Source organism: Haloglomus salinum, assembly GCF_024298825.1.
GTDB lineage: Archaea > Halobacteriota > Halobacteria > Halobacteriales > Haloarculaceae > Haloglomus > Haloglomus salinum.
Window position 1 is genome coordinate 957886 of sequence record NZ_CP101153.1, and the last position, 57671, is coordinate 1015556.

Genomic DNA, 57671 nt, shown 5'->3' on the forward strand with positions numbered 1-57671 from the left:
GGATCCGCTCGAACTCACCCCGGCGTAAGCGCATGTGCATACATAACACCCCAACTATCATAGAACCCCGTCAGACAATCGTCAGACGCACGGCTGCCGAGAACCGCAGGAGGGCTCCGCGATAGCGTCCGTAGTGGACCGTCCGACGAATCGTCCGTCGGCCGCTCACCGCGTCGTTCGTGCTACCCACCGGTCCAGCAGGGGAGGTACTAATGGTTGCGGTCGGGAGCAATATATGGCGAGTACCGACCGAGCGGTCTCACGAGATACGGAGATGTCCGGAACGATACCGACCCCGACCAGGGACAACTCCGGAACATGGTCTGTCTCTTCATCAGTAACGTAGCCGGTTGTCGTCGACATCGCTCGGTTCCGACTCTATCGATACACCAACCGGGGAAAATTTTATTTAGATAATGAATACACAATGACATGCATGTCGGATACAGTCGAGATCACCGACCGCTCGGCGTTCAGCAGCCAGTCGCTCGGAATCCAGGTCGTATTCACCATCATAACGCTCGGGCTCTACCCGATATGGTGGTCGTACAAGACCGCGAAGATGCTCGACCGGGGGACGAATCAGGACCTCAGCCCGATCCTGGCGTTCATCCCCCTCGTGAACATCATCGTCTTCTGGCAGATATCGAAGGCCTCGGAACCACTCACCGACCAGGACGCGATGCCGGTGTTCCTGCTGTTCCTCTTCTTCGGCATCATCAGCTGGTACTGGGTCCAGAGCGGCATCAACTCCGCCGCGGCGTAGCTGCAGCCGCCTCGGAACCACCTTCTCCGCCCGGAAACATCGACGAGGGACCGGAGGACCGAACGCTCACGCCGGCTGATCGAACTCGTCCTCGAAGTCTCGCTCGGCCCGATACGCTTCGACGAACTCCGCGACATCGAACTGGAGCATCTCCTGTTCGAACTGCCTGGCCGCCGTCTCGTCCTCGGCGTGGCTCAGGGCGTGTTCCATCAGCTCCACGAGCAGTTCGACCACGACCTCGTGGAGCCGCCAGGCGTCGAAGTCCGCGAGCCACACCATCGCGTAGCCCACGGAGCCGTCGTCGCTGGTGTCCGCGCTCACGACGGCCTCGGGGAACTCCTCCAGCACCATCCCCATCACGTGGGGCGTGCCGAACTGGCCGAACTCGTCGGTCGTCTCGATAGCCGCCTCCAGGGTGCGGACCAGTTCCTCGGGCACCCATCGCGACAGCGGGTGGACGTCCATCACGACCGCGTGCGCCTCGCCGCAGTCGCAGGCGTACTCGCGCAGCCCCAGGTCCAGCTCGTGGGGAGTGACCGTCTCGCCACACGGGAGGTCCAGTTCCGTCCCGCGCCCGCCGGGTACGCGCGGCTCTGTCATCGGCCGCGCTTGGACGTGTGGCCGGGTAAAGGGGTCGGTCTGGGTTCGCACACACCGGAGTTTCGAGTGCAGGTCGGTTGATGACTCCCTCTGTTCGGGTTCCGGAGCGAGCGCTGTGCAGTCGAAACCACGGTGTGTGCGCGAAAACGGCGAACGCGCCTACTCAGTCATCCGCGATGACCGGGTCCTCGTCGTAGGCGAGCAGGCGGTCGAGCGCGTCGACCATCGCGCGCACCGAGGCGGTGGTGATATCGGAATCGCTGGCGGCGACGTTGACCGTGCGGTCACCCCGGGACATCGTCACCTCGACCGTGACGACGGCGTCGGTGCCGCCGGTGATGGCGTCGACGTGGTACTCGTCGAGCTGGGCGTCGGCGGCGGTGCCGAGCGCGTTGCGGACCGCGGAGAGCGCGGCGTCGACCGGGCCGGAGCCGGTGCCCGCGGCGGTGCGCTCCTCGCCCTGTACGCGGAGCCGGACGCTCGCGGTGGGCGTGCCGGAGCCGGAGGCGGCCGTGAGGTCGAGCAGTTCGACCCGGCGCTCGCGCTCCTGCCCGCTGACCTCCTCGGCGATGGCGAGCAGGTCGGCGTCCGTGACGCGCTTGCCGCGGTCGCCGAGCTGCTTGACACGGCTGACGACATCCGTGAGCTCCTCGTCGGTCATGTCGACGCCGTGTTCGTTGAGCGCGGCCTCGACGCCGGCACGGCCGGCGTGTTTGCCCAGCACGAGACGGCGCTCGCGGCCCACCTTCTCCGGCGGGTACGGCTCGTACATGGAGTCGTCCTTCAGCGTGCCGTCGGTGTGGATGCCGGACTCGTGGGTGAAGGCGTTCTCCCCGACGACGGCCTTGTTCGGCGCGATGGGGACGCCCATACTGTTGGCGACGAGTTCGGCGAGCCCGTACAGCTCGTCGGTCTTGAGCGTCTGGACGCCGTAGCCGTGGTCGAGTGCGATGGCGACCTCCTCGATGGCGACGTTGCCCGCACGCTCGCCGATACCGTTGATGGTGCCGTGGACGAGGTCCGCGCCGGCGGCGACGCCGACCAGAGCGTTCGTCACGGCGAGCCCGAGGTCGTCGTGCGTGTGGGTGCTGGTGGGGCCGATATCGTCGAGCGCGGCGTAGATCTCCAGCATCCGGTCGGGTGTGGCGTGACCGACGGTGTCGGGCACGCAGATACGGTCGGCGCCGGCGTCCATCGCCGCGGACATGAGTTCGACCAGGAACTCCAGGTCGGCCCGCGAGCCGTCCTCGCCGAGCACCTCGACCCACAGGCCGTGGTCGGCGGCGTACTCGACGAGTTCGACGGTGTTCTGGATGACCTGCTCGTGGGTCGTCCCCACCTTCGTCTCGACGTGGCGATCGCTGGCGGGGACGACGATGTCGACGCCGTCGACACCACAGTCGAGTGCGAGGTCGATGTCGTTCTTGACGCCCCGACAGAACGACGTGACCGTCGCGTCGAGGTCCAGCGACGTGACCTTCTGGATGGTCTCGCGCTCGCCCGGGCCCGTACACGCGGAGCCGGCCTCGATGACCGAGACATCCGCGGCGTCGAGTTTCTCGGCGATGCGGGCCTTCTCCTCGGGTGTCAGCGAGACGCCCGGCGCCTGCTCCCCATCACGAAGCGTCGTGTCGAGGAACTCCACACCGGTCGCCTCGGTCAGCGAGCGTGTCGCTGAGTGGTCGCCGAACAGGAACGAGTTCGATGCGTCGGTGTTGGGTGTGGGGTCAGAAGAGCCCACGAATTTCACACCCAGCCGCCTCGCGGCGACTTCCTCTATCCTCCGGGTTGTCGGAATCCGACATGGTTACGCGTGACATCTTGCAGCGGAAGGGTAAGAGGGTGCCGGTCCGGGCCAGATGTGACAGTTCGCAGCCACGGGGCACGCGGGACGGTTCGAGACGACCTGAGCCGACCGTCAGTCCAGCGCCCGCTCGTAGACGACCTCCCGTTCGCCCGCGTCGACCAGCCCGGATTCCCCGACCGGCTCGAAGCCGTGCGACTCGTAGAAGCCGACTCCGACCTCGTTGCCCGCCAGCAACACCACCTGCAGTCGGTCGGTCTCCTCGCGGGCCCGCGAGACGACGTGGTCGAGCAGTTCGGTCCCGATGCCCTCGCCCCAGCGCTCGGGATGGACGTACAGCCGCGGGACGACGTACGCGCCCGAGGGCGAGGGGCCGGCGTGGACCACGCCGACCGGGTCCGCGCCCGCGCCCGTCTCGGCCGTGCCATCGCCGGCCCCACCGTCGACGGCCCCGGCGTCGACGGCCACGAGGAAGACGTGGGCCGGGTTCGTGATGACATCGCGCAGTTCCTCGGCGCGCCACCAGTTGTCCAGCCGCTCGTCGACCTCGTCGGCCCCCATGATGTCGTCGTACGCCTCGTGCCACGCCGCCCGCGCGAGTTCGCGCACCGCCTCGGCCTCACCGGGCGTCGCCGCCCGGATAGCTACGCCGGTCATGAATCGGCGGTCCGCCGGACGACACTAAGCGGTTGCGTTCGTGCCCTGTCCGTTGTTCAAGAGGATATTATCTCGATAGGCCCGACACAAGTATACAAATCAGGATATAATACGCCAGATAGTGTCGCACAACAGAAATTCGACACGAGGCCGGCGAGCACAGGGTCGAACCTACCGCGAGTGCACGTCGTCCAGTTGCCCGGTGGTCGGCGCGTTCACGATGGTGACGGTCGCCCCCGACCGCTGGACGCGGAAGGCGTCGGCGTACGGGTCGGACTCCGGGACGACGAACACGCCGTCGCCGCGTGCCTCGGCGTCGTGCGAGCGGAGCAGGTCACGGTAGGCCGCCACGAACTCGCGGGCCTCGTCGGCCGAGTCCCACTCGCTCCGCCAGACGTAGCCGTACTGGCCGTCGTTCTCGTACGGCACGACACGGTCACCGTCCCAGCCCGTCGAGTACGGGTGGGTGTAGTCGTACTGCGGATGGTCGCCGAGCTGGTCGTTGGCCCAGAACATCGCGTAGATGGACGCTTCGCCGACCGTGTCGTACTCGGGGTCGACGTCGAAGCGCTCCCAGTCGGCCGAGGACCGGTCGTTCAGCGTGATGCGGACGGGCTTGTCGTCCGGATAGCGCCCGGGATGGATGACCTGCTCCGTCGAGGACGGGTACTGGTCGTAGGCGTCGTCGACGGCGTCCCAGCCACCACGCTGCTTCAGCTCCTCGACGAAGCCGGGGCCGGCCGCGTACGGCGCGAAGATGGTCGTGAACAGCCCCCGGTTGAACGGGCCGCTACCGCCACCGCCGCCACTCTCGGGGCGCGAGAGACAGGACCACTGGCCCCCACAGCGGCGTTCGTAGGTGTTCTCGACGACGTTGGCGTCACCCTCGACGAGACCGTCCTCGGCGAGCTGGGCGTCCTGGGTCTCGGGGTTCGTGCCGAGCCCGAAGTGCTGGTCCTGGAGCGCGTGGACGAGTTCGTGCGAGAGCGTCGTCCGGTCGACCGTCGGGGTCTCGCTGTTGCTCACGAGCACGATCTCGTCCTTCGAGGGGGAGTAGTAGCCCTGCACGGAGGAGCCGAACACCGAATCCAGCGTCTGTGCGACGCTTTCGTCCTCGTCGACGATGAAGATGGCCTCCCAGACCTGGTCGTTCCAGCGGTTGAACTCGCTGTCGGGGTCGCTCGCGCGCTCGCCGCGCTGCTGGCGGTACTCGTCCCGGCTGATGACCGCCACCGGCACCCGTGACTCGAACTCCAGTCCCCGTATCTTCTCGACGCGGGCCATCGTCCGGGCGACGACGCGCCGCCGCTCGGTCTCGTTGAGGCCGTCGTCGAACGTCACGTCCACGGGGTCGTCGTGCCAGTAGCCGTCCTCCCAGCCGAGCCGGTCGGTCGCGGGGTCATCCCGATCGCCGCCCTCCAGTGGCCCGCCGACGCTACAGCCCGCGAGGACGAGCATCGCGACCAGCCCGACCGCGAGGAGGCGGTGGTGCGCCGTCGTCACGCTCCCCCCATCGCCGCCGCGGTCTCGCCGGAGTCGGAACTGCCGCCCGAACCACTCCCCGAGTCGTCGACGCTCACGCCGCTCGTAACGAGGTCGGGCCGCACTTCCTCGAGGTCGTCGACCGTCGGCGCGTTCGTGATGACGACGGTGTCGCCGTCGACCCGCACCCGGAACGCGTCCTCGAAGGGGAGCCGGTCGACCTCGTAGACGTACTCCACGCGGTCACCGGAGACCCGCTCGCCCTTCCAGTGTTCGAGCAGGAGCCGGTAGCCCCGCGCGAACTGCCGGGCGTCCTCGGGAGAGTCCCAGACGGACTTCCAGACGTACGCCGTCGCGTTCGTGCTGCCGTTCGTCTCCGCGGCGGCCGTGGCGTTCCGGTAGATGTGCATCCGGTCGCCGTCCCAGCCGCTGGTCCAGCGGAGGTCGTAGTTGAACGGGTCCTGTCGGTCGACCTGCCCGCCGTCGCGGTTGATGAACTCGCGGGCGCCATCGACGGCCGAGCGGTTGTACGGGTCCGTGATGGTGTACGCGAACATCGCACTCATCGCGGACTGGCCCAGGCTCGCGTACGCCGGGCGGGTCTGTCCCTCGCGGGGCGGTGCCGGGCGGACCCGCTCCCAGACGCCCTCGTTGCGGTCGGTCAGCGAGACGTTCGTCGGCTGGTCCTCGCCGTACTTCTCGGGGGAGATGACCTGCTCGGAGGAGGCGGGCGGGTCCTCGTACATCGCGTCGACGCGGTCCCAGCCACCGGCGTCGCGGTGGTGTCGGACGAACGGCGGGCCGTCGCTGTACGGGAAGAAGTTGAGGAAGTAGACGCCGAAGTGGATGTCGCTCCCGCCACCGGACCCGCCTTCGCTGGGCAGCGACAGGCAGTTCCACCCGCTGTCACACTGCTGTCGGTAGAGCTGCTCGGTGTAGTGTGAATCCCCCTCGAACAGCCCGTTGTAGGCGTTGTACGTCTCGCGCGTGGGACGCGTGTAGTTCGAGAGGTTGTACACCTGGTCCTGCAGCGCGTGGGTGAGCTCGTGGCCCAGCGTCAGCTCGTCGCGCAGCGTCGGCGGCGTCGAGTCCGAGACGACCACGATGGAGTCGTTCTTCGGCGAGTAGAATCCCAGCACGTTCGACCCGCGGTTCTGGTTCTGGACGTTCAGCGAGTTCTGGCCCTCGCCGATGAGGAACAGCGACTCGAACTTCGCGTTGTCGAAGGTACGGAACTCGGCGGTGTGGTTGGCGTCCCCGCCCGCGTACTGGGACTGGTAGGTCGAGCGGTTGATGACCCGGATGGGGACGCGCTCGCGGAACTCCAGCTCGCGGAGGTGCTCGACGCGGGCCATCGAGCGCGCGACGAGCGCCCGGCGCTCGGTCTCGTTCAGTCCATCACTGGCGTTGTACGCGAGCGACTCGTTGTACCAGTAGCCGCCCTCCCAGCCGAGGCGGTCCTGGTCGGGGTCGGCGAAGTCGAAGCCGTCGGGGGTGGGTGTCGGAGTCGACTCGTCCGTCGGCTCCTCCCCGTCACCAGGTCCGGGGTCGGTCGCGGTCGGCGCGGGCGCGGTGTCGTCGCCGAACGGGTCGCCGCCGGTGAACCCGGTCGAACAGCCGGCGAGGACGACGAGTGCAACGACCAGCAGGGCGGGCAGCGTTCGCATCGGTCGCACGGACGGGCGGCGCACGCAAAAGCCCCGCGGGGTCGTCACGCACGGCCACGACCGACCGCGACCACCCGCGACTGACCGTGACGACCCGCAACCGACCGTGACCGCCGTTCGCTCGGGGACCGACCTGCACCCGAGCACCGCCAGTGGCTCGCGTCGACAGCCCCGACGACTTATATTTCAGGACCCGTAGGTCGTTGTATGGACCGACAGCAGATATTCGCGCTCCTCATGGTCATCGCCATGGTCGGGTCGTCCGTCGTGTACGGCCTGGCGTTCTTCCTCTAGCTCCCGGGCACTCCGACCGCCGCAGAATCACACGCCCCGAGCGCCGCCGGCGTGCAGTCCGCCTCGGGCGGCCAGGTCGTCGCCGCTACTCGCCCCACACGTCCGAGAGGGGGTGGTCGCTGGGGTCTTGCGACCCGGAGCCACCGGAGCGACCCGACCGCCCCCCGGAGCCACCGCTCCCGGTCCTGCGGCGCGACCCGCCGCGGGAGCCACCAGAACCGCCGGCGCCCCCGACAGCCGCCCCCGGGTCGAACGCGGGCAGGTCGGGCGTCGACATCAGGTCCACCTGCTCGGCGAACCAGCCGGGCATGTCGTGGCGGGCGCGCTCGAACAGGTCGAGCAGCGAGGTGTCGGCGAGGTAGGTCGCTCCGTAGTCGTCCGGTGCGCGCACGACGCGCCCGCACGCCTGGATGACGGTCCGGAGCGCGGTGCGGTAGTACCAGCCCCACTGGCCGTCCTCCAGGCGGCGGGCGACCCGGGAGTCCCGCGTGTTCGGGTACGGCGCCTTGCAGAGGACCTGCCAGCGGCAGAGGTCGCCGTTCAGGTCGAGCGCCTCCTCCATCTTCACCGAGACGAACACGTCCGCGCCCGAGGAACGGGTCCAGCCCGAGAGCGCAGCATCCCGGTTGTCGGAGTCGTGGCCGCGGACACGGGCGCCGACGCCGAAGTTCTCGAGGTGCTCGCGCAGGCGTTCGGCGATAGCGTACGAGTGCGCGTGGACGAGGCCTTTCTCCTCGGGGTGCTGTTGCATCAGTCGGACGACGAGTCGGGCGATCTTCGGGATTGTCTCGTCGCGGTGCTCGTAGGTCATCTTCCCCTGCGTGGTATCGTACAGCGACCGGTTCTCGACGGGGAAGGTGTGCGGTACGTCGACCAGCGCGACGTTCGCCGGGTCGAGCCCGGAACCACGGCAGAAGGCGTCCTTGTCGAGGATGGTCGCCGAGAGGAGCGCGAACTTCGTCCCACGGTCCCAGACGGTGTGGTGGAGGTAGCGCGCCGGGTCCATCGGCTTGATGGTGACGGCGGTCCCCGCGCCGTCGGGCTGGTCGACGACCCACGTCGTCGTCGACTCGGTGTCGCGGAGGTCCTCGACGAACCAGCCCAGTTCGCGGATGAGGTCGGTCAGCCGGTCGCGCTCGGCGACCTGCTCGCGGTCCAGTTCGGCCTTCGAGCGGAGCTCCGTGAGCCGCCGGTCACAGGCCGCTTCGAGGCGCTCGGCGTAGTCGGCCGCGTCGCGGAGGCCGTCGATCTTCGGCGGCGGCGTCCCCTCCCAGACGGCGGCGGGTACCCAGCCTGGTGACAGCTCGATGGTGGCGTACATCTCGGCCCACTCCGCGAGGCCGTGGGCCTCGTCGATCACCACCACGTCGCGCTGGCCGAACACGTCGCTCCCGGCAGTCTGCATGAAGTACGCCAGCGTCATCGCGGCGATAGAGCGGTTCGAGGCGATAGCCCGGTCGGAGAAGTAGGGACACCGGTGTTCGACGGGGCAGTTGTAGCCACGCTCGCGGGCACACGGCGCCTCGTCGACGGGGGTGTCCGATTCCCCGGGAAGGATGCACTTGTAGTTCGACTTCCCACGGATGATGCTCAGGTCCTCAAGCAGGGCGTCCCCGGCCACGTCGTCCAGTTGCGAGACCTGCGGCGTCGTGTAGTACGCGCCGACTGGCTGGTGAGGTTCGGCCTCCCCGGGCCGCCTGGCACACCCCGCGATGGCTCGCGCGAGGAGCGACTTGCCGCTCCCCGTCGGCGCGCGCACCAGAACCACGTCGTTCCCGTCCTCGAAGGCCGCTCGAATCCGCTGGAGGGCGGTCTCCTGTGCCCCTCGATACGAGGGAGCCGGGAACTCGGACTCGATACGGGCGGGGTCCACGTGCCCACGTCCGCGGCGGCGGCCATAACCGCACCGGACTCGGCGACCCCGTCCAGCCCGGCATCTCCGGCGCGCGCGAGCCGCGCCGACCGGCCTGAACGTCTGGTCAGTGTACTGATACCAGAGCGGCCACCCGTCTACTAACGGTTACCGAGCAGCACCCGAAATGCAACCGTTACCGCCGAGCGCACTTATTAGCGAAAAGTAACTTAATTTCCCATCTATGCACGGTTATTTACCATACTTTATATACTACTGCCAGGTGCCGGAACATATAACCCCCTGTATAACTTGCGTCCATTCATGGTGGGACAACACGCAGCCAGCCAGACAAACGAGGAGAGGTCATCGACGACCCAGCCGTTCACGAAGAAGGTACTCCCGTCGCTCGGACTGATAGCGTTCCTGACAGTTGGGATCATCTTCAACCCGTTCTTCGGCGTCGGGGCGGGGGCGGTGCCGGGCGTCGACGGAGGAGCAGATTCCGGAAGTAGTGCCGGTCCCGGAAGTGGCGCGAGCACACCCGCCGATAGCGCGGCGGCAGCCGATGCCGGCAACGGCGGCGACACCTCACAGGGCGCCCAGTCGAGCGTCGGGACGCCCGAGCCACAGGGCATCTTCGCATCGAACGACCGGTCGGACACCGATGCCGCTGACGTGACCGATGGACCAGCGACCACCGCCAGCGGGAGCACGGCGGCTGACGCCGGCGGCAGCACCGCGGCCGAGGACGGCGACTGGATGGACTTCCTGAACGACCAGACCAGCCCGCTCGTCCAGACGCTCCGTGGCCCGCTCGGACAGCTCCAGCCGGACAGCCAGCTGGCCGAGACGATGCGCGGTCCGATGTACGAACTGGACGACCCGGACAGCAACGTAGCCCGGACGCTCGCCCGCCCCGACAGCGAGGACGTGGTGGGTGGCCCGGTTGGCGACGTGACCGCCGACCTCGACGAGACCGCCGGCGCGGGCGCCCCGAGCGAGGGTGCGACCGACGCCGTCGACGATGCGACCGGCGGTGCGTCGGAGGGAGTCACCGACGCCGTCGAGGGGACGACCGACGACGCCACGGATACCGTCGACGAGGCCACCGAGGGCGCTGGTGACACCGTGGAGGAGGCTGCCAGCGGTGACGTCGACGGCACCAGCGACGCGGTCGGTGACACCGTGGACGAGACCACCGATAGCACCACCGATGCCGTCGATGACACCACGGACAGCACCACCGATGCCGTGGACAGCGCCACCGGCGGTACCACGGACGATGTGACCGACACCGTGGACGACACCACGGACAGCACCACCGATGCCGTCGATGACACCACCGATGCCGTCGACGACACGCTGAGCGGTAGCGACTCCGGCAGCGACGACAGCGACGACGACGACAGCAACGACGACGACAGCAACGATTCCAGCAGCGACGACGGCCTGCTGTAGAGCCGGTCCCTCACGGCAGTCTCGCCCGCCGTATCCTCCCGCGCCGACCCCGTCCGGTACCGCCCGGTCCGGGCTACGTTCCGTTTTCGCCGTCTTCGGACGATGCCCGGTCCTCGTGGGGCGAGAGCGCCGCCACGTCCTCGGTGGTGACGTCGTGGTCGTCGGGGAGCCGCTCGATGCAGTCGTAACAGAGCAGATACTCCGAGCCGTCGGCCAGTTCCAGCGTCAACCCCTCCGTCCGGTCGCCGCCGAACGACCAGAGGTTGGCGATACCGCCGGCGATCTGGACGGAGCGGCCACAGCCATCGCACGGCTCTCGTGTCATGCCCCGCCGTTCGGGCGGCGCCCGCAAACCGCTGTCGGGAGCTGGTATCCCGGTCACTCAAAGACGCCTTTGATATTACGTAACAATAGGTGTAGATGCCCCCGTAGGGGAGTCCATGATTCCACGAACCGTCGCGGTCGTGGTGCTGGTCCTCGCCGCGTCCGTGACTGGCGCCGTCGTGCTGGACGACGCCAGGGACCGGACCCCGGCGCCGGAGGAGCGACCGGACGACCAGCCTGCGACCGACAACCGGAGCACCGTCCGCGAGGCGATGCAGTTGACCACGGCCGACTCCGACGCGGCGTTCCGGTCGTACCTCGAACGGGCCCAGCGCGAGGCCGGCGGTGGGCATCGCGGCGTCGAGTTCGACCGCGGTCGCCCCGCCCGGGTGACATCGGCCCCGAGGGCAACAGCCGTCGCGGCCGACAGTTCCGTGTCGCTGACCGGACAGGCCGCCGCAGCCGGCGGTGACGGCGGCGGTGGCGACGCCGGTGGAGGTGCGCCCTCACGCCGCGTCGGTGGGACGAACGTGCAGGTCGTCGGCATCGACGAGCCGGACGTGGTGAAGACGGTCGGCGACCGGTTCTACGTCCAGCGGGCAGGTGCATCGTTCGACGCGGCCGGGACGAGCGTCGTGGCTGCGACACCGCCGGCCGAGGCGCGTGTGACCGCCGCACTGGACCGGAGCGGCCGGATGCTCGTCGGCGAGAACCGGGTCGTCGTACTGCCGGACCGACGGGCCGTCCGTCGCCCGGTCGAGCCGGAGCCGCGGCGAGGCGGTCCGGCCGGCGCGGTCACCGGCGCCGTCGACTCGATGGTCGCCGACGAGGACGACCGCGCGGCCCGCGAGCGGGTGCTGACGGGGTACGACGTGAGCGACTCCGACGCGCCGACGGAGGCGTGGGAACAGCGCGTTCGGGGTCGCGTGGCCTCGGCGCGGCTGGCCGACGGCCGCGTCCTGCTGGTCGTCGCGAACGACCTCCCTCGCCCCGGTGAGCCCTGCCGCGTGCTGCCGCTGGCCGACGAGACGGTGGCCTGTACCGACATCCGCCACCCGGACCGACCGGTCCCGGCGGACGTGACCTACTCCGTGCTGGCCGTGAACGCCGAGAACGGCGACATCGAGCAGCGGACGACGTTCGTCGGGAGCCGCGAGTCGACGGTCTACGTCTCGTCGGACGCCGTCTACGCCACCTACACGGCGAGCGAACGGCGCTCCGCGCTCCGGACGGAGTTCCTGCTGGAGAGCGACGTCGTCCCCGAGCGCGTGAAGGAGCGACTCCGGACCGTCCAGGGCTACGACCTCTCCCCCCGCGCCGGGGAGGAGGAGGTCGAGGCGACCGTACAGAGCTGGCTCGGCACGCTCGCACCCGCAGAGCGCGAGGACGCTCGGCGGGAGCTCCGCGAGGACTGGGAGGAGTATCTCCGTGAGCACCGCCGGAACGCCACGACGACACACGTCGCGCGCTTCCCCGTCGACGACCTGGAGGACGTGACGACCGGGAGCGTCCCGGGTATCGTCCTCAACCAGTTCTCCTTCGACGTCCACGACGGCCACCTCCGCGTGGCCACGACCGTCGGCGAGCGGCTGCCGGGCGTCGAGAGCGCCAACGACGTCTACACGCTCGACGCGACGACGCTGGAGCAGGTCGGGAGCGTCACCGGGATGAGCGAGGGCCAGCGCGTCTACGGCGTCCGGTTCGACGGCGACCGCGGTTACGTCGTCACCTTCCGGCAGGTGGACCCGCTGCACGTGCTCGACCTCTCTGACCCCGCGAACCCGACCGAGGAGGGCGAGGTGAAGCTCCCGGGCTACTCCTCGTACCTCCACCCGCTCGGTGACGGCCGCGTGATGGGCATCGGCGAGGAGGACGGCCGCGTCAAGGCCGTCATCTTCGACGTGAGCGACGCCAGCGACCCGCGGGTCGAGGAGTCGCGAATCCTCGACGCCTACTGGTCCGGCGTCTCGCAGACCCACCACGCGTTCACCTACGACCCGCGCCACGGCGTCGCCTTCCTCCCGACGCCCGAGGGTGGCTACATCCTCTCGACCGACGACCTCGCGACCGAGAAACGGGTCGAGATGCGGAACCCTCGCCGGGCGCGCTACGTCGGCGACCACCTGTTCGTCTTCGGCGCCGACGAGGCCGTGGTCCTCGACGAGACGGACTGGTCGCGCGTGGCGACGGTCGACCTGAACGCGGTCCCGGAGCCACCGCGGACGGAGACACCGACGCCGGACGAGACGCCGACCGCGACGCCGACCCCACCGCCGGAGACGACGCCGACACAGACGCCGACCGCCAGTCCGACGCCCGAGGCGTCGCCGACCCCGACACGGACCGCGAGCCCAACCCCAACACCGACCGCGACACCGACCGAGACCACCACCGAGACTGCAACCGCGACACGGTCACCGACGCCCACGCGGACCGCGACGCCGCAGCCGACTGGGACGGCGACAGCGCCGACCGCGTCCTGACGGCTGCGGCATCACGGCTTCGTGGCGACTGCCCGCTGGTGCCGATAGCGCCGGGCGCCGGCTCTGGGACGAGATATTCGAACTTCTATCGAGAATACTGCTCGAGAACCAGACATTTCCCGATTACAATGCCAGTTCAAAAGTTATTCGCAGATTTCCGAATAATCAGGTGCCGAGCGGCGGGTTCCGGAACAGCGCGTCCGCGAGCACGAACGCGCTGACCAGTCCGCCAGCCGCCGTCGTGGCGTGCGAGGGTACATCCAGAAGCACGCCGGCGAGGGCGGCCACGACGAACGCGACTGGGATACAGAGCAGGACGATATCGTAGCGGGTCAGCCCCGACCCGCGACCACTGTTGGCACTCACAGACATGACTGACTCTCACCTCCACCAGTAGTGTACTCGGGCGTCCATCAAAAATTTTGCTCCGAACCCATCCACCGAACCGCCAGGGAACCCTGAACGAACAATATCTGGAGTTATATCGAATATTTCGATAACTTATCGATATCTCGCCCGCCTCGAGTCACCGATTCGGGTTCGCAGCGTCGGAGACACGGCACGGAATCGGCACCGGCCACCCCGACAGCGGCCGACGCAGGGCGTCGGTGACCTCGGGACGCACACTTATCCGCCGTCCGCACCTCGTGTAGCCATATGCGCGTACTGGTCACGGGGGCAACCGGATTCGTCGGCGGGCGGCTGGTGCCGGCACTGCTCCGGGCCGGCCACGACGTGGTGGCGATGGTCCGGGACCCTGCAGGGTACGAGGGGCCGTCGGGCGTCGAGGTGGTGCAGGGCGACCTCCTCGAATCCGGCTGGGAGGACACCCTCGACGGCATCGACGCCGCGTACTACCTCGTCCACTCGATGGGCGCCGGCGAGGCGTTCGCCGAGCGCGACCGCCGGGCGGCACGGAACTTCGCCGACGCAGCGAGCGCGGCCGGCGTCGACCGTGTCGTCTACCTCGGCGGCCTCGGTGCCGAGGGCGACGACCTCTCGGAACACCTCGAATCGCGCCGCGAGGTCGAGCGCGTGCTCGGGGAGGGAGAGTACGACCTGACGGTCCTCCGGGCCGCCGTCATCATCGGCGACGGGTCGCTCTCGTTCGACCTCATCCGCCAGCTCGTCACCCGGCTCCCCGTGATGATAACGCCACGGTGGGTCCGGACGCCGTGCCAGCCCATCGCCATCGACGACGTGGTCGCGTACCTCGTCGGCGTCCTCGACGTCCCGGAGACCCGGGCGGACACCTTCGAGATCGGTGGCCCGGAGGTCATGACCTACGAGTCGATGCTCCAGGAGACCGCCCGCCTCTCCGGGCGGCGCGAGCCGGTCATCCTCCCCGCGCCCATCCTCTCGCCGGGGCTCTCCTCGCGGTGGCTCGGCCTCGTGACCGACGTCTCGACCGAGGTGGCCGTGCCGCTGGTGAAGGGCCTGCGGAACCCGGTCGTCGTCACTGACCGGCGCATCGAGTCGCTCGTCCCCATCGAGCGGACGACGTTCGAGACCGCCGTGTTGCGGGCGCTCTCACCGGTCGAGACGGCACCGCCGCCCGAGACGGCGACGGCCCGTGTCGAACCCGACGGAGGCCTGCCGGACGGCAGCGGACCCGGCGACCGGGACAGCGGAACCGGACCCGACGCCGGACCCGGGGGTGGCCCCTGATGGCCTCCTCGACCGGCACCCGGAAACCCGAGTTCGGGGAGACGTGGGTGTACGAGAGCATCATCTCGGCGCTGCCGGGTATCGAGCTCTCCCAGCCCGTCGCCATCGCCATCCAGCTCGCCATCTTCGAGGTCGGAGTGCTCGCGCTGGCGCTGTACTACGGGCTGTGGAACGCCGCCATCGCCGGGACCGCTGCGGTCTTCGTCGCTGCGGTGGGGAGCGCGGAGATGCTCCGCATCAGCACCCTCACCCGCGCGGTGCCGGTGCCCGAGTCCTACCGGCGGCTCCTGTTCGGCTCCAGTGTCGAGGTGGTGCTGGCGGTGCTCGCCTACATCGCGCTCATCACGCACCTGTTCGTGTTCGACCCGGCGTCGGGCGGGACGCCACTCGTCGAGCGGCTGTTCGGCCCGGACCCGCCCGTGCTGGTGGTCTACATGACGCTACTGGTGCTGTGGGACGTCTGCTACCGTATCGGAACGAACTGGTGGGCGTCGGTGACGGCGCTGTGGCGCTCGGCCCGGTTCCAGTTCGAACCCGAGACCGCGCGGGCGTTCCAGCGAGCCGACCTCGAGACGGTCGCGTTCGGACTCCTCCAGTTGCTCCTCGTGCCGTTCATCACGGACTTCCCGGTCCTGCTCGCGACCATCGTCGCCCACGTCGCCGCCGTCACGACAGTCTGTGGCCTCTCGGTGGTGCTGTTACAGGTCCGGACGGAGACGGCGTAGGCGGGCCGAGGCGCGTTCCGAGAGTGAAGGGGTCAGTTGTTCTCCTTGATCTCCCTGAACTGGTCGAGGAGTGCCTCCGTCGAGTCACCGGAGTCGAACTCCACCTCTCCCCGGTACTCGTTCCGCTCGTCGTCGAAATCGGTGTCTACGGTGGTCGACTTCTCTTCGCGGCGCTCGTGCTCGTCCTCGTCATAGGCACCCATTGACATGGTAACTACACCCGAGCGTTATCAGTTGTCAATAATCAATCTATCGTGTGGGATAGCCGGGCGTTCATATACCAGCCGCCCAGAACCGGGGAGCGAACGACACCCGGCACCGGGCTCGGGCGCGCCAGCGGTCGAACGGGAACGATTACAGGTTCGGGTGTCGAAGGTGGGGTGTGGCAGGGCCACTCCGATTCCGCCGGTCACGCGAGCACTGGGGGACCGACCGGGTCCGTCGCGAGCTGCTGGAGCCGCTGGACGAGCGGTTCGGCGCCACGCTCACGGACCCGTGGTTCACCCCCGAGGGCTATCAGGCCCGCCGGCTGGAGATGGACAACGGCGACTTCGCCCTGTTCTGCTGGACGCACAGCGGCGACGACGGCAACCCCGACGCCTACTGGCTGGGCAACACGGAGACGCCCGAGGTGCTGTGGCGGACGGACAAGTACACCTTCGGCGAGGCACCCGCCGAGGTGGGCGCGTGGGCCGAGAGCGAGCTGTTCGCCCGGCTCGAGGTCGAGGAGCCGTGGCTGGCGCGCCACGAGCACCTCTCGCGGTTCTTCCTCCCCGTCCTGTTCTCGAAGGACGGCCGCGAGACGACCCGTGAGTTCTTCGCCGACCACGCCGCCGGCTTCCCGGACGCCGACCGCGACGAGGCACTGGCCTACTACGACGCCTTCCTCGCGACCGGCGCGCTGGACGAGCATCGCTACACGATGGCGGCCAAGCTCGGCACCTCGGAGGGCGGCGACTGGTTCCGCATGGCCGCCACCATGTCCGAGTTCACGACCGCGAAGCTGCTGACGGACGCCGGCCTCGACTTCGAGCCGGAGGTCCAGATGGACAGCGGCCACGCGCTCGACTTCCGCGTGAACGGGCAGCTCGTGGAGGTGACCCGCCCCCGACCGCCGACCCGCCGCCGGGCCGACACCGCCGTCGCCGCCGTCCGGCAGACCGGCAAGTCGAAGAACGACGGCCAGCTCCGCGAGCACCCGAACGCGCTCCTCCTCGTCGACTGCTCCTCCTTCCGCGACGACGAGTGGCGCCGCGTCGCCGGCGAGCGACCGGCTGTGGCCCACCGGCCGACCATCGTCTTCCGCGCCCGCCCGGACGGGAGCTTCGAGGGCTACCGGGTGGGCGGCTGTCCGCTCGATTTCGGCAGCGTCATCGACTGGCAGGAGTAAGACACCGATACCTCACGATTGTTGCCACATATTCAGCCAAAGGTGGAATTTTCTGTAATATCTTCACCATAGATATTCAAATATCGGTATGTTTCTCGGATGGAGCTGAGAGGGACAGAGTCGTGCCCCCGGACTCACTCCCCACCGATGCGACTCCGCGTCTCCTCGGCATCCCACGCCGAGTCGCTGGAGTCGCCGCCCGTCTTGTACGTCCCCCGTGCGGTGGCCAGGCGCTCCCCCTCGCCGTCGGTGATGACCACGTCGACCGTGGCGACGGACTCGCCGACGCGGGTGCACTCGGCCTCGCCCAGCATCACCTCGCCCGTCCCCGGCGCGAGGTAGTCGATGCGCATGTCGATGGTGGGGGTGATGTCCTCGACCGCAGAGATGACGGCGGCGCCGCCGACCGTGTCCGCGAGCGCGTACGTGACGCCCCCGTGGGCGACGCGCGTGAGTGGGCTGGAGGAGTGGCGGTCCTCGAGGTCGATACGGCCCTCGGCGTGGCCGTCCTCTGCATGGGTAATCTCGATGCCGACCTCCTGGTTGAACGGCATGTACTCGAACATCGACTCGACGTCCATACCCGTCGCTGGTGGGGCGCGGGCTTAGGCGGACCGCCTCGGATGTGGGGGCGGGGTCCGGGACGGCGTCACTCCAGCGCCGCCAGCACGTCCTCGTAGAACCGCTCCTCGCGGTCGGCGACGGCGTGGACGCGCTCGGCGGCCTCGTCCAGCAGCGGCGCCATGTCATCGTCGGTCTCGCTGGCCTCGTAGAGGATGGCGGCGAGCGACGACCAGTCGCCCGCGATGCCGTGCATCTCCTCGGCGAACGACTCGTCGAGGCCCGCCGCCTCGCCCAGTTCGTCGAGGAAGGGCGCGTACAGCCCCCGGAACGCGCCGCCGCCGGTCCCCCGGCGCTCGACGTTCTGGTAGGCGAACCGGGCAATCCACTGCGGGTCCTCCAGGTCGGGCCACTCGGCCATCGAGTCGGCGAACGCGTGCATCCCGTCGAGGCCGTGGGTGCCCATCCCCATCGTGTCGCCGAGGGTGTCGCGACTGGCCGTGGCCGGGTCGAGCATGTACTGCGCCGTCTCCCGGATAGCGTCGCGGGCGGCTGCGCCGACATCGGCCTGCGGGTCGCCCTCTGTGACGATGTAGCGGTTGTCCAGCGGGAGCATGTCCTTCGACGCCCACGCCTCGCGGAGCGAGGAGAGCGGGAGCGGCTGGACCTCGTCGAACTCGCTGTCGGCCATGTACGCGACGCCCGTGCCCGCGTCCGGGTCGGCGTGGGGCGCCTCCGTCGCGTCGGCGTCCTCGTCGTAGCCGACGACCAGCAGCGAGTGCGGCGCGAAGTGCGTGTCCGTGTCGTAGTAGTCGAGATAGTAGAGGTCGACGAACACCAGTACCGGGTCGCCGGCGTCGAGGTGGCGCTTCACGTCGCTCCAGGCCGTCTCCCAGTCGTCGCCGCGGCGCTCCGTGTGGGGGATGGAGAGGTTCTCGAAGAAGGCTTTCTCCAGCCACAGCGGGCGGCCGATGAACATCCGCCACGGGTCGATGGGCAGTTCGAGGTAGACGAAGCCGAGGCCCGAGCCCAGGCCGAAACAGCCTGGCTCGGAGAGGTCCCAGTCGTAGTGGTCGGCGAGGTTGCGCAGGGAGGTAGAGCCACAGTGGGCTCCCGTCTCGTGTTCGAACCCGTCGATTCGCATGCCGGCGGGTCGACGGGGTCGGGCTTAACGGTTCGGCCGGTTCCGGCGGCCGGTCACGCCTCGGCCTCGGCAACCGAGACCTCACCCTCGCTCGTGACGGTCACTGGCCGCTCACCGACCGGGCGCGAAAGAAGGGGAACGTGGTGTCGAGCGGCCTTCAGACGCGGAACTCGATGGCAGCGCCCTGCCCGAAGCCGACGCACTCCGTGGCGAGGCCGAGTTCGGCGTCGTCGCGCTTGTGCATCTCGTGGATGAGCGTCACGGGCAGGCGCGCACCACTGGCACCCAGCGGGTGGCCGATGGCGATGGCGCCGCCGTTGACGTTGAAGCTGTCGTCGTCGAAGCCGAGCTGCTCCTGACAGTAGACGGTCTGGGAGGCGAACGCCTCGTTGAGTTCGACGAGGTCGTAGTCCTCGGCCGATGTGCCGGAGCGCTCGAACAGCCCCTCGCTGGCCGGGATGGGACCGATGCCCATGACCTCCGGCTCGACGCCGGCGACGTTGTTGTTGCCGACCTCGGCCAGGATGTCCAAGCCGTGGTCCTCGGCGAACGCCTTCGAGGTGAGCATCGTCGCGGCGGCGCCGTCGGAGACCTGGGAGGCGTTCCCGGGCGTGACGGTGCCGTCGGCCTTGAACACGGTCGGGAGGCCCGACAGCTTCTCGGCGGTGGTACCGGGGCGCAGGCCCTCGTCCTCGGTGACGGTGATCTGCTCGCCCTCGTCGTCGTGGCCCTCGATGGGGACGATCTCGTCGTCGAAGCGGCCCTCCTCGGTGGCGGCGACCGCGCGCTGCTGGGAGCGGGCGGCGTACTCGTCCTGGACCTCGCGGGAGATGTCGTAGCGGTCGGCGACCTCCTCGGCGGTCATCCCCATCTGGAGCGACGCGATGTTGTGCTCGTCGTTGAGGCCGGGATGGATGGCGGAGTTCTGGCCCATCTTCACCCGGGACATGTTCTCGACACCTCCAGCGATGATGCAGTCACGCTGGCCGGCGCGGATGGCGTCGGAGGCCGAGATGATGGACTGGGCCGAGGACGCACACCAGCGGTTGATGGTGGTCGCCGGAGTCTTCTCGCCGAGGTCGCTCATCAGCGCGATGACGCGGGCCAGGTTGTTGCCCTGCTCGTCGCGCTGCTGGGCACAGCCCCACATCAGGTCGTCCACCTGCTCGCCCGAGAGGCCCGTCTCGGCGAGCATCTCGTCGATGAGCGGGATGGAGAGGTCCTCGCTCCGGACCTCGCTGAAGACACCGTCCTCCTTGCCCTGGGGCGTACGGTACGCCTGAACCACGACCGGCGTGTTGTCTGACATACGTTCCCGAGGAACCGCTCCGCGTGCATAAACCCGGCCCCTTCGGTCTGCGGGCCCTCAAGGGGATGTAGGGCCGAACGCCCGCGTGCGCGGTGGGCTGGTGCCCGGCTCAGAGCGGCGCGCCGCCGGGCAGGTCGCCATCCGGCAGGTCGTCACCGCTCGGAGCGCTCGCGCCGACCGCGACGACCGTGTTCGTATCCGACGTGCCGGGGACGGTCGCCCACGGCGTGTCGGCTGCCGCGTCCACCGGCCGCGCCTCGGCCGGGCCGAACGTGTACCGGTTCGAGTCCGCGAGAGCGTCGGGCGCCTCCACGAAGTAGGTGTACTCCGTGGTACCGTCCGGCGCCGCCTCGCCGTCGAGGTAGACGTACTGCGGTCCGTTCTCGGCCGGCTGTTCGACGCGGTCGACATCGCCGCCGACCACCTGCCACGCCGCCGGAACGACATCACGGACCGTCGCCGTCTCGTCGGGGTTCGTCACCGCGAGGTCGACCTGGTCGGTGGCGCCGGCCGTGAAGACGCGGCCGTCGTCTGTTCGCGAGCCGCTCTCGACGCCGAATCGCTCCTGGGTCGCGTCCACGCCGACGGTCAGGTCGAAGTGGCTCTGCACGTCGTGTCCGTTGACCACGCCGGGCACGTTCACCAGCTTCGCGACGACGACGTAGGTGGTCGTCTCGCCGGGGGCGCCCGGCACGGTCACGGTCGTCGAGGGCGCGCCGGTGAGCCCCTGTGCCCGGGCGACGATGGTCGGATCGCCGCGTGCGCTCGGGTTCGCGGGGTCGTAGACGAACAGGTCGATGTGCGGGTCGCCCGCCGCCATCCCCCTGTTCCCACCCGAGAGGTGCGACAGCGAGACGGACACGTCCAGCGTGCCGGCGGGCGCCTCGACGTAGCCCGCCACGGCCCGCGAGTCGTGGGGAACGTACAGCCCCAGTTCCTCGCTGGTGGTCGCCTCGGCGGTGCCGTCGGCGGCGGCGGGTGTGAGGTCGCGCGTGACCGCGTCGACGGCGGCGTCGGGATTGACACGGCCGTACCCCTCGAACGGGTCGCGGCCGCCGAAGTCGTAGGTGGGTGCCTTCGGCGGGTTCTGCGCGGCGTGGTACGGCGCGGCCGTGAAGACGGACTCGCTGGCGGTCGCGAGCAGCAGCGCCTTCAGCCGGTAGACGTCGGCCTCCTCGGTCGCGGCCGGTTCGGGGAGTGTCAGCGGCTCGGGCCGCTCACCCTGCCCCGGCAGGCCGTCCTCCATCGCCTGTGCTACGAGGCCAGCCACGCCGTTCGTGTACGGCGAGGACATCGAGGTGCCGGCCTTGTCCGTGTAGTCCCGCGGGGCGAACGGCTCATCGGCGCCGGGGTCGGCGGTCCCGTCCGCGTCACCGTAGGACGTCGACGGGTCGCCGTTCTTCGCCGCCCGGGCCAGCTCGTATATCGAGGGAATCGGGTAGTTGACACCGACAGGGAGGTCGATGGCGCTCCCGACGACCGGCGGGTTCGTCGCCAGTCCGAGGCCGATGTTCGCGAGCGCGTCGGGCCCGATGTCGCCACCCGGCGCCGTGATATCCGGTTTCGTGTAGGCCGGGTTCGACTCGGCAGACTCGTCGCTCTGCTCGTCCACGCCACCGATACCGCCGGAGGAGTACGTCGCGATACCGTCGAACGGGCCGGTCGCGACCACCGAGATGGCCTCGTCCGCGGCCGCGGGCCCGCCGTTCCCGTTGGCCGGCGTGAAGGAGTTCCCGGCCGAGGCACAGACCAGTATCCCACCCTCGGTGATCTTCCGCACGTCGGCGCGGGTGGAGGAGAGCTGCTCGACCTGTCCGAGCGGCAGGCCCTGGAGCGGTCCCCAGGACATGTTCACCGACCGGATGTTGAACGCCTCCTTGAACGCCTCGGCGTGCTCGCCGAGCGTGGTCGTGGGGGCACCGAGTCCCTGGAGCCCGACGATGCCGGCGTTGGGCGCGACGCCCGGGTGGAGCGACTGCACGTCGGTGTCCGGGTCGGCCTGGCCCGTCGTCGTCTCGGCGTGTGCGGTCGCGCCGACGGCGATGCGCTCCAGCGTCCCCCCGGTCGGGTTGCCCGCCTGTGCCTGCTCGGCAGCGCCCTCGACCACGACCTCCGTCTCCCGCGGCCGGACCTGTACGGTGTAGGTCCCGGACTCGTCGACGGGGTGCTCGACGATGATGGAGTCCTTCCGGACGGGCGACTGGTCGAGCTCGCGCCCCTCCGGGTCGAGGATGTAGATGTTGACGTTGGTGCCGAAGCCGGAGGCCCAGACGCTCTGCCCGGCGTCGGCCGCGACCTCGTACTCGAGGAAGTCGCCGGGCAGGAGCGTCGCGTTGGGCTCGTGGACCTCGCTCGTCTCGACCGTGCTGGCCCGTCCGGAGCCGGCCATGATGGAGGAGACGTGCGTCCCGTGGCCGTTCTGGTCCAGCGGCTCCTCGAAGCCGCCGTAGTCGCCGCTGGTGTACCAGCCGACCGTCTTCGGCGTATCGATGTCGGGGGCGAACGGGTCGTCCACGTCCGCGAACGGCTCGATATCACCGGTCGGTGCAGTCGTGGTCTCGCTGCTCCCCCCACCGACCTTCTGGACGTACGTCGCGCTCACCGTGTACTGGCCGGCGACGCTGGTGTACAGCTCGGCGACGAACTGGTAGTCCCGGCCCTCGGTCACGTCGACACGGAGCGTCTCGGGATTGTCGGCGGTCGCGGCGCGCCCCACTTCCGTCCGCTCGTCGGTCACGTCGTCGATGCGGAACTCCAGGTCGTTGCCCGGTGGCGTCCAGGATAGCTCGGCGTCCAGCTTGCTCGTCACGTCGGCAGTGAACGTCGCTCCCCTGACCTCGGAGAACTGCTGATTCGGTGCGGCGAACACCCCTGGCGTGAACGTTCCGCTGTCGGACTCCGTGAGCGGCTCACCCGCTTCGGTTACCGGTTCGAATTCGGCGGCGCCGCCACCGTCGCCGCCCGTGCCCCGGGTGAGGGTGAACCGACCGTCCTGTATCTCGGCTCGAACGCCGTTCCACGGCCCCAGGTCGGGGTGGCGCCCGTCGACGCCGGAGTCGGTCAGCGCGAGGGTCCGGTCGCGACGGCCCCGCAGCCCCCGCTCCCACACCTTCCGGGCCTCGACGGCCCGCCAGTTGAGGAACCGCTCGTCGATGCTCGGCTGCTCGGCGCTCCCCAGCCCCGGTCCCACGGCGGCCGCGGCCGCCGTCAGCCCGATGCCCTTCAGGAAGGTCCGGCGTGGAACGCCGGAGTCGTCACCTGGCATGTGTGACTAAATCGTTAGTCAGCAGGGTCTAAGGGGGTTCTGACAATCCCATCCAAACGTCCATGCTGGCAGCTGATGGGGCGATTTTCTGGAGTAACTCCCCCATAGTTAACATAGACGTTCAATAACGGTTCGTCCGAGGGGATGGAAACGGATTTGCCCCCGGCCCGCACAGCACCGACGAATGCGCGTCATCATCGTCGGTGCCGGCGAGGTCGGCTCCGCCATCGCCGAGAGCCTCTCCGGAGCCCACGACGTGGTTGTCGTCGATGTCGACGCCGACCGCGTCGAGCAGCTCACCTACGAACAGGATGTCCTCGCCCTGCAGGGCGACGGCTGTAGCCTGGACGTCCTGCAGGAGGCCGGAATCGACGAGGCGGACATGCTCATCGCCTCGACCGACGACGACCTGACCAACATCGTCACCTGCGGAACCGCCGCCGTCGGCGGTGACCCGTTCACCATCGCCCGCGTGAAGAGCCCCCAGTACCTCCACACCTGGGAACAGGACAACCGCGCCTTCGGCGTCGACTTCATGGTCTGTACGGACCTCCTCGCGGCCCGGACCATCGTCGGCGTCATCGGCCTCCCGACGGCCCAGGACGTGGACATGTTCGCCGACGGCGCCGTCCAGATGGCCGAGTTCGAGATCCCCGCCGAGTCGCCGGTCGCCGGCCAGACGGTGCAGGAGGCCGACCGGTTCGACTCGCTCACCTTCGTCGGAATCATCCGCGAGGACGACATCATCGTCCCCAGCGGCGGGACGACCATCGAAGCCGGCGACGACGTGGTCGTCATCGGGAGCCCGGAGAGCACGCGGGCGTTCTCCTCGGCCATCGCGCCCCAGGAGAACCGCCCCAGCGACATCGTCATCGTCGGCGGCGGGGAGGTCGGTTACCAGACCGCGCGGCTGCTGGAGGAGCGGGGCTTCTCCCCGCGGCTCGTCGAGCACGACCCCGGGCGGGCACGCTGGCTGGCCGAGCAGCTCCCGAAGACGACCGTGCTGGAGAGCGACGCCACCGACCGCTCCTTTCTCGAACGCGAGAACGTCGGCCGCGCGGACGCCGTCATCGCGGCCCTGGAGAACGACCAGCAGAACCTTCTCGCGACGCTGCTCGCGAAGCGTCTCGGGGCCGGCCGGGCCGTCGCCATCGTCGACACCGTCGAGTTCGCGGAACTGTTCGAGGCCGTCGGCGTCGACGTAGCGGTCTCGCCGCGCGAGGCGACCGCCGAGGAGATCACCCGCTTCACGCGGGGCCGCCACGCCGAGAACGTCTCCATCGTCGACGGCGACCGCGCGGAAGTGCTGGAGGTCGAAATCGAAGCCGAGAGCGTCTTCGCCGACCGGACCATCCGCGAGGCCGCTTCGGACCTCCCGGACGGCGTGGTGGTCGGCGCCATCACTCGGAACGGCGAGTTCGTCGTCCCACGGGGTGACACGGTCGTCGAGGTGGGCGACCATGTCGTGGTCTTCGTCGAGACCGACAGCCTCGAACAGATGACACAGCTGCTCTGAGACGCCCCGACGAGCCGTCGAGACCGACGATTGGGAACACGCCCGCGCTCGCCGGCGAGGCGGCGCCGGACGAGCACCGCCGGGTCGGGGACCGGAAGCGATGGATTGATTCGCACGCCGGAAAATCCTGGAGGCGTGCTACTGCTCGGCGTGACGGACGGCGGACGAGGGAGCCTCCGCGTCGACTGGCGGGCGTCACTGAGCCTCGTCGGGACCGTTCTGAAGTACCTCGCCGTGCCGCTGATGGTGCCGCTACTGGTCGGGGTCGTATACGGCGACGACGTGTTCGTCTTCCTCCTGACCGCACTGTTCACACTCCTCGTCGGGACCGGCCTCGAACGGCTCGACCCGGACCCGGACCTGGGCGCCCGCGAGGGGTTCCTGATGGTCGCCGGTGCCTGGCTCGGCGTGGCGCTGGTCGCCGCGGTGCCGTACCTGCTGGCGGCCCGCGGCGTGCCGGGCATCCTGCCGCCGAGCTCGCCAGCTTCGACGCTCGCGAACCCCGTCAACGCCCTCTTCGAGTCGATGTCCGGGTTCACGACGACCGGGGCGACGCTGCTCGGCGAGATATCGCTGGATCGGCACTCCCACGCCATCCTCATCTGGCGCCAGCTCACCCAGTGGCTCGGCGGGATGGGTATCATCGTGCTCGCCATCGCCATCCTTCCCGAGCTCTCCGTGGGGGGTGCCCAGCTGATGGACGCCGAGGCCCCCGGCGTCGGTATCGAGAAGCTCACCCCACGTATCGCCGAGACCGCGCGCGTCCTCTGGATCGCCTACTTCGCGTTCACCGCGCTGGAAATCGGCCTCCTGTACGGACTCCACCTCGCCGGCCCGCTGCTGGGGATGGAACTGGCCCCGAACATGGGCGCGTACAACGCCGTCGCGCACGGCCTGACGACGCTCCCGACCGGCGGCTTCTCCCCGGAGGCTGACTCCATCGCGGCCTTCTCCGCGGCCGTCCAGTGGGTCGTCATCCCGTTCATGGTCGTCGCCGGCACCAACTTCGCGCTGTTCTACGCCGTCTTCCGCGGTGACATCCGGAAGCTGGTCGACGACGCCGAGTTCCGGGCCTACGCCGGCATCATGGGCGTCCTGTCGGCGATACTCGCGGGCGTGCTGTTCGTCGGCGGCGCGCCCCCGCTGGGCGACCTCGGCGGCGTGGTCCAGGGGAACGTCGAAAACACCCTCCGGCAGTCCATCTTCCAGGTGGTCAGTCTCGTCACCACGACCGGGTACGCGACCAGCGACTTCGCCCAGTGGTCCGAGGCCGGCAAGTACCTGCTGCTGTTCGCGATGTTCATCGGTGGCTCCGGCGGCTCGACGGGCGGTGCCATCAAGATCGTCCGCTGGGTGGTCATCGTGAAGGTCGTGCGACGGGAACTGTTCACGACCACCCACCCGGAGGCCGTCCAGCCGATCCGGCTCGCCGGTGAGGTCGTCGACGAGGACGCCGTCCGCGGCGTGATGAGCTTCACCCTCCTCTACCTGCTCCTGTTCGCCGTCGGGACGGTACTCATCAGTCTCGACGTCTCCCGCGTCGGCTACGACATCAACACGCTGGAGGCGATGAGTGCAATCGCCGCGACGCTCGGCAACGTCGGTCCGGGCTTTGGCTCGCTCGGCCCGTTCGGCTCGTATCTGGAGTTCCCCGCCACGTCGAAACTGCTGATGGTGTTCCTGATGTGGATCGGCCGGCTGGAGATCCTGCCGGTGCTGGTGCTGCTGACGAGCGGGTACTGGAAGTCGTAGATTCTGGATCTCTCCTCGGGCCCCTCGGCATCTGTGAGAACGAGCGTGCGTGTGTACCGATTTGTTTGGTGTTCCTGGCGACAGCAGCAGCAACCGGTAGAAAGCCCCGGGGCGCTGAGGGGCCCCGCGGCTCGCTGCGGTCCTCGGTCGCTTCGCTCCCTGCGGTCCTTACGTCGTCCTCAGAAATCTCCGAGTTTCGAAGACAGCGAGACCCGGACAGTCGAGCAGCCAGGGGCTTCCAAGACGTTCCTTCCAGCAGCAAATCCAGCAGGCCAACTGACAAAGCAATCCCCTACCTCTACCACCACATCCGAGCGAGTACCCGGGGTGAGAACGTCCACTCAGGGGTCGAGCCCCTTCACCAGCGCCCGTCCGAAGACGAGCACCGGGATGATCTCCAGCCGACCGACCCACATGTTGAGGACGAACATCGCCTCGGCGACCGGGGGCATCGAGGGGCCGGTGATGCCCGAGGAGAGGCCGACGTTGCCCTGGGCGCTGGCGACCTCGAACAGCGCGTCGGCGTAGCCGAAGTCGGCGCCCGCGACGTTGACCAGAACGAGACTGGAGGCAGCCAGCAACAGTACCCACAGCAGGCTGATGATGGCGGCCTCGGAGAACTCCCGCTCCATCTCCTCGCGGTCGAGTCGGCGGCCGTCGATGTCGATGGAGACGACCGCGCTCGCCGGCAGGAACACACGGCTGAACTGCCACCGGATGCCCCGCGCGACGGTGTAGGCGCGGATGATCTTGATACCGCCGACCGTCGAGCCGGCAGCGCCACCGATGACCATCGCCACGGAGATGATGAGCTTGCCGCCGTCGCTCCACGACCCGATTGGGGAGGACTGGAACCCCGTGCAGGTGAGCGCGCTCACGAGCTGGAAGACGGCATCGCGGGTGGCGTCCGCGGCGAGCCGGTCCACGTACGGGACGGCGACGCTGGCACCGTAGTCGCTCGTCGGCGCGGTGAGCAGGTTCTGGGCGACCAGTATCAGCGTCCCCAGGCCGAGCAACACGAACAGCCACCGGGTCTGGAGGTCACCGAACAGTTCCCGGTAGTCGCGGTCGTGGAGGACGCCGTAGTGGACGGGGAAGGCGATGGCCCCCAGCGTCATCACCGGCAGGAGGATGCCCTCGATGAGCGGCGCGTTGTAGGTGCCGATGGAGTTGTCGGTGACCGAGAACCCACCCGTCGAGAGCCCGGTCATCGCGTGGTTGAGCGACTGCCACGCCTGCTCGCCGAGCGTCAGCGTCGACCCGTACTCCGAGAAGTGGAGCGCGAGGAAGAACAGGACGATGGCGAGGACGGTGTAACCGACGAATATCTTCCAGATGGTCCGGACGGTGGAGACGACGCTCGGGTGGATGCGCTCCTCGCGCGCCTCGGAGCGGTAGAGCGCGTAGCTGCCCGACCCGGGCCGTGCCAGGATGGAGACGGTGAGGACGATGACGCCGATGCCGCCGACCCACTGGATGACCGACCGCCACCACTGGATGGTCCGGGGGAGCGACGGCTCGTGGATGGCCATCGTCAGGCCGCTGCCGGTCCAGCCGCTCATCGACTCGAACAGTGCGTGCAGGGGCGACCGGAAGTAACCCAGGCTGGACTGCGTGGCCGGCCCCCACACCGTGACGGGGTCGTACGTCACGCCCGCGGGGACGTACGTCGCCATCGTCGACACCGGCGTGAGATGCGCGGTCAGGAAGAACGGGAGCGACCCGAACAGCGCGACCGTGAACCAGCCGCCGGCGGCGATGACCATCCCGTGTTTCATCACGGGAGCGGGGGCGTCGGTGAACGTCCGCCGCGCGAGGGAGCCGACGCTTGCGGTGAACCCGCCGGCCAGCAGGAATGCGAGCGCGGCGTAGAGCTCGCCCGCAAGCAGCGCCACGCCCACGGTGACGGTCATCACCAGTGCCTCGATGAGCAGCAGCGACCCGACGTCCCGGAGGACCGTCGCGAGGTCCGCTGGGAACCCATCGAACCGGTCCGGGTGCCGCGCCACGCTACCCACCCGCGCCCCCGTTCTCGGCCTCGTCGTTGGCGGGACGCGTCTCCGGGTCGGCGTGGTCGCCGTACACCCCGAACACGTCCGTCACCTCCGGGGTCGCACCCGAGGCGGAGTAGACCGTCAGCAGGTCACCGACTCGGAGTTCGGTGGGGCCGCTCGGGGTGATGGGGTCGTCGTGCCCCTCGCGCTCGATGGCGACGATGAGCAGCTCGTCACCGACGTGGCCGGCGGCGGCGGCCTCGGCGACGGTCATCCCGGCAACGGGGGCGTCGTCGGCCACCGCGATTTCGAACACCTCCGCCTCCTCGCCGATGCGCATGTAATCGACGATGGCTGGCCGCTTGACCGCGCGGTAGAGGTACTCCGCGATGAGGCGCTGGGGGTTGCCGATGGTGTTCACGCCGATGCGCCGGTACAGCGCCATGTGCTCTGGGTCGTGGACGACGGAGACGATCTCCGGGACGTCGAGTTCCTCGGCCAGCAGGCAGACCATCACGTTCGTCGCGTCGCGGTCCGTCGTGGTGATGAGCGCGTCTGCGCGGCCGGCACCGGCGTCCTCGAGGGTCTCCTTCACCGTCGCGTCGTCCTGCAGGACGAGGCAGTCGAACCGCTGGGCCGCTCGCTCGGCCCGCTCGGGGTCCCGCTCGACGACGACCACCTCGTTGCCGCCGGCGGTCGCGATCTCGATGAGCGGCGTCCCGATGTCGCCCGCCCCGACGATGATGAGGTACACGGCGGGTGTGTATCGGGGGGCCCTCAAACGTCTACCGTTCGATGACCGGCGACAGGATGTCGCGACGCACACCGCGACACCGCCCGGGGCGGGAGGCTCGTGGTGGTGACGGGGCAGCGCCCGGCGGAACCCGAGCACCGATATACCGCCCCGGCCTACCGCGGGTATGGACGACCGCGTCGACGAGGTGGACCGGCGCATCCTGTACGCCCTCGCCGGGGACGCGCGGGGGACCTCGGCACCGATGATCGCCGAGCAGGTGGACGTCTCGCCGGGGACCATCCGGAACCGCATCGACCAGCTGGAGACGGCCGGCATCATCCGGGGCTACCACGCCGACATCGACTACGAGCGCGTCGAGGGGCGGCTGACGAACCTGTTCGTCTGCACCGCCCCGGTCGCGGACCGCGAACGCCTCGCGAACCAGGCGCTCAACCTGTCGGGCGTGGTGAACGTCCGGCAGCTCACGGCCGGGCAGCGGAACCTCCACGTCACGGTGGTCGGGGGCGGGTCGCGAGAGCTGACCCGCATCGCCACCCAGCTCTCGGAACTGGGGCTCACTATCGAGGAGGAGCGCCTGGTCGAGCAGGAGGTGACCCAGCCGTACGAGCCGTTCGGCCCGAACGGCGACCGGGAGTTCCCCTCCCTGAACGACTTCATCAGCCTCACCGGCGACGCCGAGATCGTCGAGCTGACCGCCTCCGTCGGCGCCCCCATCCTCGGGATGACACTCGAGGAAGCCAAGCGGGACGGAGTCCTCCCTGACGAGACGCTCGTGGTCGGCATCGAGCGGGGCGACGATGTGGTGACACCGAAGGGCGAGACACGCATCCAGGCCGGCGACATCATCACGCTGTTCTCCCGCGAGCCGTCCTCGGGCGAGACCATCGCCGCGTTCGGCGGCGAGTGACCGCCGGGCGAGGCCGGCCCGCTCCCCCGTCACCGCCGACTCAGCCGATATTCTGGACAAGGTGGCCACACAACCCATTATTTGGCAGAATATATTGACTGCTTGGCGATTAGTCGAAAAATTCGCCGCTGCGTCTACGGCTGGAGCCGCTCGACGAGCGCTTCGCGGACGGAGCGCGGCGAGTCCTCGGGGCCTCGAGCGATGGCCACCGTGCCCTCGACCTCGCTGCCGACCGTCTCGGGGAGCGACCCGAACAGCGCCTGCGACACGGTGCCGGTGCGGGTCGCGCCGACACAGACCGTGTCGAACCGCTCCAGCGCCGCCAGCAGGTCCGTCTCGAGGTCCGTCGCCGGCACGACCTCGGCTTCGTAATCGTCGGATTCGAGTCCCGCCGCCTCGGCGACCGACTCGACCGTCTCCATCCCCGCGGCGTGGTAGTCGTCCTCGCCCTCGCCTTCGTCCTCGGCGTCGTCGCGCACCTGCGCGTTGAGGAGCGTGAGCGTCCCGTCCGCTGCGTCGGCGAACTCGTGGGCCCGGCGTGCCGCGACCGGCGCGTGGGGGCCCTGGCCGGCGAGCGCCGCGATGTCGCCCTCGCCGCGGCTCCCCTCGGGACCGAGCTTGACCAGCGTCACGTCACACGGCGCCCGGCTCACGACGGGGTCGATGGTCGAGCCGAGGACGTGCTCGCGGCGGCTCCGCTTCCCGGTCCAGCCCAGCAGCACCTGGTCGGCGGCCTCGTCCTCGACGATGTCGAGGATGGCCCTGGCGGCACTTCGCCCGACGACCGCGCGGGTCCGGATGCCGACCTCGAGACCCCCGGCGACCTCCCGGGCCTGCTCCAGGAGGTCGCTCTGGGCCTGGACCCGCTCCTCCTCGAAGGCGAGGTCCTGCGAGAGCGAGGTCTGCTGGGGGACCTCGATGACGTTCACCGCGACGAGTTCGGCGTTGCCGTCCTCGTTGGCGTGGGCGCTGGCGGCGGCCAGCCGCAGCAGGTCCGACTCGGTCACGGGGTTCGAGACCGGCACCACGACGCGGTAGGTCCCGCGACCGTCGGGGACCGTCGCCGGCTCCGGGGAGATGGCCTCCCCCATCAGCCCCTCCGTCCGGGACCGGGACCGGGCGTAGAGCACGTACCAGGCGATGCCGACGCCGACGATGACGACGCCGATGACCTGAACGACGAGGTCCATCTGGAACAGGATGGCGACGCAGGCCAGCAGGCCCAGCACCGGCACGACCGGGTAGAGCGGGTCCGGGATGCGGAACGCGGGGTCGTAGTCGGACGGGTCGGCCCGACGCATCACCACGACGGCGACGTGGACCAGGGCGTAGGTCACCAGGTAGGAGAAACTCGCGACCTCGGCCAGCGTCCCGATCTCGACGTTGAGCGCGATGAGCAGCAGGATGACCCCGCCGGTGGCGAGGATGGCCCGGTACGGCGTCCGGAACGTGTCGTGGACCTGGTTCAGCCAGTTCGTCAGGATGCGGTCCCGGCCCATCGCGAAGTTGACCCTGGCCGCCGAGAGGATGGAGGCGTTGGCGCTGGAGACCGTCGCCAGCACGGCCCCGACGACCATCGCCGCCGCACCGACGTTGAACCCGGCGAGGGAGATGTCGGAGAACACCGCCGCCACCTCCGCGACGGGGATGCGGGAGTTGATGAGCAGGTCACGACTGATGGTCCCCGTGCTGACGAACATCACCAGCACGTACATCAGCGTCGGCGTGACGACCGCCGCGAGCATCGACAGCGGCAGGTTCCGGCTGGGGTTCTTTATCTCCTCGGCGCTGGTCGCGATGACCTCGAACCCGATGAAGGTGACGTAGATCGTCCCGGCGGTAGCGGCGACCTGCGCCCAGCCGAACGGGTTGAACTCGCCCATCGTCGCGGCGTCGTAGTTCAGCAGGCCGAACGCGATGAAGACGATGATGATGCCGACCAGGGCGATGACGATGACGTTCTGGAGCGCACCGGTCTCCTTCACGCCGACGTAGTTGACCAGCGTCAGGATGGCGGCCATCACGAGCGCGGCGATGGCGACGCCGGTCGCCCCCATCGGGAGGAAGAAGGTGAGGTACCGGCCGAAGCCGAGCATGTAGAACGCCGAGGCGAACATCAGCCCGCCCCACATCCCCCAGCCGACGATGCTCCCGAAGAACGGCCCGAGTGCCCGGTTGACGTAGTAGTAGCTCCCGCCGGCCCGGGGCATCCCGGTCGCGAGTTCCGACAGGGAGAGCGCCGCCAGCAGCGACACGATGCCGCCGATGGCGAACGACACCATGCTCGCAGGTCCGGCCTGGTCGGCGGCGATGCTCGGCAGGACGAAGATACCCGCGCCGATCATCGTCCCCAGGCCGATGGTGTACGCCTCCAGGAAGCCCAGGTCGCGGGCCAGCTCCTGGTCACCCGCGCCCTCGGCCTCACTCATCCGTACCACCCGGCGCCGGCCCGCCGTCGGTCGCCGCCTCGTCGACGTCCGGGAGCACGACGACCGGGATGTCGCTCCCCTCCACCAGTGAGGTGGCGACGTCGCCGGTCAGCAGTTTGACCCACCGGCTCCCGCCACGCGGCGTGAACGCGATGGCGGAGGCGTCGGTCTCGTGGGCCGCCGTGACGATGGTCTCCGCGATGTCGGTCCCGTAGCGGAGTTCGCTCTCGACGGTCGCGGTGTCCGAACCGAACGCCGTCTCGAACGTCTCGAACAGGCCCCGACCGTACGCCTCGCGCTGTTCGACGGACGCCTTGTCCGGGGCCCCGCCGGCCTTCTCGACGACGAAGACCACGAGCACGGAGGCATCGTCCGGGAGCGGTGCGTCCCGGAGTGCCCGGGCCGTCGCACGGGCGTCGTCCGGGTCGGCGACGGGAACGACGACGCGACGTAGCAGTCCCCCCGTCATGTGGCCGTCACCGTCCCGTGACCCGCCCCGAGAACGGTCGAGTGGACCGACGTGCGTGCTTGCATATCTGCGGCGATAGACGGGAACATCATAACTGGTTCGGTGAGGAATACTGATTCAGCAGTAGAATATATAAATGACATCCGGATAGCCGACAGATAGCGGATATCTTATTACCAAGTGCCCCACACGACCGTGGCATGGACGGACCAGAGGGTACGCCCCGTCGCCCGTCGCCGGAGGTGGGTCGATGTACCTGATCATCGTCGGCGCCGGCAACATCGGGATGCCGCTCATCCAGCTCGCGACCGCGGACGCCAACGAGGTGGTCGTCGTCGAGCAGGACCCCGACGTGGCCGATGCAGCGGCCCGTGCGTTCGACTGCCTGATGCTGAACCGGGACGCGACGGTGGCCGAGACGCTCCAGGAGGCCGGCGCCGACGAGGCCGACGCTATCGTGAGCACCACCGACCGCGACGCGACGAACGTGATGGTGATGCTGCTCGCCGACCAGCTCGGCATCCCGACGCGGGTCTCCGTGGTCCACGACGAGGAGCACATGGGGCTGTTCGAACGCATCGGCGTCAACACGATGGAGCATCCCCAGCAGCTCATCGCCGACCACCTCTACCGGGCGGTCAAGCAGCCCTCGGTGGAGGACGTGCTCCACCTCGCGGGGGAGGCGGAGATCTTCGAGATCACCGTCGCCGAGGACGCCCCGCTGGCGGGGCTCTCGCTGGCCGCGGCCGACGAGCAGGGCCTGCTCGGAGACGACGGTCTGCTGGTGGTCGCCATCGAGCGCGGCAACGATGTCCTCACCCCGCGGGGGGACACGACCGTGCTGGCCGGCGACCTGGTGACGGTCTTCTCGAGGACGGGATTCGCGCCGGACGTGCTGGCCCGGTTCGACCCCCAGGGGGCGACCACATGACCGACGAGGCGCCGGAGCCGGAGCCGTCGCCGGCCCTCCCGTCCTCGCTCGTCGAGACGGTCCGGGAGCTGTCGGACCACCAGCTCCGCGAGCTCATGTCCTTCAGCGGCGACCTCCTCCAGTACCACGACGAGCAGTTGCTCGAGGACATCGAGGCCAATCCCGGCGAGGAACTCGTCCGCGTCGAGAAGCGGGACGGTTACGTGGAGGTGGTGAAGGCGGTCCCGTGCGGCGAGGACTGCGCCGACTGTCCCCACGGGCCGTACCTCTACCACGTTCGGACGGCGCCGACACAGGCGGGCGAGAAACGGTTACGCTGGGAATTCATCGGACGCGTCAGGGAGTGAACCGTGCGGACGGAGTCTCACACTCCGGTCCACGAGCCGGCGGTTGTATCCGCCGGTGAGGGTCTGCCCAGTCGTGTGCCGGGCAACGGAGGGCTGACGCGATGAGCCACTTCGGGACGCTGGGCGATCCCCGGACGGTCGCTCGCGACCTGGGCCGGATGCTGCAGGCGCTGTCGGGGCTGATGCTCGTCTCGGTGGCGATTCCGATGGTCTGGATGGAACTCTGGGCGGTTCCGGCGATGCTCGTCTCGGCTGCGGTGCCGCTGCTGCTGGGCACGCTGCTGGCCCGCCGGTACCGTGACGCGAAGAACCCGGACCGGTTCCACGGGATGGTGGTGGCGGCGTCCGGCTGGTTCGTCGTCGCGGTGTTCGGCTCGCTCCCGTTCCTGCTGGTGGCGTGGACCATCCGGCTGGACCCGACGGTGCTGGATGCGCCGACGCTCACCGGGCGTGCGGCGGCGACGGTGGCGGCGTTCGAACACCCGCTGAACGCGCTGTTCGAGTCGATGTCCGGCTTCACCGGCACCGGCCTCACGATGACCGACAACGAGGCGGCGCTGCCCCGGACGCTCCAGTGGTGGCGCTCGTTCATCGAGTGGGTCGGCGGCGTCGGTGTCATCGTCCTGACGACCGCCATCCTCTCGCGCCCGGGCAGTGGCTCGCTCACGCTCTACGAGTCCGAGGCCCGCAGCGAGAAAATCCACCCCAGCATCGTCTCGACGGTGCGGACCATCTGGTGGATCTTCCTGCTTTTCACGTTCGGCTCGGTCCTGCTGCTGTGGCTCGTCGGGATGCCGCTCTGGGACGCCATCAACCACGGCATGACCGGGCTGGCGACGGGCGGGTTCTCCATCACCGACAACAGCATCGCCACCTACGACAGCGCCCTCATCGACTACGCCCTGCTGCCGATAATGACGCTGGGGAGCATCGCGTTCCCCATCCACTACCTCGTCCTGCGCGGGGACCTCTCGCACCTGTACGAGGACCTCCAGACCCGCTGGGTGTTCATCTCGTTCACCGTCGGGACCGCCGTGCTCGTCGGGCTGCTCGTGGTCAACGGCACCTACGACTCGGTCGAGGCGGCGGTCCGCTACGGGGCGTTCCAGTTCGTCTCCGCCATGTCCTGTACCGGGTTCCAGACCGCCGGCGGCCTGGGCACGGACTGGACCGCCGAGGCACAGCTGACCGTCTCGCTCGGGATGGTCCTCGGTGCGGCCGCGGGGTCCACCGTCGGCGGCATCAAGCTCGTGCGGGCGCTCACCCTGTCGAAGGGCATCCTGTTCCGCATCACGGGCGTGTTCTACCCCGCCGACGCCGTGCGGTACTTCCGGCTGAACGGGCGGGCCCTGTCGGAGGAGGAGACCGCCCGCGAGTTCGAGGAGGCCGCCATCGTCGCCTTCCTCTGGTTCCTGTTCCTCGGCGTCGGGACGCTGACGCTGCTGCTGGCGCTCCCCGACGACTACACGCTGGCGAACGTCGTCTTCGAGGTGGCCAGCGCACAGGGCAACGTCGGCCTCTCCTCGGGCATCACCGGCCCTGGGATGCCCGACCCGACCAAGGTGATGTTCCTGTTCAACATGTGGATCGGCCGGCTGGAGATAATCCCGGTGCTGGTCCTCCTCCGGGGGCTCCTCTACGGAGGGCTGGGTCGATGACCCCGGACGATATCCCCGTCCTCGGCGCGCTGCGACGGGTCGGTCCCGACGACAGGGTGTTCGACCTCCTGTTGCTCACCGGACCGCTGGTGGTCGCCTGTATCGCCCTCCTCGGGCGCGGGCCGGTGACGGTCGGGCTCGCGGTCGTGTACCTCCTCGTGCTGGTCGGACGGGTCGCGTACAACGCCACCGCGGCGTGAGATGGCCGGGGACCGGTCCCTCGACCACCGCCGAGACGCCCACGCGCCCCTCTTCGGCCTCACCAGCCCCGGAGCCGAACAGCCCCACCCGTCACGCGGACGGGCCGTCCGCCGTCGTGCTGCAGTTCGACGACCGGACGGTCACCGGGTGCCAGCGCAACCGGACCCAGCGCGACGTGGCCGCGGCCGTCCGCGGCGACGTCGAATGTCCCGCTCGCGCTCGCAGCTCCCGCGGAGCACGTCGTCTCGACGGCCACCGGGCCGGGGCTCTCGACCTGCGGCCGGACCGACACGCGGTACCAGCCGCCCTCCGGCACAGCGAGCGTCCCCGTCACGGAGAGGACGGCCCGCTCGCCCGGATGGACCGTGCGGCTGGCCAGTGCTGCCCGTTCCGCCTCGTCCGTCCCACCGTCGAAGTCGCGCGTCCGGGCCACGCCGAGGCGGTAGCGCCGGTCGGCGTCCTGTCCGTCCACGAGGACGAGGTCGCTTCCCGTCGCCCGGGCCAGCCCCGCGTCGACGTGGTGAACGTTGCGCTCGTCCCAGGCGCCCGGCTCGCCCGACCCGGAGACGACGGGCGACGTGGGGAGTTCGTGCATCGACCACTCGTCGCGCGAGGGGTCGACGACGCGCCAGGCCTCGACGATGCCGGGGTCGCCGCGCCGGAAGAACAGGTCGACCGTGCCCGCGCTCGCGTCGACCAGCGGCCGGCCACCCGGTGCGATGTCGTTCCCGCCGGGGTCGAACAGCGGGCTGGCGGGGTGCTCGTGCCACTCGCCGCCGACGAGCCGGTCGCTGTAGCGCAGGCGGACGGTGTAGTCCGGCGCCTGGTGGACGAGGAACCACGTCCCATCGTACTCGAAGGGGGTCGGGTCGATGCGGACTTCGCCGGCGAGTGTCGTCTCGACCAGCTCCCAGTCGGTCGGGAAGTCGGCCGCGCGGTAGACCCGCAGCTCGTCGGGCGTCGACCCGGCCGGCGAGGGGACCATCCACCAGTCGTCGTCGTGGTGGAAGACGTGCGGGTAGGTGTGCTCGGCCTGCGCCGCCGGGAGGACGACACCCTCGTACGTCCAGTCCCGCCCGTCCGGGCTGGTGGCGTGCCCGATGTCGAACCGCGCCTCGGTGTCGCGCAGGCACAGGAAGGGGCGGCGGTCGCGGCGCTTCACCTCGAAGAAGCAGTGGTACGGCTCCGAGACCGCATCGGCCGACCCCGCGCGGACGACGAACGGGTCGGCGACGAAGCTGACGTGGGGAGTGTCGGCCACGTCCGCGGCCGTCAGGACGGGGTTCCGGTCGGCGTCGGAGGAGCGGTCCACCCGAAGCGGAGGTGTCGCGAGCCGCGGGTCGGCGGCCGACGCGCCGGGACCGGCCCCGGATGCGACGGTCGGCACAGGCTGACCGGCGACATCGGTGTCTGCCCCGGTCGACTCGGCCGCGTCCGCGTCGTCGCCCAGCACCCGGCGGACCACCGCCGGCGCCGGGCCGGGGAGCGACGGGACGAACGGGATGCGCATGGACGGGAGGCGTTCGGGGACCCGATTACGCTTTCGGGAGTCCCACGTCGCGAGGGCGCGTCGCGAGGGTGGGTCGGGAGTGGCGCATCGCGAGGGCGAGCAGTGATTCCCGGCCGCTGGACACGAGCGTCGGTGTTTATCTCCGGTTTCGGCGTACAGCTAGTATGAGCACAACCACCTCACCACGACGGTTCCCGTCCGTCCAGGTCCTGTTCGGTGCCATCGTCGTCCTGCTGGGGGTCCTCCTGTTGCTGGACACGACCGGTGTCTTCCGGGTCGACGACCTCCTCGTCTACGTCCCGTCGCTGTTCGTCCTGCTCGGCGTCTGGGCGCTCGTCCGCGCCGGGCTCCGCGGCTTCGTCGGCCCGACGGTCCTCATCGTGGTGGCCGGCGCGTGGCAGGCCGTCGCACTGGGCTACACGACCGTCGACGCGGTTCTCGCGTTCTGGCCGGTCCTCGTCATCGCGTTCGGCCTCTCGGTCGTCCTCGGAACCTACCGCTCGAAGGCGCGCGCGACCGACGACTCGTACAACTCCCTGTTCGCCGCCTTCGGCGGCGTCGTGCGGCGCAACACCTCGAAGGCGTTCACCGGCGCGGACCTGACGGCCGTCTTCGGCGGGGCCGAACTGGACCTCCGGGACGCCGAACTCGCCAGCCGCCCGGCCACCGTCAACACCGTCGCCCTGTTCGGCGGCGCCGAGGTCATCGTCCCGCGGGACTGGAACGTCCGGATGGAGGTCATCCCGGTGCTGGGCGCGGCGAGCGACGAACGACCCCGCCGCGAGGCGACCAACGAGGCGGTCGACCTCGTCGTCACCGGCTTCGCGATGTTCGGTGGGGTCGAGGTCAGCGACTGAGGAGCTTTCGCCCTACAATCTCAACTAAGACATATATAAGATTTATTCGCAGTTTATGAAACACATTCAAAATATGGTATGGCAGTATCACAGATATTCGCCACCGTCCGCCCAGTGTCGGCGGCCGCCGGGAGGCAGGAACGAGCCGCCGAGTGTCCACGGCTGGACCGCGGACGCGCAAGGTCAAGGGTTTTGAGTCAGCCCCGGCTACCAGAGGTATGGACCTGCGACTCGTGGCCGTCCTGCTGCTGGTCCCGATACTGGACTTCCTGCTCCTGGTCGGGCTGGTGGCGGTCGGGCCGCTGACCATCGCCCACGGCGTCCTCGTCGTGGTCGTCACGTCGCTGGTGGGCCTGCTGCTCGTGCGGGCCGAGGGGCGACACACGCTCCGGAAGATACAGCGCAACCTCGCCGACGGCGAGCTGCCGGGTGACCAGCTACTGGACGGCGCGCTCGTCCTCGTCTCGGCCGTCCTGTTCCTCACGCCGGGGCTGCTGACGGACCTATTCGGGCTCCTGCTGGTGCTGCCGCCGACGCGCTACCCGTTCCGGCTGGCGACGAGGAAGTTCGTCGTGACGCCGTATCTCGACGCGAAGACGGGCGGCTTCGTCACCGGCGACGTGTACGAGGGCGGACCCCCCCGGACCGAGGTCGAGCTGGACGAGTCGGACTACCGCTTCGACGAGGCCGACGACGACCCGGGCGACCCCCGCAGCAGCGATTCGCCGCAGGACTGACACGAACACGCGCCGGCGGGATTCCGGACCGGTATAGCAGGGACAGTTCTCGAGCCGTATCCCACACCCCCCGAGATTGAACAGAGGTTCCAGCGGAACGAATCCCGCCTATATATCATTCTTGTCGGCTCTTACAGCTCTGTAGTGGTTCCACCGGGGACGGTACACATCCCGCCACCACGGGGCGGACCCCTGCCGAACACCACACTATATTTTTAGAATTTCTTGCTAGAAATTTTATCCAGATACGGGCGATATACCGGAGTGATGACAGACCGGCGTGGTGACGAGGCCGAGCACAGCACGACACGACGCGGCATCCTGAAGGCGGCGGGCGCGGCGTCCGCAGGCGCCGCGGCCGCGACGCTGCTCAGCACGGGCGCGGTGGCGGAGCCCACCGACCCGAACGAGGGAGGGAGCGTCCCCGCGGAGTTCCGGACCGACGACTACGACGCGTTCCCGCAGTCGGTCGGGAGTGGTGGGCCGACGCCGAGCGGGGCCATCGTCTGGACCCGCATGGACGAGGAGCTGGCCGCGTTCACGAACGGACAGCTCTACCTGCAGGTCACGGGGGACGAGACGGACGGCGACGCCGCCAACGCGGACGCCGACTTCACGGACGCGCGGACGTTCACCGTTCCGACGGCCGGACGACGCGACGACGCGACGGCACTGTCGGCCGCGCAGGACCACACGGTCCGTGTCGACCTCGACGGCGAACTGGACCCGGACACGTACTACTTCTACCGCTTCGTCTACGTGACCGACGGCGACGCGCCGTCGACGGCGAGCCCGGTCGGGCGGCTCCACACGATGCCCGCCCCCGACGCGCCCGTCGACGACGTGCGGCTGGCGGTCAGCTCCTGCAACAACTACCTCCACGGCTACTACGGGGCGTTCGCGCACATCGCCGAGGAGGACGCCGACTACCACGTCTCGCTCGGGGACTTCCTCTACGAGTACGCGGGAGAGGCCCAGCAGCCCGGCCGCGACATCGAACTGCCCAGCGGGAACAGCGTCACGCACACGCTGGCAGACTACCGCCACCTGCACCAGACGTACCGGAGCGACGACCACATGCAGGCCGCGATGGAGCGACACACGCTCATCCACACGTGGGACGACCACGAGATAATCAACAACCGCTGGTGGGTCGGCGATGCCGAGGACGGCTACCCGGACACGCGGAGCCACCCGTTCGGGGGCGACCCCGAGCGGATGCGGCGACTGTACGCTCGTGGCATCAAGGCGATGCTGGAGTACATCCCGCTCCGGGTCGAGTACGAGGACCCCTACGAGGCCGGGACGCCGGTCGAGGACAGCAGCGCCCGGCAGTACTTCCGGCTCTACCGCTCGTTCAAGTTCGGCGACCTGGCGGAGCTGTTCATGACCGACGAGCGGCTCTACCGCTCGCCGCCGCCGAAGGACGACGACGACCCATCGGCGGCGACCGGTCGAGACACCGCGCCGCCGTCGCCCGAGCGCAACCAGAGCGACCTCGACCGGACGATGCTCGGGACCGAGCAGTACCGCTGGTTCCTCGACGGGGGCACCAATCCGGGGTCGATGCCCGACACCGACGGCGTCACCGGGACGGACGCGACGTGGAAGCTCCACGGCAACGAGGTGCTGAGTGCGGCACTGAAGGTCGTCAACGTCGGCATCGACAGCCTCTACCTCAACTACGACGCCTGGGACGGCTACGAGGCCGAGCGCAATCTTCTCATGGCCCGGCTCGCCCGCGACGAGGTGGACAACTACGTCACGCTCACGGGCGACATGCACACCTACGTCGCCGGCTACCTGAAACAGGACTACAAGGACCCCGAGCAGTCCGAGTACGTCGGCGGCCCGCGGGTCGGCGTCGAGTTCATGACGCCCGGTATCACCAGCAACAACCTCGCCAGCGCGGGGGGCCTCCCCGCGGACGCGACCGAGGACGCCATCGACGCGGCCGTCCGGACGCAGAACCCCCACATCGAGTGGTTCAACTCCTCGCGCTGGGGGTACACGACGATCCACATCAGCGACCAGTCGCTCACCTACACGGCGTACGATGTCGACCGGTCGGTCGACTCGTCCGAGGCGCCGAAGCAGCTACTGCGGAGCTACCGGGTCCCCGAGGGCCGCTACGAGCTGCAGGAGTTCCGCTCGCCGCCGCTCGACGGGACCATCGGCGACCGGGTCGCGGCCTCGTTCGCAGACTCGACTACCGCGAGCGATGCCCCAGACGTGACGACCGGAGTGGGTCCGGTCGACGAGACTGTCAACGCCGTGACCGGCGACGAGGGCGGCGACGGCAGTGGGAGCGGCGGCAATGCCGACGGCACGGATAGCCACCCGGACGACACCGGCAGCAGCACTACCGGCAGCGACGGCGACAGGAACGGTATCCCGGACCCCATCGAGGACGTATTCGGGCGGGGACTCTGACAATGACGCGCGACACCACAGCCAGCACGGACGGGGAAACGTCGGAGGGGGCACGAGACGACGACCAGGGGCAACTCTCCCGGCGAGGCGTCCTGCGGGGCAGCGCGGCACTGGGTGCGGCGCCCATCATCGCCAGCGCTGCGGGGGCGGCCGAGGCCGGCATCGGCGACGGGCCGCAGGGCATCCACGTCGCCTGCGGGCAGGAGCCGACAAGCATGATGACCGTCGCGTTCACCGGCGCGCCCGCCGCGACCGGGGCGACCGTGCGCTACGGCGAGCCGGGCGACCTCGACACGACCACGAGCGCGACCGGCCGGCCCGTCCCCGGCAGGGACGCGATGGCGTACACAGCCACGCTGACGGGGCTCGCGCCCGACACGGCGTACGCCTACGAGGTCGAACTGAACGGGACGTCCTCGGAACGACGGCGCTTCCGGACCGCGCCCAGCTACGACGGGGACACGGGGACGGACGGGTTCACCATCACGCAGGTCGGCGACCACGGCGCCGCCGACCCCGACAACCCCGGCCAGCGGCCCGGCGACGCCCATCCGCGGATGGTGATGGCCATCGCCGAGGCGCTCGACCCCGATATGCAGCTGCTGTCGGGTGACATCTCCTACTCCAACGGGAAGCCCTCGACGTGGGAGCTGTACTTCGACGTCCACGAGGACTACTACGGCGGGACCGCGGACCGCCCCGCGACCCCGTTCATGACGGTCCCGGGCAACCACGAGGCCGAGGTCGGGACCGGGATGGTCCAGTACGACCGGCGGCTCAACGACGCGATGCCCATCTACGACCCCGACATCGACGTCGTCTCGAAGCAGCGGTGGTGGGACATCGTCTACGAGAACGCCTTCATCATGGGGCTGAACACGACGGCGGACGCCTGCGGCGACCTCGCGCGGGCCGAGGAGTTCGTCCCGCTGTACGACCCCCGCTGCGAGACCGAGCAGGGACTCACCTACGGGGCGGTCCAGGAGCGGTACATGCGGTCGGCGCTCCAGCGTGCCGAGGACGACGAGGACGTGAAATGGAAGATCGTCACCTTCCACGGTCCGCTCTGGACCACCTCGCCGGACCACGAGCCGCGGCGGGACCTGCAGGAACGCTGGGGCCCCATCTTCGACGAGTACGACGTGGACCTCGTGCTCCACGGGGACAACCACGTCTACGAGCGCACGAAGCCCATCCGGCACACCGACGACCTGCTGACCTACTCGGAGCGCCGAGCCCCGGCGCGGACGCCCGCCGGGGAGAGCGCCCCGCCGCCGGCAGAGGCCGCCGAGGGCCTCGAGTTGCCGTTCGACGAGGAGGACCCACACGGGACGACCTTCATCGTCAACGGGACCGGCGGCGTGAGCCACTACCCGCTCGGCGTGAAGGAGAAGTACATGGACACGACGACGGGCGAGTTCTTCGGCATCACCCGGCTGGACATCGACGAGGGATCCATCGACGTGCAGTACGTCGCGGCGCCGCCGCTCGCGGCCCAGGACCTGGACGAATCCACGCCCCTGACCGACGACTTCGACCCGACCGGGGACGCCGTCCGGGTCGTCGACGAGTTCTCCATCGTCAAGGACAGCCGCGGCCGCCCGACGCAGGTCGAGGGGACGCCCAGCGGGCCGACGACGCCACAACGGCTCGCGGTGGCCGGCCGCCGGACCGACGACGGCAGCCTCTTCACCGCCGGCAGCACGAACCAGATGACCGTCGAGGTCACCGAGGCCAACGATGCGGTCGAACTGCGCGACCGGATTCCGGCGGCGTGGACCGTGGTCGGTGGCGAGGTCGAGCGTGTCGAACCCGGCCCCGAGGGGACCGGGACGAAGTACGTCTACCTCGACCCGTCAGCGCCCGACGACGAGGGGGGCCGGCTCCGCGCAGACTACTTCGTGGAGGCCCCCAGCGACGCCGACGGCACGGGCAAGTACACCTTCGGGCCCGTCCAGGCACGCGGAACCGAGCAGTACCGGGACGCGGGCTGGACCGCGGTCGCGGGCACGACCAGCACCGAGCGCGTGGTGGGCATCGGCACGCAGGGACTGCTCTGAGGAGGTCTGCCCGCGCTCCGGGGCCGGAGAGCCGGTAGGCGACCTCCCCGCCCACAGGTATTTCAGCGGCGACGGGGAACCGTACGGATACCTGCGATGGACTCGCCGAGCGACCCGAGACGGGTACTCCACGTCGACGACGACCAGGCGTTCCTCGAACTGACGGCGGAGTTCCTCGAACGCGAGAGCGACGCCCTCGTCGTGACGACGGCGACGAGCGTCGACGAGGCGACGGCCATCCTCGACCGGGAGTCGTTCGACTGTATCGTGAGCGACTACGATATGCCCGGCACCAGCGGGCTGACGTTCCTCGAACGGGTTCGCGAGCGCCACCCCGACCTGCCGTTCGTCCTGTTCACGGGCAAGGGGAGCGAGGAGGTCGCCAGCGAGGCAATCACCGCGGGCGTCACCGACTACCTGCAGAAGGGGGGCGGCACCGAACGGTTCGCGCTGCTGGCCAACCGCATCCAGAAGGCCGTCGAGCGCTACCGCTCCGAGCGGGCACTGGAGGAGCGCAACCGCCGGCTCGAGACGCTCATCAGCAACCTTCCCGGCATCGTCTACCGCTGCGAGAACGCGCCGGCCTGGCCGATGAGCTACGTGGCCGGGGAGTGCGAACAGCTGGTCGGCTACCCCGCCGCCGCCATCGAGGACGGCGACATCTCGTGGGGTGAGGACGTCCTCCACCCCGAGGACCAGGAGATGGCATGGCAGACGGTACAGGACGCCGTCGAGAGCGGCGAACCGTTCGAACTCACCTACCGCATCGTCGACGCCGACGGCGAGGTGCGGTGGATGTGGGAGCGCGGCCGAGCCGTCGACGTGGCGGACGCGCCGTGGGCCGACGCTCTCAACCGCGAGGGAGCCGACGCCGAGCGCCAGACCGTCGACACGGTGGCGCTGGAGGGGTTCATCACGGACATCACCGAGCCCAAGGAGCGCGAACAGGAACTCCGCGAGCAGCGCGCGTTCACCGAGACCATCATGGACGCGTTCGACGACATCGTCTACGTCTTCGACCACGGGGGGAACTTCATCGAGTGGAACGACCGGGCGACGGTCGTCTCGGGCTACGCGGACGAGGAACTGGCCGAGATGGGACCGCTCGACTTCATCGCGGACGAGGACGTCGAGCGCGTCGCGGACTCCATCCAGGAGATCTACGAGACCGGTCGCTCCCACGTCGAGGCCGGCCTCGTCATGGCCGACGGTTCGAGGGTCCCCTACGAGTTCCGGGGCCGGGCGCTCACCGACGATGACGGCGAGCCCTGGGGCTTCTGTGGTATCGCCCGCGATATCTCGGAGCGCCGGCGCAACGAGCGCGAACTGGAGTCGCGCAACGAGCGCCTCGACGAGTTCGCCTCCATCGTCAGCCACGACCTCCGCAACCCGCTGAACGTGGCCGAGGGACACCTCGAACTGGTCCAGGAGGAGTGTGACTCCGACCACCTCGAGCCCGTCGAACGGGCCCACGACCGGATGGACGCACTCATCGAGGAGCTCCTGACACTCGGCCGCGAGGGCGAGTCCGTCGAGGCCCCCACTCCGGTCCCGCTGACGGATGTCGTATCGGCGAGCTGGAAGCACGTCGACACGGGGGACGCGACGCTCACCGTCGAGACCGACCGGCACGTCCGGGCCGATGCCCCCCGGCTCCAGCGCCTCCTCGAGAACCTCGTTCACAACGCCGTGACACACGGCACGGACGACGACACGGCGGCCGATATCACCGTCACCGTCGGCTGCCTGCCGGACGATGCGGGCTTCTACGTGGCCGACAACGGCTGCGGTATCCCGTCCGACGAGCGTCAAGCCGTCCTGGACCCGGGCTACTCCACGAGCGAGGGCGGGACCGGGTTCGGCCTCACCATCGTCCGGCGCATCGCCGACGCCCACGGCTGGGACCTGTCGCTCGCCGAGAGCGAGGCTGGCGGCGTCCGGGTTGAAGTCCGGAACGTGGGGTTCGACTGACCGGAAAGGGGACCCCGCGCTCGGAAAGGTAATGCTTAAACAATCGACGACAGTACCACCGAGTGCGCCTACCTGGGCCAATAGCTCAGTCAGGTACGAGCGCTCGGCTGATAACCGGGAGGTCACCGGTTCAAATCCGGTTTGGCCCATATCCGGCGCCGGCGGTCTTTGGCCGACGGCGCTCGGGGGCGTCAGACCTCCCCAGCCAATTCATCTCGGTGTAACAATCCTCATTAGAAACTTGTCTGTCCTGCCGAGTTGAACCAGCAGACTCCCGCACCTCAACGCAGTCGGCTACTTTGGATTAGCCCACGGCAGAAGTTCTCAATTGATACAATAGGACTGCATCTGGTCATCTACGAAATAGACCGTAGACGTATAGACCGAGTAGGATAACCGCAATTGTCGCAATAGGAGGGAGCTGACTACCAGTCATCTTGTTCTGGTGTAAAAGCTCTGAATCCACCAATCCCGACGTAGCCATCATCTGAACAGATATACCGATTGCCACAAAAACGAGAGAGACAGTGGAACTTGCCACGGTGATGGCCCTGAATCGGAGGCTTGCTGGGATACCATCCTCATCTGTTACCTGAGCATAGTCTGCGGCCAGCATCCGTCGTCCTCGGATGCTTGCAGTCAATCCAATCAAAGTGGCTAATCCGACAATAAAGAGGCCATACGCTCCAAACGGAAGATGATATAGATAATCATAGAACAATAAAATACTGGTCAGCAAAACGAACGGCCTTGTTTTCGGTTCGTTGTCGAATGCCTTCCACAGAGCAATCTCGGCTAATGCTTCATCCTCGGTCTTAGTTTCAATACCGTCATCAACCTCAATCACCATCTCAAGGATTGGCAGTAGATACGCGACGAACCACCTTCCAGCCCTCGGCATATTGTGTTTGTCGTAGATCTCCTCCCGAGAGGGGGAATCCAGTCCTGAAGACATAATTCTGCAATCCGGATTCTGATTATTAGGGCTTACTCTGAATCCAAAACGAAGGATTCGAAAATTGGAAAATATGGGCTTATATCACATCCCAACCAGAACCGCTGCACTGCGAACAGAGATTAACGCCGTGAGCTCCGCTACCATTACAGGGGCGGCACCTCACAAGCTGCTCCCCCTGTCGGAGTTGAAACTTGTGACGTCCGCTACCGCCACACGCAGGGCACTTACCAGTTCCTTCTACCCCCGTACCACCACAGTATCCGCAATTAACGACCTCCGTATTTGGCTGTCTCCGGGCCATTATATTCCATACTATCCCAAAATCAGAAAAGTGTATTCCCGAATGTAGGGTTCAAGAGGACTTGAACTCATAACACTCGAAATGGAGGTATACGAGGTGGTGATTCGCCCCGCCAAAAAATGCCAATATATTTATAATTTTCAAAGTTGTTACTTAGATTCCCTTCAGATAGTCCCTCCGCTGATCTGCCTTCTCCTCCTCACTCCGCCGGTCGTAGTGCTTCTCCAGCACGTCAAGACTGACGTTCATCCGGTCGCTGACCACCTTGTCTGGAACGTCCTGTGCCAGATGATGCGTAATCGACCCGCGCCGAATCGCGTGCGGGCTGACGCTCGAGGGGCAGGTACTCGCCTTGTTCGTCTCCAGGGCCTCACAGGAGTCCAGGTCGCGGTCGTGGGGACACTCCCCCGTGTATTTGCAAGGCCGCGTGACTCGGTAGATGCTGTCCCGCAGTGAACTCTTAGCCACGCGTCCGTGCCGACTGGTGAACAGCGGGCGGCGTCCGTGGTCGTCCTTCGCCTCAACGCGGTTGTACTCCAGATAGGCATCCAGGGTGTCACAGACATCCGGAGACAGCGTGACAATCCGCTCGCCGGCTTCCTTGTTCTTGAGTCGGGTTCCCTTCTCGGGCCGGTGCCGCACCTCAACGTGTTGATTCTCGCGGTCATAGTCCTTGATGTCGAGGCTGTGAGCCGCACCGATTCGCAGACCAGTGTGCCAGAGGAGCTGGACGAGTGCGTGCGTACGGGTAGCGAACTCGAACTGCTGGAGATAGTTGATGAGTTTCTCGGCCGCCTCCCCGTCGAGCATCGCCGTTCGTCGGTCCTCGTTGGTGGCGAGCGATGGCAGCAGCACCTTCTCGAAAGTTCCCGGCTCCACCGCGTCGATCTTCTCGCACCACTTCAGGAAGACGCGAAGCGTGGACAACTGCGTGACCATCGTGACGTTGTTGAGGTCGCCGTCCTCCCGCCGCCACATCTTGTATCGCTGGAGGTCACGCCCGCTCAACGTGTTCAAGTTCTCCACGTTTTCCACGTTCTCGCACCAGCGCACGAAGTGTTTCAGGCGGTAGTGATGTGCCTGAATGGTCGATTCTGATACCTCTTGCTTCCGCTGTTGGAGATACATCTGCTTCGCCTCGGCCGGGGCGATGGGGTCGAGTCCTGACATTTCGGTAATCTTCCAGAAGCCGTATACGAAGGAACCAGCCTCCCGGACTACACACCCGGAGCCTCAGACATCCGAGAGCGCACTTCTCGGACCGGGACTTTTCTCGCCGCGAGCGCGTTTTGGCGGTAGACGCGCTCTTGCGGCGAGTCACCGGTGATAATCCGGTTTGGCCCATACCGGGCCTCCGCCCGAGGCGCTGACCTCCCCAGCCAATTCATCTCGGACGTTGCTTCGGAGAGCGACAGCACTGGTCTCCCGACACGCCGTCTCAATCCCAGAGCGTCGTGACGTTCCGCACGTCCCCGAGGTCGGGGTCACGAGTGACGATGGCGTCCGTGCCGCGTGCCGTATGGTTCGCGACGAGCATCGCGTCGTGAAGCGAGTACTCCTCGACGAGCTGGATGAGCTCCGACATCGAGGCAGCGTCGAGACTCGCGACATTCACGGGGCCGTTGACGTGGAGGTTCCGCCAGCTCTCGGCCGGCGTCAGGTCGAGATCGACACCGCTGACGTCGGTCCCGCCGCGCAATCGGTAGAACACCTCGCCGAAGACGACATCCGGGGCCTCGACCACGGCCGTCCCCCGTTCGGCCCGGGAGAACACGTTCTCGGCAGCCGCCGGGAGTACGTCGACGAGGTACCCGAGCAGCGCGTTCGTATCGGCGGTGTACCGCTTCATTCGCCTGTGTTCCACGCGGCAGACCCGCGGTCACGCCGGTTCTGCTCGGCGAGGTCTTCGAACACCGCCCGCCGCGTCTCCTCGTCCTCGTTGCTCAGGAGGGCGCCACGACCGCTCTCGATGTGCTTCCTGATGACGAGTCCATCCTCGGTGCGGTACCACTCGACCTCGTCACCGGCCTCGACCCCGAGTTCGTCGCGGAACTCCTTCGGGATGGTCGTCTGGCCCTTCTCCGAGACACGGGTGGTCCGTGGGTCGCTGCTCTCGTCGTCGGTGCCGGTCCCCATACGAGGTAAAACCCAGTGTAAAACCTTGTACCTTGGGGCAGTCTGTTCCGGAGGTACTGGCGTGGCAGTTCCGCACGCTCGGCGACATCTCGACCGGCAGCATGGCAGGAGGACAGTCCGTGAGGAGTTGGTTTTCGCGATTTCTATCGTGTACGGCGAATAATCCAAATATTTCTGGCATTCTACGAGAATGTAGCATTTCGAAGGGCAGAGCAGGATACATCAATCAGCCGGCCACCGACGGTGGGCGCCCGCTCGAACCGAGCCGCGGACAGATTGACGAACAACCACCAGCCACCACTTGCTCAATACATTCATACACCTTATACAGTCTAGAGTGCCTTTCTGCAAACCTTTATCCTGTGTTCGAGTGAAAAACAGGACAAGATGTCCGCCCCTGCCAACACGGGTGTTCAGTCAGCATCGTACCTGCCCTGCGAGCACTGCGCCGAGGGGTCCCTCTCGTGGGACCCGACCGAGCAGGCGAGCGTCTGCGTCGCGTGCGGTGAGTCGACCGGGGGCGAGGAATGACGAAGCGCCACGTCGAACTGCCCCCGGAGGTCCAGGCGCGCATCGACCAGGCGGTCGCGTTCGCCGACCGGCGGCTCTCCTCCGACGACCCCACGGGTGCCGTCGTGGGCGAGTTGCTGGCGGAGCTCCACGGCGACCGGCGGGCGTACGAGCGCTACCTCGCGGGCCGGTCGCAGGCACCGCTCGAACGGGCGCGGGCGGCGAGCTACGACCCGCGGAACGCGCTCACCGAGTCCGAACACTGGGCCGAACAGGAGCTCCAGGAACTCCGGGAGGCGAAGTACCTGAACTACCTCTGGCGCGGCTTCGACGGGTCCCCGCTGGCGAACAACATCGCGTTCGCGCTGCCGTTCCGCCGGCTGCTGGCCTCGCACCTGTTCGCGGAGGTCGGCGAGGACGTCCGGCTGTTCGGCGGCATCAAGATCCAGTGCGGCCACAACATCGTGATGGGGGACAACGTGGTCGTCCACAACGACGTGCTGCTGGACGACCGCGGAGAACTGGTCATCGGCGACCGGGTCTCCATCGCGGACCGCAGCCACCTCCATACCCACAGCCACGACGTGGTCGACCAGTCCGACGTGACCAACTACCGGACGGTGGTCGACGACGACGCGCGGCTGGGCTACGACTCGATGGTGAACGCCGGCTGTCGCGTCGGGACGAACGCGATGGTGGGGGCGGGCGCGATGGTCCGGGGGGACGTGCCCGACCACCACATCGCGGTCGGGGCGCCCGCAGAGAGCGTGAAGGTGAAGCCCGGCTGGGAGACGGTCGCCCACGAGCCCGGTCCGCTGGAGAACCGGGCCGCGGAACGGCAGCTCGACGACGACCTGACCGGAGAGTTCGAGGCCGTCGACGAGTTCGGCCGCGACCTGACGCCACCGGGGCGCTCGGACTCGAACGCCGACTGACGCGTGGGCTAACGTCGACGGAACAGCGTCGCGTCGGAGGAATCGTTCTCAGACGCGGAACTCGAACCGCGCCCCGCCGTCCTCGCTCTCGGTCACTGCCACCTGCCAGCCGTGGGCGTCGGCGATGCGCCGGACGATGGCGAGACCGATACCGGTTCCGCCGGAGGCGGTCGTGTACCCCTGATTGAACACCTCGTCGCGTTCGTCGGGCGGGATGCCGGGGCCGTCATCGGCCACGTAGAAGCCCTCGTCCCCGGGGAGCGCGCCGACCGTGACCGTCGGGTCGGGGCCGGCATGCTCGTGGGCATTTCGGAGCAGGTTCTCGAAGAGGGCCGTGAGGCGCTCGGGGTCGGCACGGAGCTTCGTCTCGTCGGTAACGACCACCCCGAGGTCGGCGTCGACCGTGTTGCGGGCCCGTTCGACCGTCCGCTCCAGCGAGACCGGCTTGAGATCGGTCACGTCGCGTCCCTCCTGGGAGAGTGTGAGGAGTTCACCGATCATCTGATCCATCCGCCGGTGGGCCTGCTCGACGCGCTCGAAGTCCGCCTCGTCGCCGGTCTCCTTCGCGAGCTGGAGGCCGCCGCTGGCGACCCCGAGCGGATTGCGGAGGTCGTGGCTGACGATGGAGGCGAACTCGTCGAGACGGACGTTGCGCTGGCGGAGTTCGGCGGTCGTCTGCTGGAGCTGGGCGTGGTAGTAGCCCGCGGCGCCGCCGAACGTGGCACCGACGGTCGCCGAGGAAGCGACCATGAAGATGGGGTCCGTGACGCTCTCGCGCTGGAACGTGAGTACCGCGAGTAGCCAGACCGCGAGCGCCCCCGTCACGACGGCGCCGCTGAACCCCCACGCGCTGATGAGGAGCATATCCTCGGGGTCGGTGCCGCGCTCCCAGAGCACGACGCCGAAGGCGAGGAAGAACAGCGACAGCCCGACCGGAAGCCCGGATTCGACCAGCCGGAGCCAGAACGGCGCCGAGCTCACGGCGATGTTGGCCAGCGAGAGGCACAACAGCAGGAAGCCGAGCCCCGCGACGGAGGCCCGCTGGAGCACGGTGTCGGGAAGGGAGAAGGGCGAATCGGAGGAAACCATCGATGATACCGGGACCTGGTCCCGTCGTCCACGACGACGCCCGCTGTCGATATAAAAACTGGCGTAGGCCCGCGTAACACTGGGGCCCCGCCCGACCACCGGGCACAGTGCCGTTCCATCGCCGCCGCTGCCGGCCACCACGGGGGCATCGGGAAGGGTGGGCTGCCGACGCCGGAACGGTCTATCCTTCCACACCGTGAGTTCATCGTAAATACACCCGGACGGCACCGGCAGTACCCCTTTGCCCTGGTGCTCGGTACGGAGTATCATGGGAGACAGTGCTGGCGAGACGGTCCCGTGTCACTACTGCGGCACCGCCGTCGACGTTCCCGCCGAGCGAAGCCGCTTCGAGGTGTTCACGTCGCACTTCGAGACCGAGCACATCCGGAACCGGCCCGCTGTGTCCCGCGGGCGGGCGAGCGGTGAGCTCGCCGCCGGGTCGCACTCCCGAACGGAAGGGGACCGGGACGCGGGGAACTGACAGGGAACCGGGACACGGGAACGGACCCGCGAACCCCCGAGACGGTCGGACACAGCATCGTTCCACAGGCGTCTGACGCTGCATAAATACCCCCGGGGCGTACCGGCACCATCCCTTTGCGAGTCCACATGATGGAGACTGGCATGGGCGACACCGCCGGCGAGTCGATCACCTGCCAGTACTGTGGGACCGACATCCAGGTGTCCGCCGAGCGGTCGCGCTACGAGGCGTCCGTGGCGCACTTCGAGGCCGAGCATATCCGACGGGCGGGCGCGCCACACGAGGCCGGCGAGCAGACCGGCGTCGCAGCGCGGTCCGCACCACCCGTCGAGAGCGACGAACAGGGCATCAGCGACTGACGCCGCGGTTCGTGGCGTGTGTCCGCGCGGGGTAGCTTTTTGGTCGCCCCAGTCGACCCGATAGCCGCATGATCGTACTCAACGCGAGCATCCCTATCGACCCCGACAGCCGCGACACCGCCATCGAGGCCGCCACCGAACTGGCCCAGCAGTCCCGCGAGGAGGACGGCGTCATCGACTACCGCGTCGCGCTCGACGTGGAGGACGATACGACGCTACGCATCTTCGAGCAGTACGAGGACGACGATGCCGTCCAGTCACACATGGGGAGCGACCACTTCGAGGCGTTCCAGGGCCACATTCCGGAGTTCGTCGCCGGCGACGTCGAACTCCACCGGTTCGACGTGAGCGAGAAGTCCCGTATGATGTAGGCGCCGCTGGGCGGGAGCGGTCGGAAGCGGAAGTGACGCGTCGCGGGCAGCGACGCGCCTGACACGGTGAATCGACGTGCTGTGGCTGGGCGAGCGCGCCGGCGGGGGCCTCGGTGGCAGCGCCGTCTCGGGCGGGCGGGCGCCTACTCGCCGCCGCCGTCCTTCCAGGTGGTGTCGTGGACCTGTCGCGACGACCCCATCGCGCCGAACGGCGCGACGTGCGTGTTCGGGTACCAGAACCGCTCGTCGGCGGCATGGGCGACGTTCAGAAGGATGACGTCCTCCCAGTTGGCCTGCTCCATCGTCACGGCGGCCTCGTCGCGGGCCTGCTGAGCCTCCTCGGTGGGGCCCTGATTGGTCTGTATCTTCTCCCAGGCGGCCTGTGCGTCCTCGCTGGCCTGGGTGTCGGCGTCGTCCCAGTCCGTGTAGGTCGTCGCGGCCGACCCCAGCTCGTCGACGTCGGTGAGTGCCGGCGCCATCAGCTGGAGGAAGTTGTCCGGCGCGGGCCAGTCGGCCAGCCACCCCAGCGTGTAACACTGGAGTGTCCCCTGGTTTCCCTTCTCGATGATGGTCGAGAAGTCCGTCGGCTCCACGGTGATGTTGATGTACGCCGAGGAGAGCTTGTCGCGCAGCCCGTTGGCGAGCTGCTGGAACGCCCCCGAGTTGTACGCGTTGATGGTCAGGTCGAACCGGTCGTCCTCGCCGTAGCCGGCGTCCTCCATGACCTGCTTGGCGTCGTCGATACGGGTCTCGCCGATACCGTACGGGTAGTTCTCCTCGACGTCGCTGTTGTAGGCGCTCGCGCCGCCCGGGTAGATGCCCGGCGGCGTCAGGTTGTACCCCGGCTGGTAGCGGTTCTTGAACACGCTCTCGACGACATCCTCGCGGTTGAGGGCGTAGGCAGCGGCCTGCCGGACCGGCTTGGGCGTCTGCTTGGCGTTGAACGCGATGTAGTAGGTCGTCAGCGTCGGCGACCGGACGTAGCGGACGTTCTCACCGGAGGCCTCGCCGGAGTCCAGTGGACCGTAGAACCCGAGCTCCTGGCCGGAATCCGTCTCCTCGACGACCGTCACCTTGTCCCGGCTGTACTTCGAGGTCGGAATCTCGAGGATGTTGGTGTTCTTGTTGGTCGAGTAGGTGTAGCGAGGCTGGTCCTCCTCGATGACGGCCCAGTAGATGCCGTCGAGGTAGGGGAGCCCATCACGATGGTAGTCGCCGTAGGCCTCGACCTCGGCGTGGTCGCCCTCCGTCCACTCGACGAACTGGAACGGCCCGGTGCCGATGGGGTTGGCGGTGGCGAACTCGGACTGGCTCATCTCGCCCTCGTACCCCTCGATATCCCCGACGATTCCCTCGGGAGCGACCGCGAACGAGGAGTAGGCCAGCATCTGCAGCGAGTCGTGGAACGGCTCGGCGAGCTGGATCTCGAGTTCGTGGTCACCGGTCGCCGCCACCTCGATGCTCCCGGGCACGTAGCTCCCGTCCTGGGTCTCGTGTGCGACGCCGAGGCTGTCGAGGATGAAGTACTGCCGATTGGAGTTCTCGGACTGGGCCAGCCGCTCCCACGAGTAGATGATGTCCTGGGCAGTCAGCTCCGACCCGTCGTGGAAGGTCACCTCCTCCGCGATGGAGACGGTGTAGGTGGTGAAGTCCTCGCTCACCTCGATGTTCGTCGCGAGCTGGTTCACCGGCTTCTGCTCGCCGTTGGGGTACTTCGTCAGTCCCTCGAACAGCTGCCGGATGACACGGCCGCTGGCCGTGTCCGTCGCCGCGATGGGGTCGAAGGTGGTGATGGTGTCGTTGATGAGCTGGAGGGTGCCACCCGTATCACCGTCACTGGGCTCGGTACCCGTCTCGAACATCGTCGGCGTGGCATCGCCGCCGGTGCCGTCACCGCCGTCGTCGTTCAAACTACACCCGGCGACCGTCGCCGCCGCTGCGGCACCGCCGGTCGCCTGCAGGAATCGCCGTCTGGAGAGTCGGTCGTCTGTCTCGGACATGTTCGTTGCTGTCGCTCACACCGCTGCTGACGGGGGAGGCGTGGACACGGTGTGGGAACCCGACGCGTGGAGGGCGGTCGAGATACCTCACCCCGAGGCTGGGGACCGTACGCTCGGGGCGAGCGCCGCCGGGGCGTTATACCTGGCGCACGATAAAAGACCGATTTCACCAACCAGCGCGCCGCTGACGGGGAACGCGCCGTGCGAGACCCCCCGTCGAACGCGCACCCGGTCGACACCCCGCGAACGCCTCACTCGGTGAACGACTCGCGGACCGTCTCGATGGCCTCGAGGAAGCCGTCGCCGTACGAACCCTCACAGACCGTGTCGGCAGCGGCACGGGCCGCGGTGTCGGCGTTGGCGACCGCGAACGAGCGGCCGGCGAGCGCCAGCATCGCGGCGTCGTTCTCCGAATCACCGACCGCGACGAACGCGTCCGGCTCGAGGTCGAGGGCGGCCGCGGCGGCTCCCAGTCCCCGTCCCTTGTCCACGTCGGGAGAGGTGACGTGGTAGGCGAAGCCGGTGTCGAAGACGTGCATCCCGTGGTCGTCGGCGATGCGCTCCAGCGGCTCCAGCGGGGAGTCGTGCGCGACGGCGAACTCCGTCTCCCGCCAGCGGTTGACGAAGTCCGTCGGCCCCCAGCCCACGTCGTACCCCTCGGCCTCGTACTCGCGGGCGACGGCCGCGGCGGCCTCGCGGTCGCCCGTGAACCGCAGCTCGCCGTCGCCCTCCCGCTCGTGGTCGACGTAGACGGCGCCGCCGTTCTCCGCGACGACGCGTTTGGGCACGCCCAGGAACTCACAGAGTGCGACGGGGTACGGGAGTGCCTTCCCCGTCGCGACGACGACTGGGGCCTCGGCGGCCCACTCCCGGAGTGGGGGCAGTATCCGGGGGTCGAGCGCCCGTTCGTCGTCGGTCAGCGTCCCGTCGATGTCCACGGCCAGCGGCGGAAGCACGCCCGGCCCTCCGCCCGCCGAGGGTATCAAGTCCCGGTCTCCCGTACGCCGGGTATGGCAGAGCGGGATACCGGTGACGCTGCGACGACCACGGACGACGCCCCCGGGCCCATCGCGGTCCCGGGCTGTCCGGACACGTACGCCGTCGACCACCTGTTGCACGGCGAACCGACCGCGCTCTCCTCGTACCTCGTGGCCGGGGAGGCGCCGGTCGTAATCGACTGTGGGGCCGCGGACACGACCGACCGCATCCGAGCGGCGATGGCCGACCTCGACATCGACCCGACGGCCGTGGAAGCGATTCTCGTCACGCACGTCCACCTCGACCACGCGGGTGGCGCAGGCGACCTCGCACGGACCTGCCCGAACGCGACCATCTACGTCCACGAACGGGGGGAACCGTACCTGACCGACGCGGAGCGACTGACGCGACTGAAAGAGAGCACCGAGACGGCGATGGGGATGCCCGATGCGTACGGCGACCCGGAGGTCGTCCCCGGCGACCGGTGTGTGTCGGTCTCGGGCGGCGAGACGCTAGCCCTCGACGACCGCAGCATCGAGTTCGTCGACGCGCCGGGGCACGCCCCCCACCACTACGCCGCCCTCGACCGCACCTCGGGGGCGCTGTTCTCGCTCGACGCCGCGGGGATGTACTACGACGGCCGCGTGCTGCCGACCACCCCGCCGCCGTCGTTCGACCTGGAGGCGAACCTCGAGACGGTCGAACGGCTACGGGCGCTGGACCCGGTCGTCAACTGCTACGGCCACTTCGGCCCCGGCGAACACGGGGCCGCGGACGACGAACTCGCACGCTACGCCGAGGTGCTGCCCGAGTACGTCGACCGCATCGACGCGCTCCGGACCGACCACGACGGGGTCAGCGGGATTCTGGGCGCGCTGGGCGAGCGGTGGCAGACCCCCACCGCCTACCGGGACGTGGCCGGCGTCCTGCGATATCTCCGAAAACGGGCGGCCGAGGACTGACCGCGCCGGGCGCGACCCGTTGAACGGATTTATGCGACCGGGCCGAGTCACTCCCCCCGTGCCGATAGAGCGTCACCTCCGTGGCGACGAGGCCGTCCACGCCCGCTACGACGGGGACTGGGTGTGGTGCTGTACGGACCGGCGCGTGCTCCGCGTGCCGGCAGCGACGACGGACGCGGACCCGGAGACCCTCTCGTACGACGATATCGAGCGCGTCGGCCGCGTCGCCGGGCGCGACACCCGCTACCTGGTCGCCGCGCTCTCGGCGGTCCTGCTGGCCACGCTGGTCCCCGCGCTCCTGATGGGCGTCACGGCCGTCTCCGTCGCCCCGGCATCCGCCGTCGCCGCCGCCTTCGCCGCCCTCGCGGTGTACGGGTTCTACCGCTGGACCGAGTCGACCCAGCCGTACTACCAGTTCCAGGGGACCGCGGGGCTTGAGGCCACGAACGACTGGCGGCTCCCCGACGACGAGGACGCCACCGCGTTCGTCGAGACGGTCCGGTTACGACTATGACATCCTCCCCGGCGTGAACGGAGAGGGACTCGTCCGTCAAACAGTCGAGCTACGCCCGACAACGCCGGGGGCCCTCGCACTGGGGGTGTAGACCGG

Annotated in this window: 51 protein-coding genes and 1 tRNA gene (1 of these 52 running past the window's edge); 26 read left to right on the forward strand and 26 right to left on the reverse strand. The window is 68.5% G+C overall.

Annotated features, from left to right (window positions below; all coding sequences use genetic code 11):
- A protein-coding gene (locus tag NL115_RS04705) for a hypothetical protein (protein WP_254832049.1) crosses the window boundary here: on the reverse strand, positions 1-34 show its 5' portion. 194 nt of this gene lie to the left of the window's left edge; only the first 34 of its 228 coding nucleotides appear in the window; its start codon is at positions 32-34; its stop codon lies off the left edge, out of view.
- A gap of 402 nt (positions 35-436) precedes the next feature.
- Here NL115_RS04705 and NL115_RS04710 point away from each other — a divergent pair, with 402 nt between their 5' ends.
- On the forward strand, positions 437-766 hold the full coding sequence (locus NL115_RS04710) for a DUF4234 domain-containing protein (protein ID WP_254832050.1): 330 nt from the start codon (positions 437-439) through the stop codon (positions 764-766).
- A 66-nt stretch (positions 767-832) separates the two neighbouring features.
- Here NL115_RS04710 and NL115_RS04715 read toward each other — a convergent pair whose 3' ends face one another.
- The 6 genes from NL115_RS04715 to NL115_RS04740 form a co-directional block, all read right to left on the reverse strand.
- The gene (locus NL115_RS04715; protein ID WP_254832051.1) at positions 833-1366 is read right to left on the reverse strand and encodes a DUF5815 family protein; all 534 of its coding nucleotides are present in this window, start codon (positions 1364-1366) and stop codon (positions 833-835) included.
- Positions 1367-1529: 163 nt separating this feature from the next.
- Entirely contained in the window at positions 1530-3059 is a 1530-nt protein-coding gene (locus tag NL115_RS04720) for a (R)-citramalate synthase (protein ID WP_254833058.1), read from the reverse strand.
- Positions 3060-3284: 225 nt separating this feature from the next.
- Complete coding sequence (locus NL115_RS04725) at positions 3285-3827, reverse strand: GNAT family N-acetyltransferase (RefSeq protein ID WP_254832052.1); 543 nt, start codon at positions 3825-3827, stop codon at positions 3285-3287.
- Positions 3828-3998: 171 nt separating this feature from the next.
- A complete protein-coding gene (locus NL115_RS04730) occupies positions 3999-5285 on the reverse strand; it encodes an Hvo_1808 family surface protein (protein ID WP_254833059.1) in 1287 nt (428 codons plus the stop codon).
- A gap of 41 nt (positions 5286-5326) precedes the next feature.
- Positions 5327-6976: an Hvo_1808 family surface protein gene (locus tag NL115_RS04735; RefSeq protein ID WP_254832053.1), complete on the reverse strand. Its 1650-nt coding sequence runs from the start codon at positions 6974-6976 to the stop codon at positions 5327-5329.
- 379 nt (positions 6977-7355) lie between these two features.
- Positions 7356-9143: a helicase C-terminal domain-containing protein gene (locus NL115_RS04740; RefSeq protein WP_254832054.1), complete on the reverse strand. Its 1788-nt coding sequence runs from the start codon at positions 9141-9143 to the stop codon at positions 7356-7358.
- 303 nt (positions 9144-9446) lie between these two features.
- Between NL115_RS04740 and NL115_RS04745 the strand changes: the two genes are divergently transcribed.
- Positions 9447-10583: a hypothetical protein gene (locus NL115_RS04745; RefSeq protein WP_254832055.1), complete on the forward strand. Its 1137-nt coding sequence runs from the start codon at positions 9447-9449 to the stop codon at positions 10581-10583.
- A gap of 73 nt (positions 10584-10656) precedes the next feature.
- Here the strand turns inward: NL115_RS04745 and NL115_RS04750 are convergent, their stop codons facing one another.
- A complete protein-coding gene (locus NL115_RS04750; RefSeq protein WP_254832056.1) occupies positions 10657-10908 on the reverse strand; it encodes a DUF7561 family protein in 252 nt (83 codons plus the stop codon).
- A gap of 115 nt (positions 10909-11023) precedes the next feature.
- On the opposite strand from NL115_RS04750, the gene NL115_RS04755 reads away from it, so the two are divergent.
- Complete coding sequence (locus NL115_RS04755) at positions 11024-13390, forward strand: beta-propeller domain-containing protein (protein ID WP_254832057.1); 2367 nt, start codon at positions 11024-11026, stop codon at positions 13388-13390.
- A 165-nt stretch (positions 13391-13555) separates the two neighbouring features.
- Here the strand turns inward: NL115_RS04755 and NL115_RS04760 are convergent, their stop codons facing one another.
- Entirely contained in the window at positions 13556-13762 is a 207-nt protein-coding gene (locus NL115_RS04760) for a DUF8015 family protein (protein ID WP_254832058.1), read from the reverse strand.
- A gap of 285 nt (positions 13763-14047) precedes the next feature.
- On the opposite strand from NL115_RS04760, the gene NL115_RS04765 reads away from it, so the two are divergent.
- A complete protein-coding gene (locus tag NL115_RS04765; protein WP_254832059.1) occupies positions 14048-15058 on the forward strand; it encodes an NAD(P)H-binding protein in 1011 nt (336 codons plus the stop codon).
- Positions 15058-15783, forward strand: coding sequence for a DUF7530 family protein (locus tag NL115_RS04770; protein WP_254832060.1), 726 nt, complete (start codon positions 15058-15060; stop codon positions 15781-15783). Before NL115_RS04765 ends, NL115_RS04770 begins: the two co-directional genes overlap by 1 nt.
- A gap of 32 nt (positions 15784-15815) precedes the next feature.
- On the opposite strand, the gene NL115_RS04775 is transcribed toward NL115_RS04770, so the two are convergent.
- Positions 15816-15992 carry a DUF5786 family protein gene (locus NL115_RS04775; RefSeq protein ID WP_254832061.1) on the reverse strand — a complete coding sequence of 59 codons (177 nt, stop codon included), beginning with the start codon at positions 15990-15992 and terminating at the stop codon, positions 15816-15818.
- A gap of 173 nt (positions 15993-16165) precedes the next feature.
- Between NL115_RS04775 and NL115_RS04780 the strand changes: the two genes are divergently transcribed.
- The gene (locus NL115_RS04780; protein WP_254832062.1) at positions 16166-17173 is read left to right on the forward strand and encodes a DUF5784 family protein; all 1008 of its coding nucleotides are present in this window, start codon (positions 16166-16168) and stop codon (positions 17171-17173) included.
- A 134-nt stretch (positions 17174-17307) separates the two neighbouring features.
- Here the strand turns inward: NL115_RS04780 and NL115_RS04785 are convergent, their stop codons facing one another.
- The 4 genes from NL115_RS04785 to NL115_RS04800 all read right to left on the reverse strand — a co-directional run bounded on the left by NL115_RS04785 (position 17308) and on the right by NL115_RS04800 (position 23452).
- Positions 17308-17754: a PaaI family thioesterase gene (locus NL115_RS04785; RefSeq protein WP_254832063.1), complete on the reverse strand. Its 447-nt coding sequence runs from the start codon at positions 17752-17754 to the stop codon at positions 17308-17310.
- 68 nt (positions 17755-17822) lie between these two features.
- Positions 17823-18878, reverse strand: coding sequence for a BtrH N-terminal domain-containing protein (locus NL115_RS04790; protein WP_254832064.1), 1056 nt, complete (start codon positions 18876-18878; stop codon positions 17823-17825).
- A 157-nt stretch (positions 18879-19035) separates the two neighbouring features.
- Positions 19036-20187, reverse strand: coding sequence for a thiolase family protein (locus NL115_RS04795; RefSeq protein WP_254832065.1), 1152 nt, complete (start codon positions 20185-20187; stop codon positions 19036-19038).
- Between the two features lie 109 nt (positions 20188-20296).
- Positions 20297-23452 carry a S8 family serine peptidase gene (locus NL115_RS04800; RefSeq protein WP_254832066.1) on the reverse strand — a complete coding sequence of 1052 codons (3156 nt, stop codon included), beginning with the start codon at positions 23450-23452 and terminating at the stop codon, positions 20297-20299.
- 184 nt (positions 23453-23636) lie between these two features.
- Between NL115_RS04800 and trkA the strand changes: the two genes are divergently transcribed.
- Both trkA and NL115_RS04810 read left to right on the forward strand, forming a co-directional pair.
- Entirely contained in the window at positions 23637-24968 is a 1332-nt protein-coding gene (trkA, locus tag NL115_RS04805; RefSeq protein WP_254832067.1) for a Trk system potassium transporter TrkA, read from the forward strand.
- Between the two features lie 135 nt (positions 24969-25103).
- Positions 25104-26720, forward strand: coding sequence for a TrkH family potassium uptake protein (locus tag NL115_RS04810; RefSeq protein WP_254832068.1), 1617 nt, complete (start codon positions 25104-25106; stop codon positions 26718-26720).
- 341 nt (positions 26721-27061) lie between these two features.
- On the opposite strand, the gene NL115_RS04815 is transcribed toward NL115_RS04810, so the two are convergent.
- Positions 27062-28729: a TrkH family potassium uptake protein gene (locus NL115_RS04815; protein ID WP_350355288.1), complete on the reverse strand. Its 1668-nt coding sequence runs from the start codon at positions 28727-28729 to the stop codon at positions 27062-27064.
- A 1-nt stretch (position 28730) separates the two neighbouring features.
- A complete protein-coding gene (locus tag NL115_RS04820; RefSeq protein WP_254832069.1) occupies positions 28731-29468 on the reverse strand; it encodes a potassium channel family protein in 738 nt (245 codons plus the stop codon).
- 166 nt (positions 29469-29634) lie between these two features.
- On the opposite strand from NL115_RS04820, the gene NL115_RS04825 reads away from it, so the two are divergent.
- On the forward strand, positions 29635-30378 hold the full coding sequence (locus tag NL115_RS04825; RefSeq protein ID WP_254832070.1) for an Lrp/AsnC family transcriptional regulator: 744 nt from the start codon (positions 29635-29637) through the stop codon (positions 30376-30378).
- A gap of 134 nt (positions 30379-30512) precedes the next feature.
- Here NL115_RS04825 and NL115_RS04830 read toward each other — a convergent pair whose 3' ends face one another.
- Together NL115_RS04830 and NL115_RS04835 are read right to left on the reverse strand one after the other, a co-directional pair.
- Complete coding sequence (locus NL115_RS04830; RefSeq protein WP_254832071.1) at positions 30513-32807, reverse strand: amino acid permease; 2295 nt, start codon at positions 32805-32807, stop codon at positions 30513-30515.
- Complete coding sequence (locus tag NL115_RS04835) at positions 32800-33276, reverse strand: universal stress protein (RefSeq protein WP_254832072.1); 477 nt, start codon at positions 33274-33276, stop codon at positions 32800-32802. Before NL115_RS04835 ends, NL115_RS04830 begins: the two co-directional genes overlap by 8 nt.
- Positions 33277-33526: 250 nt before the next feature.
- Between NL115_RS04835 and NL115_RS04840 the strand changes: the two genes are divergently transcribed.
- The 4 genes from NL115_RS04840 to NL115_RS04855 all read left to right on the forward strand — a co-directional run bounded on the left by NL115_RS04840 (position 33527) and on the right by NL115_RS04855 (position 36412).
- Positions 33527-34207, forward strand: coding sequence for a potassium channel family protein (locus NL115_RS04840; RefSeq protein WP_254832073.1), 681 nt, complete (start codon positions 33527-33529; stop codon positions 34205-34207).
- Positions 34204-34554 carry a hypothetical protein gene (locus NL115_RS04845; protein ID WP_254832074.1) on the forward strand — a complete coding sequence of 117 codons (351 nt, stop codon included), beginning with the start codon at positions 34204-34206 and terminating at the stop codon, positions 34552-34554. Before NL115_RS04840 ends, NL115_RS04845 begins: the two co-directional genes overlap by 4 nt.
- 101 nt (positions 34555-34655) lie before the next feature.
- A complete protein-coding gene (locus tag NL115_RS04850; RefSeq protein ID WP_254832075.1) occupies positions 34656-36212 on the forward strand; it encodes a TrkH family potassium uptake protein in 1557 nt (518 codons plus the stop codon).
- Positions 36209-36412: a hypothetical protein gene (locus tag NL115_RS04855; protein ID WP_254823648.1), complete on the forward strand. Its 204-nt coding sequence runs from the start codon at positions 36209-36211 to the stop codon at positions 36410-36412. The genes NL115_RS04850 and NL115_RS04855 overlap by 4 nt, the downstream gene beginning before the upstream one ends.
- A 59-nt stretch (positions 36413-36471) precedes the next feature.
- On the opposite strand, the gene NL115_RS04860 is transcribed toward NL115_RS04855, so the two are convergent.
- Positions 36472-37923, reverse strand: coding sequence for a glucosamine inositolphosphorylceramide transferase family protein (locus NL115_RS04860; protein WP_254832076.1), 1452 nt, complete (start codon positions 37921-37923; stop codon positions 36472-36474).
- 164 nt (positions 37924-38087) lie between these two features.
- Between NL115_RS04860 and NL115_RS04865 the strand changes: the two genes are divergently transcribed.
- From NL115_RS04865 to NL115_RS04890, 6 genes are all read left to right on the forward strand, one after another.
- Entirely contained in the window at positions 38088-38780 is a 693-nt protein-coding gene (locus NL115_RS04865; RefSeq protein ID WP_254832077.1) for a LiaF transmembrane domain-containing protein, read from the forward strand.
- A gap of 218 nt (positions 38781-38998) precedes the next feature.
- Positions 38999-39517: an FxsA family protein gene (locus NL115_RS04870; RefSeq protein ID WP_254832078.1), complete on the forward strand. Its 519-nt coding sequence runs from the start codon at positions 38999-39001 to the stop codon at positions 39515-39517.
- Positions 39518-39784: 267 nt separating this feature from the next.
- The gene (locus tag NL115_RS04875; protein ID WP_254832079.1) at positions 39785-41950 is read left to right on the forward strand and encodes an alkaline phosphatase D family protein; all 2166 of its coding nucleotides are present in this window, start codon (positions 39785-39787) and stop codon (positions 41948-41950) included.
- Between the two features lie 2 nt (positions 41951-41952).
- A complete protein-coding gene (locus tag NL115_RS04880; RefSeq protein ID WP_254832080.1) occupies positions 41953-44010 on the forward strand; it encodes a purple acid phosphatase family protein in 2058 nt (685 codons plus the stop codon).
- A gap of 96 nt (positions 44011-44106) precedes the next feature.
- Positions 44107-45981, forward strand: a complete 1875-nt coding sequence (locus NL115_RS04885; RefSeq protein WP_254832081.1) for a hybrid sensor histidine kinase/response regulator — start codon at positions 44107-44109, stop codon at positions 45979-45981.
- A gap of 74 nt (positions 45982-46055) precedes the next feature.
- Positions 46056-46130: transfer RNA gene (locus NL115_RS04890), tRNA-Ile, on the forward strand.
- A 203-nt stretch (positions 46131-46333) separates the two neighbouring features.
- Here NL115_RS04890 and NL115_RS04895 read toward each other — a convergent pair.
- From NL115_RS04895 to NL115_RS04910, 4 genes are all read right to left on the reverse strand, one after another.
- Entirely contained in the window at positions 46334-46936 is a 603-nt protein-coding gene (locus NL115_RS04895) for a hypothetical protein (protein WP_254832082.1), read from the reverse strand.
- 457 nt (positions 46937-47393) lie between these two features.
- On the reverse strand, positions 47394-48410 hold the full coding sequence (locus NL115_RS04900) for a tyrosine-type recombinase/integrase (protein ID WP_254832083.1): 1017 nt from the start codon (positions 48408-48410) through the stop codon (positions 47394-47396).
- A 268-nt stretch (positions 48411-48678) separates the two neighbouring features.
- A complete protein-coding gene (locus NL115_RS04905) occupies positions 48679-49089 on the reverse strand; it encodes a type II toxin-antitoxin system VapC family toxin (RefSeq protein WP_254832084.1) in 411 nt (136 codons plus the stop codon).
- Positions 49086-49376, reverse strand: coding sequence for an AbrB/MazE/SpoVT family DNA-binding domain-containing protein (locus NL115_RS04910; protein ID WP_254832085.1), 291 nt, complete (start codon positions 49374-49376; stop codon positions 49086-49088). Before NL115_RS04910 ends, NL115_RS04905 begins: the two co-directional genes overlap by 4 nt.
- Before the next feature lie 387 nt (positions 49377-49763).
- Between NL115_RS04910 and NL115_RS04915 the strand changes: the two genes are divergently transcribed.
- Positions 49764-49907 (forward strand): hypothetical protein, encoded by a 144-nt coding sequence (locus tag NL115_RS04915; RefSeq protein ID WP_254832086.1) that lies wholly within the window; start codon positions 49764-49766, stop codon positions 49905-49907.
- Complete coding sequence (locus NL115_RS04920; RefSeq protein WP_254832087.1) at positions 49904-50821, forward strand: acyltransferase; 918 nt, start codon at positions 49904-49906, stop codon at positions 50819-50821. Before NL115_RS04915 ends, NL115_RS04920 begins: the two co-directional genes overlap by 4 nt.
- 48 nt (positions 50822-50869) lie before the next feature.
- Here NL115_RS04920 and NL115_RS04925 read toward each other — a convergent pair whose 3' ends face one another.
- Complete coding sequence (locus tag NL115_RS04925; protein ID WP_254832088.1) at positions 50870-51910, reverse strand: sensor histidine kinase; 1041 nt, start codon at positions 51908-51910, stop codon at positions 50870-50872.
- A 268-nt stretch (positions 51911-52178) separates the two neighbouring features.
- Between NL115_RS04925 and NL115_RS04930 the strand changes: the two genes are divergently transcribed.
- From NL115_RS04930 to NL115_RS04940, 3 genes are all read left to right on the forward strand, one after another.
- Positions 52179-52391, forward strand: coding sequence for a hypothetical protein (locus tag NL115_RS04930; RefSeq protein ID WP_254832089.1), 213 nt, complete (start codon positions 52179-52181; stop codon positions 52389-52391).
- A gap of 143 nt (positions 52392-52534) precedes the next feature.
- On the forward strand, positions 52535-52750 hold the full coding sequence (locus NL115_RS04935) for a hypothetical protein (RefSeq protein ID WP_254832090.1): 216 nt from the start codon (positions 52535-52537) through the stop codon (positions 52748-52750).
- 68 nt (positions 52751-52818) lie between these two features.
- Positions 52819-53121, forward strand: a complete 303-nt coding sequence (locus tag NL115_RS04940) for a putative quinol monooxygenase (protein WP_254832091.1) — start codon at positions 52819-52821, stop codon at positions 53119-53121.
- 143 nt (positions 53122-53264) lie between these two features.
- Here the strand turns inward: NL115_RS04940 and NL115_RS04945 are convergent, their stop codons facing one another.
- Complete coding sequence (locus NL115_RS04945; protein WP_254832092.1) at positions 53265-55121, reverse strand: ABC transporter substrate-binding protein; 1857 nt, start codon at positions 55119-55121, stop codon at positions 53265-53267.
- Positions 55122-55372: 251 nt separating this feature from the next.
- Positions 55373-56077 (reverse strand): phosphoglycolate phosphatase, encoded by a 705-nt coding sequence (locus NL115_RS04950; protein WP_254832093.1) that lies wholly within the window; start codon positions 56075-56077, stop codon positions 55373-55375.
- Between the two features lie 54 nt (positions 56078-56131).
- Here NL115_RS04950 and NL115_RS04955 point away from each other — a divergent pair, with 54 nt between their 5' ends.
- Both NL115_RS04955 and NL115_RS04960 read left to right on the forward strand, forming a co-directional pair.
- The gene (locus NL115_RS04955) at positions 56132-57061 is read left to right on the forward strand and encodes an MBL fold metallo-hydrolase (protein ID WP_254832094.1); all 930 of its coding nucleotides are present in this window, start codon (positions 56132-56134) and stop codon (positions 57059-57061) included.
- Between the two features lie 58 nt (positions 57062-57119).
- On the forward strand, positions 57120-57575 hold the full coding sequence (locus NL115_RS04960; RefSeq protein ID WP_254832095.1) for a hypothetical protein: 456 nt from the start codon (positions 57120-57122) through the stop codon (positions 57573-57575).
- Positions 57576-57671: the final 96 nt, after the last annotated feature.

What these genes read in the sequence shown, in the direction of transcription:
- NL115_RS04710 (WP_254832050.1), top strand. Translation starts at nt 437, where the DNA reads ATGTCGGATACAGTCGAGATCACCGACCGCTCGGCGTTCAGCAGCCAG.
- NL115_RS04715 (WP_254832051.1), bottom strand. Translation starts at nt 1,366, where the DNA reads ATGACAGAGCCGCGCGTACCCGGCGGGCGCGGGACGGAACTGGACCTC.
- NL115_RS04725 (WP_254832052.1), bottom strand. Translation starts at nt 3,827, where the DNA reads ATGACCGGCGTAGCTATCCGGGCGGCGACGCCCGGTGAGGCCGAGGCG.
- NL115_RS04730 (WP_254833059.1), bottom strand. Translation starts at nt 5,285, where the DNA reads ATGCTCGTCCTCGCGGGCTGTAGCGTCGGCGGGCCACTGGAGGGCGGC.
- NL115_RS04735 (WP_254832053.1), bottom strand. Translation starts at nt 6,976, where the DNA reads ATGCGAACGCTGCCCGCCCTGCTGGTCGTTGCACTCGTCGTCCTCGCC.
- NL115_RS04745 (WP_254832055.1), top strand. Translation starts at nt 9,447, where the DNA reads ATGGTGGGACAACACGCAGCCAGCCAGACAAACGAGGAGAGGTCATCG.
- NL115_RS04750 (WP_254832056.1), bottom strand. Translation starts at nt 10,908, where the DNA reads ATGACACGAGAGCCGTGCGATGGCTGTGGCCGCTCCGTCCAGATCGCC.
- NL115_RS04755 (WP_254832057.1), top strand. Translation starts at nt 11,024, where the DNA reads ATGATTCCACGAACCGTCGCGGTCGTGGTGCTGGTCCTCGCCGCGTCC.
- NL115_RS04760 (WP_254832058.1), bottom strand. Translation starts at nt 13,762, where the DNA reads ATGTCTGTGAGTGCCAACAGTGGTCGCGGGTCGGGGCTGACCCGCTAC.
- NL115_RS04765 (WP_254832059.1), top strand. Translation starts at nt 14,048, where the DNA reads ATGCGCGTACTGGTCACGGGGGCAACCGGATTCGTCGGCGGGCGGCTG.
- NL115_RS04770 (WP_254832060.1), top strand. Translation starts at nt 15,058, where the DNA reads ATGGCCTCCTCGACCGGCACCCGGAAACCCGAGTTCGGGGAGACGTGG.
- NL115_RS04775 (WP_254832061.1), bottom strand. Translation starts at nt 15,992, where the DNA reads ATGTCAATGGGTGCCTATGACGAGGACGAGCACGAGCGCCGCGAAGAG.
- NL115_RS04785 (WP_254832063.1), bottom strand. Translation starts at nt 17,754, where the DNA reads ATGGACGTCGAGTCGATGTTCGAGTACATGCCGTTCAACCAGGAGGTC.
- NL115_RS04790 (WP_254832064.1), bottom strand. Translation starts at nt 18,878, where the DNA reads ATGCGAATCGACGGGTTCGAACACGAGACGGGAGCCCACTGTGGCTCT.
- NL115_RS04795 (WP_254832065.1), bottom strand. Translation starts at nt 20,187, where the DNA reads ATGTCAGACAACACGCCGGTCGTGGTTCAGGCGTACCGTACGCCCCAG.
- NL115_RS04800 (WP_254832066.1), bottom strand. Translation starts at nt 23,452, where the DNA reads ATGCCAGGTGACGACTCCGGCGTTCCACGCCGGACCTTCCTGAAGGGC.
- trkA (WP_254832067.1), top strand. Translation starts at nt 23,637, where the DNA reads ATGCGCGTCATCATCGTCGGTGCCGGCGAGGTCGGCTCCGCCATCGCC.
- NL115_RS04825 (WP_254832070.1), top strand. Translation starts at nt 29,635, where the DNA reads ATGGACGACCGCGTCGACGAGGTGGACCGGCGCATCCTGTACGCCCTC.
- NL115_RS04830 (WP_254832071.1), bottom strand. Translation starts at nt 32,807, where the DNA reads ATGAGTGAGGCCGAGGGCGCGGGTGACCAGGAGCTGGCCCGCGACCTG.
- NL115_RS04835 (WP_254832072.1), bottom strand. Translation starts at nt 33,276, where the DNA reads ATGACGGGGGGACTGCTACGTCGCGTCGTCGTTCCCGTCGCCGACCCG.
- NL115_RS04840 (WP_254832073.1), top strand. Translation starts at nt 33,527, where the DNA reads ATGTACCTGATCATCGTCGGCGCCGGCAACATCGGGATGCCGCTCATC.
- NL115_RS04845 (WP_254832074.1), top strand. Translation starts at nt 34,204, where the DNA reads ATGACCGACGAGGCGCCGGAGCCGGAGCCGTCGCCGGCCCTCCCGTCC.
- NL115_RS04850 (WP_254832075.1), top strand. Translation starts at nt 34,656, where the DNA reads ATGAGCCACTTCGGGACGCTGGGCGATCCCCGGACGGTCGCTCGCGAC.
- NL115_RS04855 (WP_254823648.1), top strand. Translation starts at nt 36,209, where the DNA reads ATGACCCCGGACGATATCCCCGTCCTCGGCGCGCTGCGACGGGTCGGT.
- NL115_RS04860 (WP_254832076.1), bottom strand. Translation starts at nt 37,923, where the DNA reads ATGCGCATCCCGTTCGTCCCGTCGCTCCCCGGCCCGGCGCCGGCGGTG.
- NL115_RS04865 (WP_254832077.1), top strand. Translation starts at nt 38,088, where the DNA reads ATGAGCACAACCACCTCACCACGACGGTTCCCGTCCGTCCAGGTCCTG.
- NL115_RS04870 (WP_254832078.1), top strand. Translation starts at nt 38,999, where the DNA reads ATGGACCTGCGACTCGTGGCCGTCCTGCTGCTGGTCCCGATACTGGAC.
- NL115_RS04875 (WP_254832079.1), top strand. Translation starts at nt 39,785, where the DNA reads ATGACAGACCGGCGTGGTGACGAGGCCGAGCACAGCACGACACGACGC.
- NL115_RS04880 (WP_254832080.1), top strand. Translation starts at nt 41,953, where the DNA reads ATGACGCGCGACACCACAGCCAGCACGGACGGGGAAACGTCGGAGGGG.
- NL115_RS04885 (WP_254832081.1), top strand. Translation starts at nt 44,107, where the DNA reads ATGGACTCGCCGAGCGACCCGAGACGGGTACTCCACGTCGACGACGAC.
- NL115_RS04895 (WP_254832082.1), bottom strand. Translation starts at nt 46,936, where the DNA reads ATGTCTTCAGGACTGGATTCCCCCTCTCGGGAGGAGATCTACGACAAA.
- NL115_RS04900 (WP_254832083.1), bottom strand. Translation starts at nt 48,410, where the DNA reads ATGTCAGGACTCGACCCCATCGCCCCGGCCGAGGCGAAGCAGATGTAT.
- NL115_RS04905 (WP_254832084.1), bottom strand. Translation starts at nt 49,089, where the DNA reads ATGAAGCGGTACACCGCCGATACGAACGCGCTGCTCGGGTACCTCGTC.
- NL115_RS04910 (WP_254832085.1), bottom strand. Translation starts at nt 49,376, where the DNA reads ATGGGGACCGGCACCGACGACGAGAGCAGCGACCCACGGACCACCCGT.
- NL115_RS04915 (WP_254832086.1), top strand. Translation starts at nt 49,764, where the DNA reads ATGTCCGCCCCTGCCAACACGGGTGTTCAGTCAGCATCGTACCTGCCC.
- NL115_RS04920 (WP_254832087.1), top strand. Translation starts at nt 49,904, where the DNA reads ATGACGAAGCGCCACGTCGAACTGCCCCCGGAGGTCCAGGCGCGCATC.
- NL115_RS04925 (WP_254832088.1), bottom strand. Translation starts at nt 51,910, where the DNA reads ATGGTTTCCTCCGATTCGCCCTTCTCCCTTCCCGACACCGTGCTCCAG.
- NL115_RS04930 (WP_254832089.1), top strand. Translation starts at nt 52,179, where the DNA reads ATGGGAGACAGTGCTGGCGAGACGGTCCCGTGTCACTACTGCGGCACC.
- NL115_RS04935 (WP_254832090.1), top strand. Translation starts at nt 52,535, where the DNA reads ATGGGCGACACCGCCGGCGAGTCGATCACCTGCCAGTACTGTGGGACC.
- NL115_RS04940 (WP_254832091.1), top strand. Translation starts at nt 52,819, where the DNA reads ATGATCGTACTCAACGCGAGCATCCCTATCGACCCCGACAGCCGCGAC.
- NL115_RS04945 (WP_254832092.1), bottom strand. Translation starts at nt 55,121, where the DNA reads ATGTCCGAGACAGACGACCGACTCTCCAGACGGCGATTCCTGCAGGCG.
- NL115_RS04955 (WP_254832094.1), top strand. Translation starts at nt 56,132, where the DNA reads ATGGCAGAGCGGGATACCGGTGACGCTGCGACGACCACGGACGACGCC.